Source organism: Polyangium sp. 6x1 (assembly GCF_029946515.1).
Lineage (GTDB): Bacteria > Myxococcota_A > Polyangia > Polyangiales > Polyangiaceae > Polyangium.
Genome location: NZ_JARZHH010000052.1, coordinates 1 through 57,671 on the forward strand (window position 1 = coordinate 1; position 57,671 = coordinate 57,671).

Here is a 57,671-nt window from a genome sequence, read left to right on the forward strand (position 1 = left end):
TTTAAAAACTCTCCCCGCATCGACTGCGCTTCGCGCAGTCGATGCCTGGAGGTCCAGGGCTGGCCCTGGTCCGGGTCCAGGGGTGGACAACCCCTGGTCGGGGTCCGGGGTGAAACCCCGGCGCTACGTCTGACAGACTTGCTCTGACGCGCGCATCGCGGTAGTGAGCCTCCCCGCGGCTCGCCTTCCAAGCGGATGGGTTCGTGTCGACGAACGCACGGGCGAATGGCCGCGTAGGCTCCTTCATGACCGAGCTTGCGCTCATTCTCGGCATCAGCCTGCTCGGCATCGGGTTCGCGGGGTACCTCGCGCGCTGGGTGCTTGGTTGCCCTACGGGTGAGGGGGACATGCCTCGCGTGGCTGCTCGTGTTCGTGCGGCTGCGGCGTTCTTCACCAAGCGTTTGCGGGGCACCATCCTTGCGGTCTCGGCGGTGCTTGGTGGTGGCATCTTCCTCGCGTATGGGCTTGCTCGGCAGAAGCCTGAGGCGCAGGCGTTCCCGCCGCTCGAGCTCGGGGCTTGGCTCACGCTCTCCTTTGCTCTCGGGGTTGGCTCGGCTGTGGCGGCTGCGCAGGTTGCTGCTTGGATGGCCACGCGTGCGAACGTCCGGGCGGCGAGTGGGGCCCGCCGATCGCTCGATCATGCGCTGCAGATTGCCATCCGTGGGGGCGCGGTCTCGGGGCTGTTTTCCGTCTCGCTCGGGCTCGTCGGGCTTGTCGGCCTCTTTGCTGCGGTCTTTGCGCAGAAGGGCGGGTTCTCGGCGGAGCCTGGCGCTGCGTTGAAGCTCGCTCCTTCGATTCCGCTCGTCATCGCGGGGTATGCGCTCGGCGGCTCGTTTGCCGCGCTCATCGCTGAGCTTGGCGGCGGCGCTTTTGCGAAGAGCGCGGACATGGGCGCTGATCTTGCTGGCAAGGAGCTCGGGTTGCCCGAGGATGATGCGCGGAATCCCGCTACCATCGCTGACCTGGCCGGGGATTGCGCGGGTGAGGGCGCGGGCAAGGCTGCGGCTGCGTTTGCTTCGACCACGGCGGAGAACCTTGGCGCGATGTTGATCGCGGCCTCTGTGTTTCGCCAGAACGAGGGCATCCCGAGTGTCCTCTCGATCATGCTCTTCCCGGTCGTCACGCGCGCGTTTGGCGTGCTCGCTGCGATGTTCGGGGTGATGGTCGTGCGCACGGATGACCGTGAAGACCCGATGAATGCGCTTGCTCGGGGCCTCTTCGTCACGGCGCTGCTCGGCGCGGTGGGCACGGCGGGGGCGGCCAAGTGGCTGCTCGGCAAGCACTGGCTGCCGCTCTTCGGCGCCGCGGCCGTGGGCATGGCTGCCGGGATCCTCCTGCTCTTCGTGGCGCAGTACTACACGGAGCAGCGCTACCGGCCCGTTCGTGAGATCGCCGAAGCTGCGCGCGTTGGCTCGCCGCTCGCGCTCTTGCGCGGGGCGTCGGTGGGGCTCGACAGCGCGCTTGCTCCGCTCGTGATCCTCGGGACGGCTGTTGCGTCGGCGCACGTGCTCGGCGCGCGCACGGGCCTCGAGGGCGGCGGTGCGCTCGGCATCGCTGTCGCCACGATGGGGCTGCTCGGCACGGCTGCTTACGCGCTCGCGATGGCTGGCTTCGCTCCGATCATCGACAGCGCGGGCGGGATTGTGGAGATGACCATCGGGCGCGAGCGCCCCGACGTGCGCGGCCGGACCGTGGTCCTCGACGCTGTCGGCAACACGGCGAAGGCGTTTGCCAGGGCGCATATGGGCGCGGCCGCGCTGCTCGCGACGTCGATGCTCGTGTCGGTCTGGCTGGACGAGGCCAAGCGGCGGCTGCCTGCGGGCAAACCGGCGGCGGCGACGGCGACGGCGCTCGCGGTGGGCCGGCCGGAGGTGTACCTCGGCGCGGCGGTCGGCATCGTCCTGGTCATCTGGTTTGCGTCGCGGTGCATCGGCGGTGTGTCGCGCGCGGCGCGGCGTGTGCTGGAGGAGGCGCGCCGGCAGGTCAACGCGCCCTCGTCGCTCGGGACGAGCACGGCCTGGACGCCGCCGCACCCGCGGGCTTCGCGGTCGAGGCAGTCTTCGGCGCCTGCTACGCGGGGCGGGCTTGCGGCGCCCGACCTGGACGCCTGTGTGGAGCTCGGCAGCCGCGCCGCGCTCGGCCATGCGATCACGCCGGCCCTGGTCGCCGCCTCGGTGCCGATCGCGGTGGGACTGGGCTTGCGCTTCGCCGGAACGGAAGATAATCCTCTAGCCGTTGCCGACGCGGTCGCTGCCTTGATCCTGGCCGCGACGATCGCAGGCGTCCTGGGCGCGCTCCTGCTCGGCAATGCGGGGGGCGCTTGGGACAACGCGAAGAAGTACATCGTGACCGGGGCGCACGGCGGGCGGTACCTCGTCGACGAGACGGGCGCGCGGGTCGACAACCCGACGTACATCGCGGCGGCCTTCGGTGACACGGTCGGCGATCCGCTGAAGGACGCGGCCGGGCCCGCGATCCACGTGCTCGTGAAAATGCTTCCCGTGGTCACGCTCGTCTTTTTGCCGTTCTTCGTCTAGCCCGCGCCAGAAGGCGCGAACCCCCTGATCGACGCGCCCGCTCGCCGCGGGACAAACCCCCCCCATTCAAACGTGCCGCCTCCGATCACCGACGCACTCTCCACCTTGAGCGACCGCGGGCTGCGCCGTTTGCTCGGCGCCCGCACGTTCCTACGCGGACTCGAATACTTCCGAAGGCGCGTCGTCGAGGACATCGACGTCCAGGAAATGAGCGCGAGCGGCGTCGTCCGCGCGAGCGACTCCGAGCCGTATCCGGTGAAGGTCGAGCTCACGCCGGACGGCATCAAGTCGTACTGCTCGTGCCCGACGTTCTCGAAGGGGGGCCAGCACTGCAAGCACGTCGCTGCGCTGCTCATCACGCTGCGGGATCAGGCCCGCGGCGCGCAGCCGCGGCGCGATCCCGTGCCCGCCCCGATGATGCCGCAGACCGCGCACGCCGGCGGCGATGCGCTGAAGCGCGTGCGCAGGCGCGATCGTCCGCGCGGCTCGCAGCCGCCGCTCGGTAGCCCCGGCCCGGGCGCCCCGATGGGGCACATGGGCGCAAGCGAGAGGACCTCGATGGCCGCGATGGGACCGCCCGGCTCGTCCGTGATCACCGCCCCGCAGCACGACGCGACGGCGAAACAAACCGGCATCGGCGCGTGGCTTCCGCCCGAGGGGCTCGGCGGCTCGCGGCGCGTGGAGTTCCGCCTGCACGTCCGACAGGGCGCGCTCACGGTCACGGTGCTCGACGCCGACGCGCGCGTGCCGATCCTCCCCTCGACGGCGCTCGCCTGGCAGGCGCTTTATCCGACACCCGATCGTGATGCCTTGCGCCTCCTTGCTCGCTTCGAGAGCGGCAATCCGCGCCATCCCGCGGTCGACGTGCGCGGCGAGGATGTCGCCGAGCTCTTGCCCTTGCTCGAAGGCCAGCGCGTCTTGCTCGAGCCTGCGCTCATGCAGCTCCGCTTCGCCGAGGAGCCGCTGCGTCCGCGCTTCGATCTCGAGACCGTCGGCGGCGACACGATCATCGTGAAGGCGAGCTTCGAGCGGCCGACGGACAAGCGCCGCTTCACGCTGCTCCAGGGCGGCTGGTTCGAGGGCTGGCCCGGCTGGCACGTCGACACGCAGGAGGGCATCGCGCGGCGGCTCGACAAGCGCGTCTCGCCGGCCGCGATGCGCAGGCTCTTGCGCTCGCCCACGATCGGCGAGCCGATGCGCGACCTCGTGCGCCTGATCATGCAGGGCTTGCCGAAGGTCGCGCTGGAGGTCGGCGCGGAGCTGCCGGAGCTCTCGCAGATCGCGGACGTCGTGGATTTGCCCCCGACGTTCCGCATGCGCGCGGGCGGCTCGCTCGTCGAGGCGCACGTGCAGCTCTACGCCGCGTATGGCGAGGAGGAAGTGCAGGTCCGCGCCGACGGGATCTCGCCGCCCGTGCTCATCCAGCCGCCCGAGGAGGGCATGAAGCGCGCGCGTTGCGTGCGCGTCGACATCGCGTTGCAGCAGGAGGCGGCGGCGCGGCTGCTCGGCCTTGGCCTCAAGCCCGACGAGACGGGCCAGGAGTTCGTGGCGAGCGGCGACGCGGCAATCCGCTTCTGGAGCGAGGGCCTCGCGGAGCTGCCCGAGGACTGGGATCTCTTCGTACCAGAGGACCTCGTCGACACGCAGGTCCGGCACAAGCCGCTCGGCGTCTTCGCCAAGGTCACGAGCGGGATGGACTGGCTCAACGTGCGGCTCTCGTTCGAGAGCGAGGGCATCGCCGTCGATCGCGACGAGCTGCGCCGCTGTCTCACCGAGGGCAAGAAGTACGTGCGCCTTTCGGACGGCTCGTTCGCGCCGCTCGATCCGGACAGCATCCGCGCGATGCTCGACCGCGAGATCGAGCTCATGACGGCGGCCGGCCGCACCGGAAAGCTCCCGCTCGCGCACGCGGGCCGCATCCAGGAGCTGCTCGCGCAGGTGAACGGCTCGAGCGTGGCGCAGGGCGCGCGCGAGCTTTTCCACAAGCTCTCCAGCATCGAGGAGATCGAGAGCACGAAGAAGCCCCGCGCGCTCAAGGCGACCTTGCGTCCGTACCAGGAGGCGGGTCTGTCGTGGCTCAAGTTCATCCACGACATCGGCTCGGGCGGCGTGCTCGCGGACGACATGGGCCTCGGCAAGACGGTGCAGACGATCGCGCTGCTCCTCAGCGTCAAGCAGGAGGAGAAGCACGTCAAAGCGCTGATCGTGGCCCCGACGAGCGTCGTGACGAACTGGGAGCGCGAGCTCGTCCGGTTCGCGCCGACGCTCAAGGTGGCGCTCTGGCACGGCGCGGATCGCAAGGACCAGATCGAGGAGGTCCAGGAGGCCGAGGTCATCATCACGAGCTACGCGCTGCTCCGCCGCGACGAGGAGTTCCTCGCGAAGCTCGACCTCACGTACGCGATCCTCGACGAGGCGCAGCACATCAAGAACCCGCTCTCCGCGACCGCGGCGGCCGCGAAGCGCCTCAAGGCGCGCCGCCGGCTCGCGCTGACGGGCACGCCGATCGAGAACCGCCTCTCCGAGATCTGGTCGATCTTCGACTTCGTCTCGCCGGGCCTGCTCGGCACGCTCGACAAGTTCGAGGCGCGCCTCGCGCGGCCGATCGAGGCCGGCGACTACAAGACCGCGCAGCGCCTGCGGCAGATCATCCACCCGTTCATCCTGCGCCGTACGAAGCAGGAGGTCGCCAAGGACCTGCCCGAGAAGATCGAGACCGATCAGATCTGCGATCTCACGGGCGATCAGCGGTCGATCTACATGCAGGTCGCGCGTGAGGTGCGGGCCCAGGTGCTCGGCGAGGTGGAGCGCGTCGGCATCGCCAAGAGCCAGCTCCAGATCCTCGCGGGCCTCACGCGGCTGCGCCAGGCGGCCTGCGATCCGCGGCTCCTCGGCCTCCCGCGCGAGTTCTCGGACGAGGACTCGGGCAAGCTCGTGGCGCTGCGCGAGCTCATCGCGAACGCGGTCGAGGGCGGCCACAAGGTGCTCGTCTTCAGCCAGTTCGTGATGATGCTGAAGATCATCGAGCGGGCGATGAAGGAGGACGGCGTGCCCTACGAGTACCTCGACGGCGCGACGAAGGATCGCGCGGAGCGCGTGGAGCGCTTCCAGAGCGATCCGACGGTGCCGGTCTTCCTGATCAGCCTGAAGGCCGGCGGCACGGGCCTGAACCTGACGGCGGCGGACACGGTCATCCACTTCGATCCGTGGTGGAACCCGGCCGTGGAGCAGCAGGCGACGGATCGCGCGCACCGCATCGGACAAACGCGCGTCGTGACGGCCTACCGCCTCGTCGCGGAGGGGACGATCGAGGAGAAGATCCTGCAGCTCAAGGCGAAGAAGCGCGAGCTCGTGGCCTCGGTCCTCAGCGAGGATCAGGGCGGCGCCAAGAAGCTCACGAAGGCCGACGTGGAGGAGCTCTTCGCCGTCGATTGACGGGCGAGGGCGAGGGGATGGGGAAGGGCCCGCGCGCCGCGTTCTGCGGCCGCGGGCCTTACTTCTTCCCGCTCAGGATCATCAGGTGGTACTTGCCGAACTCGCTCTGGCCGAGGGTGTAGAGCACCTCGATGAGCAGCCGGTAGGGCGTGGTCTTGTCGGCGACGATGCGCGCCTCGGACGTGGACGGGTCGAGGCCCTTCGCCGCGCGGACGGCCTTGTCGATCTCGCGCGCGTGCTGGAGCGAGTTCGCCAGCGGCACGATGTAGAGGTCGTTCGGGCCGCTGCGCTTGTGCTTGGCGTCGATGCCCGACTGCGCGAGCTGCTCGCGGCTGGGCAACGTGACGACCGGCGTGGACTCTTCGCCGACCAGGATCTGCGTCTTCGAGACGACGACGAGCACGCCCTCGTCGCTCGGCTCGCCGACCATCACGGACTGCGGCAGGCGGAGGTCGTCGGACTGCGGGATCGCGCCGGCGGACGAGGCGAGGCTCTTGAGCAAGAAGACCAGGATGATGGTCATCAGGTCGAGCATCGCCGTGATGTTGAGGAAGTCGATCTCGGGCTCGCGCGCGTTCTTCCGCTTCGCCTTCCGGAGGGCGGCCTTGTACTTGACGATGCTGCCCTTCTGGGCTTGCGCGGGCTTCGGGCGCGGCGGCTGGCGCGGCGCGTTCGGCCCGCTGTCTTGCGGGTCCTGATCGAAGGTCTCTTCGGTGCTCATCGCGCCACCCCGAAGTGCACGTCCTTGAAGAGCTCCTCTTCGCCGTCTTTCCGGAGCGCGTCCATCGTGTCGATGATCGTGCCGTACTCGACGCCCGGGTTCGCGGTGATGGTCACCTGGGTCTCCTCCTTGAACTCGGGGGCCGCGTTCTTGAGCCGCTTCGCGCAGCTCGTGACGGCGGCGAAGTCGTTCACGCCGCCCTCGCGCATCGGGATCGTGATGCCGGCGCCGATGCCCTGACAGCCCGGGGCGATGTTGCCGCTCGAGGTCTTGAGCGAGATCCCCTGCGTCGTGATGAACGCCGAGAGGTTCAGCGCCTTGGTCGCCACGTCGCTCCGACCCTTGCCGCCGATGGCGGGCGGGGTCGTGTCGATCGAGGCGATGAAGGTGACCGAGACGCTGGCGAGCACGAACATCATCACGTTCGTGATGATGTCGAGGAAGGGCACGATGTTGAGCTCACCCGCCTCCTCGCCCGGCTCCGGATCTTTCGGCTGAGAAAGCCGCCGGATGCGCGATTTCTGCGAGGCGCTGAGCGGAGCGTCGGGGGTCTCGGCCATGGGCGACGCTCTAGAAGTTCGGCTTGGCGATCGTCAGCAGGTTGAACACGCGCTCGGTGGTCGACTCGAGATCGTGCTGGATGTTCTTCGACCGCGTGTGGAGAAGGACGTGCGCGATCATGCAGAGCACGGCGATGCCGAGGCCGAACGCCGTGTTGTACATGGCCTCCGCGATGCCGTTCGAGAGCATCTGCTGCTTGACGGCGGCGGAGAGGCCGGGGGCCGAGATCGAGGCGAAGGTCTTGATGAGACCGCTGACGGTGCCGATGAGGCCGATCAGGGTGGCGATGTTCGCGAGGGACCAGAGCAGCCCGACGCGCTTTTCGACGGCGGGCTTGAGCTCGGAGAGCTTCTCGCTGAGGGCCGCGTCGATCTCGTCGGCGCCCTTGCTCGCCTGCGTGAGGCCGGCCTTGACGAGCTGGAGGATCGGGTAGTCGCCTGCGTCGCAGAGCTTGATGGCGCGGTCGATGTTGCCTGCGACCACGAGCTTCTTGATCTGGGCGAAGAACTCCTTGGAGTTCACGCGGTAGCGATCGAGCTGGAAGTACGCGCGCTCGATGATGACGGTCACCACGATCGCCGAGACGACGAGGTTCATCACGAGGAAGGTGGGGTTCTCCTTGATGGCCCCCCACATCCCGACCTCTCCTCCTTCGGACGCCAACATGAACAGGTGACGCATCCTCGCAGTCCCTTTCTCCCTACCAAGTCACCAGAGCGCCACGAACCGTGGTTATGCCCTACGCGCAAAAGTCGCGTTCGGGCGCGACTATAGCCGTCGCTCGATCTCCCAGGCAAGCGACAGAGGAGCGTGTGAGCGGAGCCCCTCCCGCATCGTGACGTGGGCTGCTTGGGCTTCGTCCGATGAGGCTGGATCCTTCCAAGTTCGTGGGGAACGTGCGGTGTTTACCGCATGGCTCGCGCGATCTCGACCAAATGTTGCTTGACGAGAGAGGGTCTGAATCGCGAAGATGCCGGTCGCCTGGGCGATGAAGCTTCAACGTGGGCCGATTCGCGCTGGGTCGACGGAGACGATGATCCACGGATACCGGCCATTTGCCCCGTTCGGATGCGGACGGGTAGACTGGCCCCGGAACATGCGAGCTCGTGAGATGTCACGGGATCTCGTGCTCCATCTGGGATCATCTCGACGAAGACACACGAGACGGAACGAAGCCAAACACCCTACTTGCGTTGGGGCGAGCGGCTCGGCTAGCGTCCTGGTTCGCTTGGATGCCTTGGCCGAAGTCGCACCCTCCCCAGCGATGCAACGAAGCGGAATTCAACGCGGAGAGCAACGAGCGGGGCGCGGGGCGCGAGGCCGCGACGGCCAGCGCGATCGCACGAAGACCGTCGCAGGAAACTGCCGCATTCGATCCGGAATGGCTTTCATGTAGAGTGCGACACCTCGGCCCGAGCGGACGCGAGGCAAGCTGGAGGACCTGACAAATGCACGCAGCGTACGAGCACTTCAAAGAAGGTGGATGGGGCATGTGGCCCATCTTGTTCTGGTCGATCCTCACGATCGGCATCATCGTGGAGCGCTCCATCTATCTGTTCGGCGCGTCGATCAACAAGGACGTCTTCCTCGCCACGATGCAGAAGTGCATCCTCGCGGGTGACGTGGCCAAGGCCGTCAAGATGTGCTCCGCCGCCAACGCGCCGCTCGCCCGCATTGTGCAGGCTGGCCTCGTGAAGGTGAACCGCCCCGACGAGGAGGTTCAGGCTGCGATGGACGAGGCCGCGCTCCGCGAGCTTCCGCGTCTCAGCAAGAACACCCCGTACCTCGCGCTCCTCGCGAACCTCGCGATGCTCTCGGGCCTCCTCGGCACCGTGACGGGCCTCATCATCGCGTTCGGCTCCGTCGGTGGTGAGTCCGTCGATCCGAGCCAGAAGGCGCGCGTGCTCGCGCAGGGCATCTCGGAGGCCATGAACTGCACCGCGTTCGGCCTCGCCGTCGCGATCGTCGGCCTCATCGGCTTCGCCATTCTCAACGGCAAGACGCAGCACCTCGAGGACGACATCAACGAGGCGTCGGTCATGGTGCTGAACCTCGTCGTGGCGAACCGCCAGAAGGTGAACGTCGCGGCCGTGGGCCAGGCGGCTGCCTGATACCACCCTGGGTTCGGGGCTCAGGACGCCGAAGGCGATCCGAGCCCCGAGCATGAGGGAAGGCGGCGCCCACGCCCGCGCCGCTCCCGCCGTGATTTCGGGAGGAACTTTCACCCGAATCCGTTGTCGTACGTAAGGGCTAGGCCCTGTCCCTCGAGGACAGGTGAAGTTGCGTGAACGGGGACGCGTAAAAGCGTCCCCATCGCGATAGGCTCGCGAGGGCGAGCATTGCAGGAGGCACACGATGGGTGGCGTCGACGTCGGCGAAGGTGGGGGCAAAAAGAAGGCGACAAATACGGACATCAACATGGTCCCGTTCATCGACCTGTTGATGTGCACGATCGCGTTTCTCCTGATCACCGCCGTGTGGGTCACGAACTCGCGCATGAACGCGGACGCGCAGGTCCCTGGGCCGCCGAACCCCGACAAAGAGCTCACGCCGCAGACGCCCGAGAAGGTGCTGAATCTGCACATCGGCGAGACCGACTTCGCGCTCGTGTGGAAGCAGGGCGCGACCGTCGTGAGCGAGGTTCGCGTCCCCAAGCCGCCGCCGGGGGACAGCCCCATTATCCGGTATTCGGACCTCGCGAAGAAGATCGAGTCCGAGTGGAACACCAACGGCAGCCATCGTGATCCGAGCGATAAGAAGCTCGATCAGGCGATCATGCACACCGACAACCGCACTCCGTTCAAGGAGATCATCGCGGTGCTCGATGCGCTGTACGCGACGAAGCGCAAGGTGAAGCTCCCCGATGGGGACAAGGACCTGCCGGTCTTCAACATGACGTTCTCCGTCCGCTGATCAAGGGAGACCAGAGATGGGTGCCCACGACCGACCTCCGTCAAAACATCACAACCCGCACGCCCACGTCATCCACCAGCCCGGCCGGCGGTTGCTGTTCAAGATCCCGCTGAAGTTCGTGTGGAACAAGGTGGCGGGACACGGCAAGCGGAGCGGCAATGCTGCGCTGAACCTGGTCAGCTTCATCGACTTCTTGATCACCACCGTCATCTTCCTCCTGATGTCGTTCTCGGCGTCCGGTGAGATCACGGTCGACAAGAACGTCAAGCTGCCGAAGGCCGAGAACGTCGAGGACATCATCGACGCGCCGATGGTCGCCGTGAACGGCAACCAGATCCTCGTCGACGGCACGCTGGCCGGCTCGACGCGCGCGATCGAGGAGCTCGGCCGCATGCAGAAGATCGACGAGCTCTTCAACCTCCTGAAGAACAAGCGCGAGCTCTGGAAGCAGGTGCAGCCGAACAAGCCGTTCCCCGGCGTCTGCATCCTCCAGGTCGATCAAAACGTGCCCGCGCTCGTCGTGAAGAGCGTCTTCCAGACCGCTGCGTTCGCCGGTTACCCGAACGTCAGCTTCATGGTCGGCAAGCTCCCCAAGTCAGGCTGAAAGAGCGACCCCCATGCCGCCCAGCGCGGATGAACGACCCCGCGGCCTGCCTTCGCTGGTTCAGTCCAAGCAGGACCGCGGGGCAGGCCGTATCCGGTGGCCCGCCCCCAAAATCTGGGCCTGGATCGGCCTCGTGATGGCCGTCACGGTCATCGTCCAGTGGAAATGGGCCCAAGGCCGCCTCGAGAGTGAACGAAGCGGCGTCCTCGCCAAACAACGCGCCGTCGTCGCCGAGCTCGGTCCACGCTGGTTCCCCCTGCGCGACCGGATCGAGCGCTGGACGATCGAGCTCGCGAAGGACCCGTTCACGGACGTCGTCGAGACGGAGATCCTCAAGGGGTGGAGCTTCCGGGACAAACCCGGCATCTACCTTCGCCTCGACGCCGACCAAGCCACGAGCGCCGAGGCCATCCGCAAAGCCGCGAACGATTCGCTGCGCGACGGGTTCACCGCCTGCCTGTTCACGGTAGAAAACAAGAACCAGCTCTCCGGCAAGGAGTGCAAGCTCACCCGCGATTGCGCCTTCGGCGAGATCTGCAACGAGCTCGATCGCTGCGCGCCGCCCGCGCAACCCTACAACTTGCGCGTCGCGTATCGCTCGCTCCGCATCCTGTCCGAGGACTGGGTGAGGGAAGTGCAGGACGCGTCGGGCGAGCTGCGGCTCCGCGCGTTCACGAGCTTCTTCGAGGATGCCGTCCGCGACGACATCCCCATCGCGGTCGATCTGCTCGCGCGCGCGCAGTACTTCGCCGTGGTCCTCGACGAGACGCCGCCGAACTTCCAGGTCCCCGCGGGTACTTCGAAGTCCGAGGCCCTGCGCGCCGTGCCCCACGCGTCGCGCGTCGGCATCTGGCGGCTCTCGGACAACAAGCTGGTCCTGCGCATCCGCCGCGCGCCCGAGGTGGAGCTCAAGATGGCCGGGGCGCAGCTCGATGAGCGCGTCGTGAACGCCCAGAAGCGTCAGGCCTTGAGCTGCGCACTCGCGAACGCCGTGCGTGACGCGATGGGTGATACCCAGGCCGGCGTCGTCCCGATCGCGCCGTAAAGCTCCCGCCTCAGCTCTCCGGAAACACCCGCGCCAGGATGTGCAGATCCGTGAGGTTCTGCCCCGTCGGGCCCGTGTCGATCGCCGTGCCGAGGGCGCGGTGGATCGCGGCATCGTCGTAGCTGACGAGGGCCGCGTCGATGCGCGCAGCATCGAAGTCGCCCGCAGCGTCGAGGCTCACGACCGCGCCCGCAGCGGAGGAGCTTCCGTCGGTGCCGTCCGAGGCGCCGCAGAGGAGCGCGATGCCCGGAGGAAGCCGTTTCATGGCGGCCAGCGCGACCCAGCCAGCGCGTCCGCCGCGTCCGCGGGTGGGCGGTAGCGCGAGCGTGGGCTCGCAGGCGACGACGATCGCATGGCCTGGCGCGAGCGCCGCGGCCTGCACGACGCGTGTCTCCACCACGGCGCGCGCGTCGCCACCTTCGGGGGGCTCGATCCTGACGGAAAAACCACGCGCGGCGAGGTTTGCGGCAGCGGTGCGGGCGAAGTCCTCGGGGCCGGCGAGCAGGCGGGCCTCGGTGCGCGTGGGGAAGGGTTTTTCCGTCGTGTCGTCGAGGTGGGGCGCGAGGCGCGCGGCGAGCTCTGGCGGTGCGTACTGGGTGAGCGCGACGTGGGCTTCGGCGGCGGTCGTGGGGTCGGGGACCGTGGGGCCGGAGCCGATGTCGTAGAGCGCGCCGCCGACGACGTCGGAGAGCGCGAGCGTCTCCACGAACGCGGGCGCGGCCGCGGCGGCGAGCCGTCCGCCCTTGATGCGCGAGAGGTGGCGGCGGACGAGGTTCACGTCGTGGATGGGCGCGCCGCCTTCGAGGAGCGCGCGGACGACGCGGCGCTCGTCCTCGAGGTCGAGCCCGGGCGGAGGCAACACGAGCAGCGCGGAGCTGCCACCCGAGATCAACGCGAGGACCCGATCGTCGGGGCCGAGGCCACGTACGTGCGCGAGGGCTGCGTGGGCTGCCGTGATGCTGCGTTCGTCGGGGACAGGGTGCGCGGCGTGGAGGACGACGGGCGCGCTCCGGAGATCGAGCCCGCTCCAATCGATGGGCGCGCCGTCGACCGTCACGACGAGCGTGGCCTCGATGCGATCGCCCCAGCGGGACAGGGCGCCCCGCGCCATCGCGGCGGCCGCTTTGCCGGCGGCAAAGAGTTTTACGCGCACGCCTTCGGGTGGCCGCGGCGGCAAGGCTTCCGCGACGAGGCGCGCCGGGTCGAGCGTGGTGAGGCTCTCTCGAAAGACCTCGCCGAGGACTCGCCGGAGGGCTGCCTCGGCGGCGCTCATCGTTCGAGCCGATCGGCGGGATCCACGAGGTGAACGGGCACGATGTGGCGCCAGGCGAGCGTGACCGAGAGCAGCGCGCCTTCGTCGATCAAGCGGAACGGCCCCGCGCCGGCGAACGTGGTCGGCCGGATCCGCAGCGCGCCGCGCACGCCGAGGACCGGCCCAGTCGCGCGCGCGAAGAGCGGGAAGCCGAGGCCGATCGAGAACTCGAATCCCGGCTCTGTGCTGAACGTGCCGCCGCGCGGGGCTTCCCAGAAGGCGCCCATGCCGAGCGCGAACGAGTCGAGGCCGAGGTCGAGGCGCGCGGGCCCGCGCTCGAGGTTCGTCGCGAAGCGGCCGAGGAAGAGCGGCTCGATCACGACGCCGGTCGCGATCGAGCGCGTGACCGCTGGTCCGTCGGTGCCGAGGGCGTCGGTGTAGTGCACGAACAGGCCCGCGGACGACAGGTACAAAAGGGACGCGTGCGCCGCGAGCGCGGGGCCTCCGCGGGCGAACGCGGCGCCTGCGCCGACGCGCACGTCGAGGTCGCCGTCGAGGCGCCCGTACACGCCGTCGGGCCCGTCGTCCTCGGCGTGCGCCGCCGCTACCGAGCTTGCGAGCGCGAGCAGCACGGCGAGGCCCGCGCCGCGCGCCCTCGAGACGCGCGCGCGGCTCAACGGACGAACGCCTCCCGCATCGCGTCGCGCAGCTCCGGGGCGAAGATCAGCCGGCAGCGGGTGAGCGTCTCGTTGCGCAGACGATCGAGCAAGAACGAAACCTCCGAGGGCGGACGGGGCCTGCCCTTGGGGAAGACCACGTGCAGCGAGTCGTCCTCGGCATACGGCGTGTCCGTCGCGACGTCGAGGCCCACGTAGAGGTCGGGATCGAGCCCCCGCTCCTCGGCGATCGTGCGCGCGGCGGCGAGCACTTTCTCGCGGGCCCCGTCGTCGAGCGCGCCGAACGCGCTCGTCGCGCCGCCTTCGTCCTCCCCGTGCGCCTCGGGGGAGAGCTCGATCGTCTTGAACAGCGAGCGCGCGCGGAGCCTCCGGCAGAGATCACTCAGCGTTGGGTCCTTTGACTCCTCCCAGGCGTGGATGGCGCCGAGCAGGACCTGGTCGTCGAGCTCGAGGTACTGATCGAGCGAAGGAACGTCGCCCGCGGCGACGGATGCGATCGCGGGTGGCAGGACGGGCAGGCGCGTGCCATCCACGACGAGCGCGAGTGCGCGGCGCAGGATGGCGCCGATCATCCACTCGGCCGCGCGCGTTGCTTTGTGGAAATAGACTTGCTGAAACATGAAGTAGCGCGCGAGCAGGAACGACTCGATCGCGACGATGCCCTTCTGACCGTCGATGGCGAGCGAGGGCGCGTGGTGGCCGGGCGGGCCGCTCGGCTCGCTGAAGCGGAGGCTGCGCAGCAGCCACGGCAGGTCGTAGTCGCCGTAGCGCACGCCCGTCGCGTGCGCGTCGCGCAAGAGGTAGTCGCAGCGATCGACGTCGAAGGTGCCGCTCACCGCGCGGGCGAGGTAGGGCAGCTCGTGCTTGCCTGCGACGAGATCGGCCACGCGGCGCGGCAGGCTCGGATCGTCCTCGGCGAGGATCTGGTGCAGCTCGCATGCCGGGTCGAGCAGGATTCGCGCGGTCCAGGTCTCGTGCTCGACGGCGCCCGGCATCGCAGCTTCGAAGAGGTGCGAGAGCGGCCCGTGCCCGACGTCGTGGAGCAGCGCGGCCGCGATGGCGTCGCGCGCGCGCTCGCTGGTGACGCGTTGCCAGAACGGCAAGTCGCGATCGATCTGCCTGAGCCGCACGAGCAGGAGCTTCATCACGTGCGCGGCGCCGATCGCGTGCGAGAAGCGCGTGTGCTCGGCGCCCGGGTACGCGAGCGAGGTGAGCCCGAGCTGGCGGATCCGCCGCAGGCGTTGCATCTCTCTCGCGCCGAGGAGGCGCGGCACGATCGAGTCTTCTTCACTTTCGAACGCGACGAGCCCATGCACCGGGTCACGCAGGATCACTCATGTCCTCCAGGGATCCATCGTAGTCCTACGTCGCCCATCCGGCATCTCCTCGTGCGCATCGGGAGTTCCCCGACAGCGTCGATCATGCTCGAAAAATTCCCGGTAAAACCCCTGTCGAATTCCAGTCGTGGTAGCAGCGGAGCCCATGCGGCTCTCCCACGCGTGCGACCCGAGGCGATCGAGATGCGCACGAAAGTGGCGCGAAGACGCGCCGAAATGCGCCGATTGGGGGGTGTCGGTGCACCCTTCGTCGTGTAGTGTCGTTCGTTGGACGTGAAGCGAGTCGACAACCTTCCTCCCATGTCGGTGATGTCATGACCTCCATCGGCGGACGACACGGCGAAGCCGCTCTGGAACCTGCGCACGGTGCCTCGAAGGGCCAACGCGCTTCGCGCGCCTCGGACCCCGAGCCCGCGTCCGACGAGACCGGAAGCGGATCGCCCCGCCGGCTCGATCACATCCTCCGCGTGCTGCCCGACTCCGAGCTCGCGGCGCTCATCCGCCGCCTCGGCATACGCATCGATACGCAGAAGCGCATCGACGCTCCATCGCAGGTCGCACGGGCGCTCGTCGGCATCCCCGACGTGCGTGATCCATCGCGCCTCCAGGCGTCGAGCCGGGAGCTGCTCCACCGCATCGCCGAGGTCGGCGGCGCGCTCATCGTGCCCACGTTGCCCGCGGGGCTCGAGCCGCTCGTCGCGCGCGGCGTCGTGTACGGGCGCAAGGTCGACGAAGGCATCGAGCTCGTCCTTCCAACCGCCTTCCTCGTGCAGCTCAAGTCCTGGGAGAGCGAGGACCCGCGCGCCCTCCGCGCGCTCCTCTCGCAGGCCTCGTTCGAGACCGTCAGCGCCGTGGCCGCGCACTACCTCGGCCGCCCGGCCACGCCGCCGATCGCGCTCTCGCTCGAAGCCGCGTGGGAGATCCTCTGCGACACATCGCGCCTCGCGTCCGAGGTCGAGCGGCTCGCTCCGGTCGAGCGTCGCTTGCTCGAAGCCATCGAGGCCGTCGGCGGCGAGGTCGACACGCAGGAGCTGCTCGACCTCGAACGAGAGCCCATGCGCCTGCGGGGCGCCACCGGCATCACTGCCAGCCGGCGGGGCGCGGGCTTCGCGCTCGAGCGCCGGGCCTTCCTGATCCCGATCCACCCGAACCGCCACGTCATCCCGACCGAGATCTCGAACATCGTCGGCGCCGAGCGCCGCAAGGCCCGCGAGGCCCGCCGCGCGCAGATCCGATCGTTCGTCCTCGAAGAAGATCACGCCCCGCGCCGCGCCCGCTTCGCCCCCGACCCGGGCATGCTCGCGCTCGGCTTGGCGTACGCCGTGCGCGAGCCGGGCAGCGACGTTCGTCCCGGCGTGGGCACGCCTCGTTCGCTGCTCGTCCGCCTCGCCCAGCGCTTCGGTCGCGACGTCGAGATGGTCGCTCTCTCGGCCGCGCTCTCGCGCGCCATCGGTTTGTGGGAGCCGTCCGCGGCCTCGGCGGCCACGCCTCCGGGATCGCTCGCCGTGCACGAGCTCGGCCGCGTTCTCTTCGACACGTGGCGCCGCGGCGGCGCCTGGGACGAGGCGCGCCCCGAGCGCGAGGTTTTGCGCGCCGCCTCGGAGGGCCGCGAGTCGAGCCCGATCAGCGCGCTCCGCGAGATGGTCATCGACGCGCTACAAGAGCTCGGCGAGGGCCGCTGGGTGCCCTGGGCCTCGCTGCGCGGCTACCTCGCGGCCGACGATCGCATCGGCGGCGTCGAGCGCCTCCTGCGCCGCTGGGCCGAGCGCACCTCGAACGAGGCCCCGGAGGTCCTCGAGATCACGCGCCGCATCGCGCTCGAATCCTTGCCGGCGCTCGGCATCATCGACCTCGGCGGCGACGACCTCGACGACGGCCCCGCCTTGCGCCTCACGCCGCGCGGCCGGGCCATGCTCGCGGGCACCGCGCCGAGCTTCGATCCGGCGCCGAGCCATTTCGTCGAGACGCAGATCCTCCAGATCGCCCCTGGGGCGCGCGTCGCGCATGTGCTCGCGCTCGTCCCGTTCGCCGAGATCACGCGCATCGGCGACAAGGTCGACCTCCTCCTCGCGCCCTCGTCGATCGCGCGCGCCCTCTCCGCGGGGCTCGAGAGCGACGCGCTGCGCGCTCGGATCGAGGCCGTCGCGAAGCTCCCCGAGGGCATCTCGCAGATGCTCATCCAGGCGAGCGTGGTGATCGGCCGCGCGAGCTTCGTCCCCGCCGCAGGCTTCTTGTGGGTGGAAGACACGGAGATCCGCGAGCTCTTGCGCACGCGGCGCCCTGCCTCCGAGCTCTTCCTCGATCCGTCTCCGCCGTCCGGGCTGCTCCTCGCGCCCGACGTCGATCTCGAACGCCTCGTTCGACGCTGTCGCGCGCTCGGCGTCGAGGTCGAGTGCGACGGGAACCTGCTGCGCGCCCGCTCCGTCACGCCCATGCCTTCGAGCCAGGAGGCGCCGCCACGCGCGCCTTCGACGAGCCGCGGTCGATCACGCACGCCAGCGCCGCGCACGACGCGCTCCTGACGGAGGATCACGCACGCCCGGAAATGCGTGCGCGGCCGTGAGATCCGGCCCTCGGGCGTGCACGAAGCTGACGTGCTCGGATGCCCTTTCCGCGGGCGAGCCGGCCGATCCTGGCTGATACTGGCCAGGTCATGCATCCCGACCGGCTCAGGATCATCGTCGGCCTCGCGAGCGCGCTCGGGCTGGCCGTGCTCCTCGCGCAGCCGAAGGTGAAGGCGCTCGAGCAGCGCTTCGGCGTGACGGTCCTCATCTCCGCGGGCGTGCCGTTCCTCGCGATGGGCGCGATCTTCTCGCTCGACAGCGTGGGGATCTTGACGCCCGAGGTCCTCATCGATCTCAAGCCTGCGTTCGAGTTCGGCCTCGGCTGGGTCGGGTTTGTCGTGGGCTTGCACTTCGACGTGCGCAAGCTCGACGCGCTGCCAGCGTCGCTCGGCCCCGTCATCGTCCTTGAGTCCGTCGTTCCCATGCTCACGACCGCGGGCCTCTGCGCCATCGCGCTGCTCGCCATGGGCGTGCCCTGGGAGCGGAACGCGTTCGCGCGGGACGCGCTCGTACTCGCGGCCTGCGCGGCGCCGAGCGCGCCGATCAGCATCGAGGCCTGGGAGCGCCGCGTCGGTCGCAAGGCCGCGCGCATGATCGACGAGGTCACGAGCATCGACGAAGTCACGGGCCTCGCGCTCCTCGGCGTCGTCGCGATCCTCTTCCGCCCGGAGAACGTCGCGACGCGCTGGGTCTTGCCCTCGCCCGCGTGGTTGCTCCTGACGCTCGGCCTCGGCGGCGTGCTCGGCATCCTGACGTACGTCCTCTTGCGCGGGGCGCGCAACGCGGCCGAGGAGCTCACGCTCTTGCTCGGCGCGGTGGCGCTCTCGGCGGGCGTTGCCGGCTACCTCGCGCTGAGCGTCCCCGTCGTCTGCGCGATCGCGGGCGCCTTGCTCGCGAACCTCCCGATCCGCGACCTCGAAGGCTTGAAGAAGACGCTGCTCGACGTCGAGCGCCCGATCTACCTGATCTTCCTCCTCGTCGTCGGCGCGACGTGGCGGCCGCTCGAGTGGCAAGGCTGGGTCCTCGCGACGGCGTTCGTCCTCGCGCGTGTCGCGGGCAAGCGCCTCGGCGCGATCTGGTCGAAGCGCGTCGGACCGAAGGAGCTCCCGAGCGCGCGCATGCTGGCGATCGCGCTCGCGCCGCAGAGCCCGAGCTCCATCGTCCTCATGGTCAGCGCGGCGACCCTCTATCACGGCTACGGGCCCGAGCGCGTTCGCTGGGCGATCAACGCGGTCCTCATCGGCGGCGTGCTCACCGAGGTCGTGGTCCGCATCCTCGAATGGCGACGCCGACGCACCGGCGTGGATCTCACGCCGATCCCGCCCACGCGCGTCCACGCGCCGGAGCCGCCGAAGCCCTTGGCCGACGAGGCCCCCGTCATCACGACGACCCCGGAGGGCAACGCGTGATCCGCGCGGCGCTCGTCCTCGCGCTCGTCGCCGGCATCTCCTTCGCCGCGCGCTCCTTCTTGCCTGCGGATGCCACGATCACGGGCTCGGGCGCGGCGCTCGCGTTCGGCTTCCTCTTGATCGCGGCGATGCAGACGGGGCACATCTTCCACGATCTGCGGCTGCCGCACCTCACGGGCTTCATCCTCTGCGGCGCGCTCTTCGGCCCCGAGGTGCTCCGCCTCATCACGCCGTCGATGCTCGGCGACCTCACGCTCGTGAAGAAGGTCGCGGTCGGGCTCATCGCGCTGAACGCCGGATGCGAGCTCAACTTCGCGCGCCTCCGCCCGAAGATCCGCAGCATCGGCCTCGTCTCGATCTTCGGCCTCCTCACCGAGTTCGTCCTGCTCTTCGGGTTCTTCTCGTTCGTCCTCGGGCGCATCGAGTTCACCGCGGGCATGACCTCGGCGCAGCGCCTCACGGTCGCGCTCATCTGCTCCACCGTGCTCTCCGCGCTCTCGCCCGCCGTCGTCATGGGCATCCTCAAGGAGACGCGCGCGGTCGGCCCGCTCAGCGAGATGTGCCTCTCGATCGTGGTGCTCGCGGATCTCGCGGTCGTCGTGGCCTTCTCGTTCACCGAGTCCGTGGCGCGCGCCGTGTTTCCCCCGGATGTCGCGGCGAACGGCGCGGGCCCCTCGATCTTCGGCGCCCTCGCGGTGCACATCTTTGGCTCCATCGCGACCGGCATCGCCGTCGGGCTCGTCTCGGCGCTCTACATCCGCCGCGTCGGCCAGCGCATCGGGCTCTTCGTCTTCGCCGTCCTCTTCGTCGTTGCCGAGATCGGCGGCGCGCTGCACCTCGATCCGCTGCTCGTCGGCCTCTCGGCGGGCCTCTTCCTCGAGAACATCAGCCCCGTCAGCGGCCACGAGGTCATCCACGAGACCGAGGTCGCGGCGATGCCCACATTTGCCGTCTTTTTCGCGGTCGTGGGCGCCGAGGTGCACCTGCACGCCTTCTTCACGGTCGCGCCCTACGCGGCCCTGGCGGCGCTCACCCGCGCGACGGGCATCTTCGCCGGCGCGCGCTTCGGCGCTCGCGTGGCCAAGGTCGATCCCGAGGTCGCGGCCCGCGTCCCGTTCGGCATGTTCCCGCAAGCTGGCGTCGCGATCGGCCTCGCGAACCTCGTCGCGACCTCGTTCAAGCCGTGGGGCGAGGCCGCGTCGACGCTCATCCTCGGCACGATCGTCATCAACGAGATGCTCGGCCCCGTCCTCTTCCGCATGGCCCTCGCGCGCGCCGGCGAGATCGGCAAGAAGCGCGAAGGCAGCCTCCTCGACTTGCCCGCGCACGCGCCCACGCCCGAGGCCGACGTCGAGACGACGTGACGCGTGGTTCGCGCGCGTGGCCTTTGCGGCACGCTTCCCTGTAACATCGGCGCCGGAGGACAATGAGGTGACGAGCGCATTCGATCCGGGGCCTTCGGGCGACACGTTCCCGTGTGGCCAGTGCGGCGCGAAGCTCGGCTACGACGCGGGCACGCAGGCCATGAAGTGCCCTTATTGCGGCTTTCAGCAGGCCATTCCCCAGACGAGCGGGAACCAGGTCCGCGAGATCCCGATCGAGGAGGGCATGCGCCTCGCCACGCGTGGCTACGGCACGCCCGTCGCGCAGGTGAGCTGCCGCGAGTGCGGCGCGACCGTGAACGTCCCGCCGGGCGAGCAGACCGCGACGTGCACGTTCTGCCGATCCCACCAGGTCCTCGCGCAGGAGTCTGCGGGCACGGCGATCCGCCCCGAGTCCGTCGTCCCTTTCAAGAGCGACAAGAACAGCGCGAACCATCGCTTCGACGAGTGGATCGGCTCGCTCTGGTTCCGCCCGAACGACCTCAAGAAGATGGCCAAGGTCGAGGGGTTTGCCGGCGTGTACGTCCCGTACTGGACGTTCGACGCGCGCGTGGACTCGTCGTGGACCGCCGAGGCCGGCTACCATTATTACGAGACCGAATGGTACACGGACGACAAGGGCGAGCGTAAGACGCGGCAGGTGCAGAGGACCCGCTGGGAGCCCGCGCGCGGCCGTCGCAGCGACGCCTTCGACGACGTGATCGTGTGCGCCTCGAAGGGTTTGCCCGAGGGACTCGGCGACAGCTTCCGCTCCTTCAACACGCAGGAGCTCACGCCCTACCGCCCCGAGTTCCTCGCCGGCTGGCGCGCCGAGTCCTACGCGATCGACCTCATGCCGGCGTGGCAATCGGGGCAGGACATCATGGCCACGACCCAGCGCAGCCGTTGCAGGAGCGACGTCCCGGGGGACGATCAGCGCAACCTGCGCGTGGACAACCACTTCTCGCACGTGACCTTCAAGCACGTGCTCTTGCCCGTGTGGATCGCGGCCTATCGGTACCGGGACGAGCCCTACCAGTTCCTCGTGAACGGACAGACCGGCGAGGTGATCGGCAAGGCTCCGTATTCGTTCTGGAAGATCTTCTTCTTCGTGCTCTTCCTGGTCGCCGTCGCGGTGGGCGTCGTCCTCGCCATGAGCGGCGGGAAGGCGAAGGGTTCGTCATCGTCGGACGAGCGCGCGCCCGCGACTTTGCCCGAGAAGGCCCCCTCGCGAAGCCGTCGCTAGGTTCTTCTCTCCGCACCTCGGGTCGCGCTCGCCGCTTGCAATCGTGAGCCGACGCGGCACGCTCTCCGGCCATGCGATCGATCCGTCCTCCCCTTCGAAGGCGCCGCGCGCGGGCCGCGGCGATCCTCGCCTCCGCGCTCGCGTTCGCCGCGCCGCTCGCCTTGCCCTCGTTCGTCGCGACCGCTCGCGCCGAGCAGAAGGCCGAGATCAAGGTCCCGTTCGAGAAGTACAAGCTTCCGAACGGCCTCACCGTGATCCTGCACGAGGATCACGCGCTGCCGCTCGTCACGGTCAACACGATGGTGAAGGTGGGCTCGCGCTTCGAGGAGCCGAAGCGCACGGGCTTCGCGCACCTCTTCGAGCACCTCATGTTCATGGGCACGCGCCGCGCGCCGCCCAAGATGTTCGACACGTGGATGGAGTCCGAGGGCGGCTGGAACAACGCGTGGACGAGCGAGGACCGCACGGACTACTTCGACGTCGGCCCCGCGCACACGCTGAAGCTCTTGCTCTGGCTCGAGGCCGATCGCTTTTCCTCGCTCGCCGACGAGATGACGCAGGAGAAGCTCGACGTGCAGCGCGGGGTCGTTCGCAACGAGCGTCGCCAGCGCACGGAGAACGAGCCTTACGGCAAGGTCGAGCTGCGGCTCCCCGAGCTGCTCTTCCCGGCGGATCATCCGTACCACCACCCGGTGATCGGCTCGCACGAGGACCTGCAAGCCGCGACGGTGGACGACGTGAAGGGCTTCTTCAAGCGCTGGTACGTCCCGAACAACGCCTCGCTCGTGGTCGCGGGCGATTTCTCGCCCGCCGAGATCAAGCCGCTCATCGAGAAGTGGTTCGGATCGATCCCGGCGACGCCCGTGCCCGCGGCGCCGCCGGCGAAGCCCGTGAAGCTCGACAAGGTCGTGCGCGATACGCTCACGGACAAGGTGGAGCTCGGCAAGGTCGTGATGGCCTGGCACAGCCCCGCGCGATACGCGCCCGGCGACGCGGAGCTCGACCTGCTCAGCGTGATCCTCACCGACGGCAAGGCGAGCCGGCTCTACAAGGCGCTCGTCTACGACAAGGCGCTCGCGCAGGAGGTCTCGGCCTACCAGGCGTCCGGGGATCTCGGCTCGTACTTCCTCGTCGAGGCGATCGCGCGTCCGGGCGTCACGCTCGCGCAGCTCGAAGCCGGAATCGACGAGGAGATGAAGAAGATCACGAGCGAGGCCGTGAGCCAGGAAGAGATCAAGCGCGCCAAAAACCAGTTCGAGACGAGCTTCGTCTCGCGCCTGCAATCGGTCACCGCGCGCGCGTCCATGCTGGCCGGGTACGAGACGTACGTCGGGGATCCGGGCTACGCCGAGAAGGATCTCGCCCGGTATCGCGGCGTCACGGCGGAGTCGCTCCAGCGGATCGCGAAGAGCCACCTCGACCCGAACGCCCGCGTGATCATCCACGTGGAGCCCGAAAAGAAGACGAACGGCGCCGGAGGTGCCCCGTGAGGATTGCCAAGACGTCGGCCCTCCTTTCGCTCGTCGCGGTGACGGCGCTCGCCGCGTGCGGCGCCGAGCCGCAGGTGACGCCGCTCGATCCGACGAAGAAGGAAACGACCCCGCCCGTCGCCGAGACCAAGCCCGCGGCGCCCGTGGTGGATCTGCTCGGGCCCAAGCCGGAGCTGCCGCCGAGCCGTCCGTTCACACCTCCCGCCGTCGAGACGTTCACGACCAAGAACGGCCTTTCCGTGTGGCTGGTCGAGAAGCACGGCTTGCCGCTCGTGTCGGCGGTGCTCGTCGTGCGCGGCGGGTCCTCGGCCGATCCGGCGAACCTGCCCGGCCTGATGCACATCACGACCGACATGCTCGACGAGGGCGCCGGCAAGCGCAGCGCCGTCGAGGTGTCGAGCGGCATCAACGATCTCGGCGCGACGCTCTCGCTCGGCACGAGCGCCGACGCGAGCGTCCTCTCGCTGACCGTGCTGAAGAACAACTTCAACGCGGCGTTCGGCATCTTCTCGGACGTCGTCGCGCGGCCGCACTTCGATCCGAAGGAGTGGAAGCGCGTCTCGGAGCTCTGGCAGAACCACCTGAAGAAGCGCTCCGACGAGCCGATGAGCGTCTCGCGTTTGATCAACGCCGCGGTGCTCTTCGGCCCGGACACGCCCTACGGGCACCCCGCCGATGGCTCGCTCGAAGCGGCGGCGAAGCTCGATCTGAAGGCCGTGAAGCGCTTTTACACGGAGAGCTTCCGCCCCGATCGCGCGGTGCTCGTCGTGGCCGGCGACATCTCGCGCAAGGAGGTGACGGACATCGTCGACGCGCAGCTCGGCTCCTGGAAAGCGCCGCCCGCGAAGGCCGCGCCGAAGCAGGCGGAGCTCCCGGGGCCGCGCGCGGCGTCGGCGCGGCCGAAGCTCGTGCTCGTCGATCGGCCAGGCGCGCCGCAGTCCGTCATCGCGGTCGTGCGGGACGGCGTGGCCGCGAGTGATCCCGTGCTCCCACGGCTCGAGCTCATCAACACGGCGCTCGGCGGCTCGTTCACGTCGCGGCTCAACATGAACCTGCGCGAGGAGCACCACTGGGCGTACGGCGCGGGATCGACGTTCCAGGAGAGCCGCAACAAGGGCGGGTTCTGGGCCATCGCGTCGGTCGAGACGCCCGCGACCGGCGTCGCGCTGAAGGAGATGCTGAGCGAGCTCGCGAAGATGGCCGCTTCGGGGCCGTCGGCGGAGGAGCTGGAGAAGGCGAAGGCGCAGGATCGAGCCGACCTCATGCAGACCTACGAGACCGTGAGCGGCACGGCGCGCAGGCTCGCGACGCTGGCGCGGCTCGGGCTTCTGCCGGGTCACGACAGCGAAGCGACCCGCGCGCGGCAGAGCGCGACGCTCGCGGACGTCACCTCGCTCGCGAAGACGCACGTGGATCCGGCGTCGGCGACGGTCGTCGTCGTGGGCCCGCGCGACGCGGTCGGGCCTCAGCTCGCGACGCTCGGCCTCGGCGAGCCCGAGCTCTGGGATCCGGAGGGCAAGCCGGCAAGCGCCGCGGCGAAGCCCGAGGCGAAGGCCGCGGACAAACCGGCGGCGAAGGCCGCGGACAAACCGGCGACGAAGAAGGGCAAGTAGAAGGCGCGGGGCGGGGAAACGAAAGGCCCGGTCGACGTGATGTCGGCCGGGCCTTTTTCGTTCACGGCACGGTCGGGACGAAGTCGACCGGGCTCGTCGGGGCGCCGTTGTGCAGGACGCCGTTGCCGAACCAGTACACGAAGCGCGGCTGCGGCACGCCGTCGATGAGGACCTCGAGGCGGAGGATCGCGCCGGGCGTCGTGCTGATCTCGATCGCGTCGAAGTCCACGCCCGTATCGACGTGCATGTCGACCGTGCCCGCGGCCTCATGGATGTTCACGTGGTCGGCGCCTTCGAGATCGTCCGTCGTGACCGCGTCGATCGTCGAGCTCGTGTCGACCGACGTGAAGATGTCCATCGGGCAAGACAAGCCGGAGAAGTTCGTGTCGCAGGTCGTCCAGATCCGGTACACGCCGCTTGCGTAGTACTCGACGAACACACCGACGCCGTCGCCGGGGACCGCGTCGAGCTGGACGTCGGTCTCGATGCTCATCTGCATCGGCTGCTCCGTGGGCGGCCGCGTGCCGTCGTCGATGATCACCGTGTCGTCATCGTCGTCGTCGACGATGATGCATCCCGTCGTGGCGCTCCCCAGGCCAGCGCAGGCGACGAGACCGAGAACGGCCGGCCACACCGTCAGGGAACCAAGCTTCACGTTGCGTAGAAAAGAAGGCATCGGACGTGCTCCTGTTCGGCGGTTTCGCAAAGGACGGGCCAAGTACCGCGGGCTACCGCCCCCGCCGAGGCGACGGCGAGAACGAGCGCGAGGGCGAGGACGAACGCGAGGGCGAGGACGAACGCGACGGCGAGACCGAAGGCCGCGACGGCGAGGCCGAAGGCCGCGACGGCGAGACCGACGGGCGCGAGTGCGAGACCGAAGGCCGCGACGGCGAGGCCGACGGACGCGATTCGGTGGAGGGGCGCGACTCGGTCGCGGGACGCGAGGGCTTCGGCGTGGAGACGGCCGGCCTCGACGGCGCGACCGCGGGGCGCGACGGCGAGGCGCTCGGCGTGGACACCTCGGCACGGCCGCCGCGCGACTCACGCGGGTTGACGTCGACGCGCGGGTTGCGATCGACGTGCACGCCGCGACCCTCGGCATGCGCGCCCGGGGCCCTGGAGACAGACGGCGCAGCGACGACCCCGCGCGACGGCGCCGGCATCGTCTTCGCTTGCGCCGTCGTGCTGCGACGCGAATAAGCGACCGCGCGCGCGTCGGGCGCCGAGCGTTTTTCCGGGGCGGCCCCGGAGGGGATCTTCGCCTCGGCGAGCGAGGGCGAAGCCGGACGATACGACGAACGCGCGTGCGCGCCGCCGCCGCCTGCCGACGGTTGGGCCGGGCGATACGGGCGCGAATGCGCGCCGATGCGGCGGACGATGTCGCGATCCCGCACGACGTACGTGTGCACGTGGCGATGGAAGACGTAGCTCGACGGGCAGAACACGAACGCGGACGACGGGCTGACCCACACGTTCACCGCGGAGCCGCCGAACCAGTAATAGGACGGCGCCATCGGCGCCCAGCCGACGTAGCCGTAATCCGTCATGCGCCACGTGACCCATGCGGGCGCATACACGCGGCCCGGGATCCAGCCCCAGCCGCGGCCGCCGATCCAGGTCCAGCGACCGTAATGGAACGGGATGTAGCCCCAGTCGTAATCGCTGACCCACATCCAGTTGCCGTCGACGTCGAGCTCCCAGTGGCCCGCGGTCTGATACGGCGCAAAGTCTGCGCCGACGACGGTGGCGCTCGGCACCCAGACCGTGCCGTACGTGGAATCGTCCACCCACGTGCCGTAGGTCGCGAGCGGCTCGCGGAAATCGTTGAGCGCGGCCGGATCCGTGTCGACGTATTCGTCGGCGGACACCGACACGCTGACCTGCGCGTCCACGGCTTGCGTGGGCTGGAAGCGGTCGGTGCTCGGCGCAGCGGCCTCCTCGGACGCGTCGCTCGTCCAGCCCTGGGGCAGGCCCGCGGGTGTATCCGCTTGGACTGCCAGAGGTGTGAACGAAAGTGCAGCCGCGAGGAGCGAGAGCACGACGGAAGTGAAGCGACGCCCTGGCAAGGCGGGCCGGGGCGCGGGGCGATCGGTGCGGGAAGGCGACGTCTCGGCAAAGCGCATGGCGTTCATGATGATGGGACCTCGTCGAAGCAGTTGCCAGAGCGGAAGCGCTCGTCGATACCGTCTTGCAAGCGTCGTTCCGCGTCGTGATCCCTTGGACGAGCCAGGGCCCGGATCGTTTCCGCGCCTCGTGATCTCGATGGGAAGTGGCGTTCCCAGGGTCGGGGCGCGAACCGGATTGCGCGGGATCTTCGATCCGATGCAGGTCCCAGTTCCAACGGGCCCGGCGGTGCATGTAAGGTGGGCCCGTGCGTGCACGGCAAGGATGGGCAGGGCTCTTCGCGTTGGCGATGGGCTTTTCCCTCGCGGGCTCCTCATCGGCCCAGGAAAACAAGGCCCGTCTCGACGAGGGCATCCGCATCGACCAGCTCCAGCCGGCCTCGCCGGAGAGCCCCTTCCTTCGTGCGCTCGGGCCTCACGAGAAGGGCGCGAACACCATCGAGTTCGCGTTCGGCCTGTCGTTCGACTACGGCATGGGGCTGCTCAAGGCCGTCACCATCGACGGGCAGGGCGGCGAGACCGTCGCGGCGACGCCCGTCCAAAACGCGCTGCTCGCGCACGTCGGCGGCTCGATCACGCCGCTGCCCTGGCTCACGGTCGATCTCGCGCTCCCCGTCGGGCTCTTCCTCAACGGCGACCTCGAGGAGCCGTTCGATCGGTATGGCGTCACGATCCGTCAGCCCGAGACGTTCGGCGTCGGAGATTTGCGCGCCGGTCTGCATTTCCGTCCGCTCGACACGAAGGCCTTCACGCTCGTCGCGGGCGCGAGGTTCTGGGCGCCCGTCGGATCGACGGCGTCGTTCCTCTCGGACAAGCGGCTCCGCGCGGAGGTGGATGTCGGCGTCGCGAGCGAGAAGGGCTCGTTCAGGTGGGGTTGCACGGCGTTCGTGTCGCCCCTGTTCTTCATCGACGTCGCTGGCTCCGACGGCGAGCGGATCGCCCTCGCGTGCGCCGCGCAGCTCCGCGCGGCTTCGTTCCTGTGGGTCGGCCTCGAGCCGAGCTTCGCGATGTTCAACCAGACGCACGCGTCCGTGGACGCGGGCAAGGAGCCGCCGAGCTCGATCGATCTGCAGATCGAGCCGCTCGCGTCGGTGCGCATGGCGTTCGGCGGGATGCAGATCGGCGTGAGCGGCGGGCCGGGGTTCGGCGGGGCCGCGGGCGCGCCGGGGTTCCGCGGGGTCCTGAGCCTCGCGTACGTCGGCGGGGGACGGCCCAAGCCGGTCGCGCCGAAGGGGCCGCCGGATCGTGACCTCGACAAGATCCCGGATGCCGAGGACGCCTGCCCTGCCGAGGCCGGGCCCGTGAACGCGGATCCGAAGAAGCACGGCTGTCCGTCGAGCGACAAGGACGGCGACGGCATCGACGACGAAGTGGACGCTTGCCCGCAGAGCCCGGGCGTCAAGCACGCGAGCGCGGAGGCGAACGGTTGTCCGGACGTCGACAACGATCAGCTCCCGGAGCCCGTGGACAAGTGCCCGACCGAGCCCGGTCCCGCGCCCGAGGGCTGCCCGAAGTACGCGCGCCTCAAGGGTGATTCGTTCGAGATCAAACCGCCGATCAAGTTCAGCACGGGCGATCAGCTCACGCCCGAGGGACAGGCGGCGCTCGAGGAGATCGCGGCGACGATGCGCGCGAACCCGAAGATCGAGCAGGTCAGCGTCTCGCTCGGCACGAAGGGCGTGAGCACCGATCTCAGCGATCGGCGGGCGCAGGCGATCATCTTCGTGCTGCGATCGGGCAGCCTCGACTCGAACCGTTACGAGCTCGTCCTGCGCGACGATCTGCGCGCGGGCACCGTCCAGGCGCGCATCATCAAGTAGGCGCATGACCCGAGCGAAGGCCGAGCTGTCCCGCGGCGCGCTCGCGCTCGTCGCGGCGGCTGCCTTCTTCGGGCATGCGCGCGCGCTCGGCGCGGGCTTCGTCTTTGATGATCGCGGAGCGATCCAGGAGAACCCGGTCGTGCAGGGAGGCCTCGATCTCGGGGCGCTCTTCGGCTCGGATTTCTGGGGGCATCCGCTGGGCGAGGGGCCGGGGACGTGGCGGCCGCTCGTGGTGCTCTCGTTCTGGCTGAACAAGCACGTCACGGAAGGGTTTCACGCGACGAACCTCGTGCTGCACGCGGCGACGTCGGTGATGCTCGCGCTCGCGCTCGCGCGGCACACGGGGCGGACGACGTTCGCCGTCGTCGCGGCGATGGTCTTTGGCGTGCTCGGGATCCACACGGAGGCCGTGGTGGGGCTCGTGGGGCGCGCGGACGTGATGGCGGCGGGGTTCGCGTGGCTCGCGTGGTACCTCGCGGGGCGCGCGGACGAGGAAGAGGCGCCTCGAAATACGATCGGCGCGGCGCTCGCGTTCGCGGGCGCGCTCGCGTGCAAGGAGTCGGCGATCGTCTTTCCGCTGTTCCTTTTCCTCGCCGATCGGATCCTCTCGCCGCCGGGGCGCGCGCCGCGGATCCTTTCGGCGCGGTACGGATCGCTCGTCGCCGCGGCGGGCGCGGTGATCGCGCTGCGCACGGTGGCGTTCGCGCCGCCGCTCGCGGCCGTGTCACGCGACGTCCAGGCCAACCCGCTGCTCGCCGAGGGATGGGGGCCGCGCGTCTGGACCTCGCTGCGGCTGTTCGGCATGGCGCTCGGCAAGATCGTCCTGCCCGTGCGTTTGTCGGCGGACTACTCGTATGCCGCGATCCTGCCGGAGCCGAGCCCGTTCGTCGTGCCCGTCCTCGTCGGCGCGCTCGTGCTCGTGGGCCTCGTCGCCCTGGCGATCCGCCTGCGTCGGCGAGAGCCCCTGCTCGCGCTCGCGGCCGTGATGGTGCTCGTGCCGTGGTTCGTCGTCAGTCAGCTCCCCTTCGTGCTCCCGACGATCTTCGCCGAACGGCTGCTTTATCTGCCGGCCGCGGGCTTCGCGCTGGCGATCGCGCGCGTCGGCGAGTGGGTGCTGGAGCGAACGCCCGGTACGCTCGCTTTGCCCGCGGCGCCTTCAGGGAAGGGGAAGAAGCGCGCGGCGCAGAAGCGGCCGAAGGTGGATCCGACCCACGTGCGCGCGTTCGTGCTCGTGCTCGCGCCCGTGATGCTCGGCAACCTGGCGCTCGCGTGGAACCGCGGCGCGGACTGGGCAAACGATCGGACGCTGTTCGCGTCGGCGATCGAGGTCGTGCCGAGGTCGGCGCGGGCGCATCACAACTACGGCTCGGCGCTGCTCAACGAGGGCAAGGCCGCGGCGTCGATCGGGCCGTTCGAGCGAGCGAGCGAGATCCTGCCGACGTGGTCCGAGCCGCACGCGCAGCTCGGCGTGGCGCTGCTCGAGACGGGGCGCGTGCGCGAGTCCGAAGAGCACTTCCGCAAGGCCGTGGAGCTCGATCCGGACGCGGCGAAGGCTGTCTTCAACCTCGCGGTCTTCCTCGCCCGGCAAGGCCGGCTCGAGGAGGCGCGGGCGACCCTCGCGCCCTTCGTCGCGCGTCACCCGAACCGAACCCGCGAGGCTGCGTTGCTCCGTCAGATCGAGGCGGATCTGCGATCCCCGCGTCGCCCCTGACGCCTCACTCGTCGTCCTCCCAGCTCCGGCGCGTCGCCCCCGCGTCGTCCTCGGACGGAGGCTGTTCCCCCTTCGGGCTCGACGTCCTGCGCAGCCGCGCGAGCTCGGCCTCCGCCGACGAGAGCCGGCGATCCGCCTCGCGCAGCCGGCCGCTCACCACCCGGAGCACGCCCATCGCGATCTCGGCCGTGTCGTGCACCGCGGCGCTGAAATCCTCGCCCGACACGCGCAGGAGCTCCACGGGTTCGAGGCTCACGGCCGTCGCCGCGCGTGGCTCGCGATCGATGATCGACGTCTCGCCGAAGACCTCGTTCGCCCCGAGCCGCACGACCTCCTTGCCTTCGACGCGCAGGCTGACCGAGCCCGAGATGATGAAGTAGAGCGCGGCGCCGGCGTCGCCTTGCCGGAAGATCACCTCGCCGCGCGGCAGGCCGAGGACCTCCGAGGTCCGCGCGAGCCCCACGAGCTCCTCGCCCGAGATCTTCGACAGGATCGGGACGCGCTGCAAAAACAGGACTTTTTCGATCGTCGTGTACATGCCGTCTCCCGCGTCGAGCCCGCTCCGCCCCGTCTTCTCCCAGTGTGCAGCCCACCGCGCGACGACCCGATCCGGATCCTTCGCGAGGGCCTTCAGTTTGTCCTCTGCGCCCGCTGCGTGCGTCTCGACCACCGCGATCGCCGCCGCCTCGCGCACGAGCGGATCGGGCGCGTCGAGCGCGAGGATCGCGTCGCTCGCGCACGCCTCGATCCGGTGCACCGCGACCGCTTCGAGCACGAGCGCGGCGCGGTAAGGGTCGTTCGACTGGAGCTCCGATCGCACGAAGGTCACGACGTCGTCCGTGCTCGGGGTCGCGCCGCCGCGCGGCAGCCCCTCGGCGAGCTCGAGGTAGCGCTCGAACAGCGCCACGAGCCGCGCGCCGCGGCGGCGATCGAGCAGCGATTCGAGCACCTCGAAGGCGTTCGCGCGGAGCGATCGATCCTTGCCGAAGACGTGCGTCCGCACCCCGGCCACGACGTCGCGCGGATACACGAGCTCGCAGAGGCGCAGGATCCGGATGAGGCCCTTGCGCAAGCGGCGCTCCACGTGGGCGTCGAGCAGCGGGCGAGCGAGGCGCGGGCGCACGAGGAGGTAGGCGTCACGCTCGCGCTCGTGGGCATGCGCTTCCCGCTCGATGCGCTCGCGGATCGGCTCGAGCGGCGCGGGCGGCGCGCCGAGCGCGAGGCGCAGCCGTGAGGCCGACGCGAGCACCTTCTGCCGCACCCGATCGTCGGGCTCGTCCACCCGATCGAGCAGCGCGGCGAGCGCGGCGCTCGTGCCGATCCGAGACAGGAGCCGGGGGATCGCCAGCCGCACGGTCGCGTCCGCTTGCGGATCCGAGAGCGTCGCCACGAGCCGCGGGATGGCGCGATCGCCGAGCGCCACGATCGCGTTCGACGCGGCCTTCCCGAGCGCGTGATCGGCGAGCGCTTCGCAGAGGAGCGGCAGGAGCTTCGGCGCGGCCACCGTCGCGGAGGCCGAGAGCGCGGCCTTCCGCACGGCCGGATCCGCGTCCGCGAGCAGCCGCGCCACGGCCCGCTCGAGCTGCGGTTGTCCCACCAAACCGAGCACCCGCGCGGCCGTCACGCGCTCGGCGGGATCCTCGCTGTCGAGCAGATCCCTGAGCCGCGGCGCGCCTTCCAGCATGCCGCCGAGCCCGCCGTGCCGCAGCAGCGCTGCGATCGACGCCGCCCGCACGGCCTCGTCGCCGCCTCGCGCGGCGAGCGCGCAGAGTTCCTCGTGCGCGTCCTCGCCGAGCGCGTTCGCGAGCAGCTCCACCGCGATGCCTCGGACCTCGGGATCGGGATCTTCGAGCCGCTCGCGGGCGAGCGCCGCGGCGTCGGGGTGCCCCACCACGCGGGAAGTCCGGAGCGCCGCGGCCCGCACGCGCGAAGAGACGTGCCGCGTGAGCGCCGGCAGCGCCTCGCGGACGCGCGCCGGATCGAGCTGCCGCAGCCGATCGAGGGCGAAGAGCACCTGCGGCGCGTCGAGGCTCGACAGCGCCCCGGCGAGCGCGGCCACGGCCCTGCCGCCGCGCTGGGGCATCTCCGGCGTGAGCTTGCCTCGCAGGAGCGTCCCCTGCATCGCCTCCACGTAGCCGCGCCGCACGACGAGCAGCAGCGGCATGATCAGGAGGCCGAGCGGCAACGTCACGTAGCCGAGCTGCGCCGCCGCCGTGATGAGCGAGGCTCCCGGTTGTGCCTCGCTCGCCGAGGGGCTGAACGCGAGCAGCAGCGCCGCGCCCACGCCGCACCCGAGCGGCTTCATGATCGCGGACGCGAGCGTCCGCACCCGATCCCTGTGCGCCGCGGGGAACGGGAAGAACAGGATCTGCAGCGTCACGTCGAAGATCGAGAACTGCAGCGCGTTGTCGCTCGCCTTGAGCACCGCCGCGAGCGGCATCGAGGGGAACGCGAGGAGCAGCGCCGTGCTCGCGAGGAACGCGACGGGCATCGTCGCCGCGCCTCCGAGCACGCCCGCGCGATCGAGCATCCGCGGCGTGACGACGAGCTGGACGAAGAGCCCGACCATCCCGATCGCGCCGTAAAACGTGCCCATGAACCGCGCGAGCGAGTCGCGGTCCGGGTACGACGTGCGGGCGATCGCCTTGAACTGGTAATCGCCGACCGTGAGGATCGTGTAGACGACCAGGATCGTCACGGCGAGGGCCCCGACGTAGCGCGAGCTCCAGAGCGGCGACGGGTCGTGCTGCTGCGCGCCGGGCCGATCGTCGGCGCGGCCCCGGGAGGGCGCGCCGTGCCTTCGCGCGGTGATGCGGCAGAGGAGCGCGACGCCGAGCAGCGCCGCGACGAGCACGAAGATGAGGTTCTCCGCGCCGATGATCGGCGCGATGGCGCCGGCCCCGAGGCCCGAGACGACCGTGCCCGCGATGTGCCCCGCGCCGATGAGCCCGAAGATGCGCCGTGCGCTGCGCGCGTCGTAGAGGTCCTGCGCGATGCTCCAGGCGAGCATGCCGGTCAGGTTCGCGATGACGTCGGCCCAGATCGCGAAGATCAGGTACGCGGCGCCGATGTCCTTGCCGATGAGCAGGCGGAGCAGGACGTAGCTTGCGGCCGCGCCGAGCGCGAACACCGCGCCGAAGCGCGCGCGCGGCAGCTTCCGGAGGCCACGCTCGTAGCCGAAGGCCACGACGGCGGAGACCACGCCGTAGGCCATCCACATCGGCGCGATCCACGTGACGGGGAACCGCGTCAGGAAGAGCGCGTCGCGCGCGGTGCGGCCGACGACGAGCAGCAGGGCCGACAGGAAGAGCAGCGACGACAGGAGCGCGACGCGCTCGATTTCAGCCCGGCTGAGGGCGATGCCGAGCAGCGACGACGCGGCGGCGTGGCGCGCTTTGTCCCGGTTCGTCGCGACGGTCCCGGACCTCGGGCCTTCGTTCGGCAGGGACGTCGATGCGGTCGGGGCAGGGGGTTCAGCCACGTGGCAAGAAAGGGTAGTATACCGTAACGAGACGGTAGCCTTGGTAGGCCATGGTGCGCGCCCGGCTCCGGATGTCGGGAGACGCCCGAGCCCGGCCGCTCGTGTTCAGGACGGGCGGGCGGCCGCGCTGCGCGTGGATACGTTTTTCAGGACGAACGAGCTCGCGCCGCGGCGTCAATAATGCCAGGGGAAGCGCTTGTAATCGGGTTTGCGCTTCTCCAGGAACGCGTCGCGGCCTTCCTGGGCCTCGTCGGTGCCGTAGGCGAGCCGCGTCGCCTCGCCGGCGAAGAGCTGCTGCCCCACGAGGCCCTCGTCGGGGAGGTTGAAGCCGTATTTCAGCATTCGCATCGCGGTCGGGCTCTTGCCGTTGATGAGCGCGCCCCATTCGAGCGCCACCTTCTCCAGGTCCTCGTGCGGCACGACGGCGTTCACCATCCCCATCGCCGCGGCCTGCTCGGCAGTGTAATCGAGGCCGAGGAAGAAGATTTCCCGCGCCTTCTTCTGGCCGATCTGCCGCGCGAGCAGCGCCGATCCGTAGCCGCTGTCGAAGCTCGCCACGTCGGGATCCGTTTGCTTGAACCGCGCGTGCTCCCGGCTCGCGAGCGTCATGTCGCAGACGACGTGCAAGCTGTGCCCGCCGCCGACGGCCCAGCCCGGCACGACCGCGATCACGACCTTCGGCATGAATCGAATGAGCCGCTGCACCTCCAGGATGTGCAGTCGCCCGAGGCGCGCCGCGTCGACTTCGCCGGCTTCGCTCCCCTCGTATTTGTACCCGTCCTTGCCGCGAATTCGCTGATCGCCGCCCGAGCAGAAAGCCCAGCCGCCGTCCTTCGGCGAGGGGCCGTTGCCCGTGATGAGCACGCAGCCCACGTCCGCCGTGGTCCGCGCGTGCTCGAGCGCCGTGTAGAGCTCGTCCACCGTCTTCGGCCGAAACGCGTTTCGCACCTCGGGCCGGTGGAAAGCGATACGCACCGTGCCCTGGTCCACGGCGCGGTGGTACGTGATGTCCGTGAACGAAAAACCCGGCACCTCGCGCCAGCGCGCGGGATCGAAGATCGCTGAGACGGTCATGAAATCGAGCCTCCTCGCGGCCGCGACCCTACACGTCCCCGGCGGCATCCGCCACAGGCGCCGGTGCGCGTTGTCAACTTGTCACGCGCGGCGCATCCGTCCGGTCAATTCGTCACGCGGAGGGCTCCGTCCGGAGGGAATCGCCTTCGCGCCGCAGGATTTGCTCCGTGGCACGAGCTGTGCTCAAACACGCGGGATGGATACAGCTTCGTCGGGTGATCAGGGGGCTTCGTTCGGGAGGCGGCGCGTGTTTCGAGCGGCGTGGGCGGCGCTCTGGGTCGCGGCGGGGTGGCTGACGAGCGGCGACGCGGCGGCGCAGACGGTGGCGTTCCAGTCGCAGCAGCAGGCCGTCCGTGAGCCTACGTCACAGCGCACCACGACCCAGTGGGACATCAACCGAGAGGAGTGCTTGAACCCCGACGAAACCTTCACGTTCAACCTCACGTTCACGGGGTTCACGAGCTCGTATTCGTTCGAGGTCTGGGGGACGACGACGGCGGGGGTCGATTGCACGGATCCGATGCAACGGACGGGCTCGGCGAAGCAATGCTTCCAGATCAATCCGTCGAAGATTCCGCAGGCGAACCCCGTGAACAACTCGGGGCAGGTCGTGATGACGGCGGCGGACATGGTGGCCGTCGATCCCGACCCGGACATCCAGGCCTGCGCAGAGAAGAACATCACGGGGGCGGAGAAGGCGATCACGCTGTTTTTCATGCTCTTCGGCAGCGGAACCGTGGTCAGCAACGTGAAATGGACGAACTCGAAGCTCGACCTCTGGGGGCCCGGCGCGCCCACGGAGGTGTCCGTGAAGCAGGGGGACGCGGGATTCGCCGTCGAGTACAAGCCCCCCTCGGACACCGATTCCGCGGGCATCGCCGTGTATTGCGCCAAGGGAGGTGTCCTCGTCCCGGGCGGTGAGACCGGCAGCGGGGGCGCGGGTGGGAGCGGAGGCGGCGGCGGGAGCGGGGGCGCGGGCGGGAGCGGAGGCGCGACGTGCGCGAGCCCGTTCGTGGCGGGGCAGCGCCCCGATCCCGCGTGGGTGCCTTGCAGCGAGTCGAATACCGTCACCGACCTGGAGAACGGCGTCGAATACGCGGTCGCGGTGGCAGCGAGGGATAACCGCGGCAACGTCGGACCGCTGTCGGAGGTGCAATGCGTGGCGCCCGTCCCGGTCGACGATTTCTTCGAGATCTATAACGAGCTCGGCGGCAAGGGCGGCGGCCTCTGCTCGGTCTCGGCGTCGCCGGCGTCGCGGGCCGCGGGGGTCTTCGGCGGCGCGATCGCCCTCTCCGCGGCCGCGTTCGCGATGCGACGGCGCAGGCGAACGGAGAGACGCGGGCGTGGCGCGGGCGGCGAGGGGGCTTCGTGATGCGGACGAGGATCCTCGTATCGGCGCTCGTCGGGATCGCCGCGCTCTTCGCGTCGAGGGGCGCCGAGGCGCAATCGAGGCGCATCCGCGATTCGAACTGGCGACAGAGCGAGCGCGACAGCACGCAGCAGGGCAGCCCCCAGCGGTTCGCCCTGGAGCTCCGCTTCGGCCTTTATTATCCGCAAGTCGACGAGGAGTTCGGCGGGACCGGCCCGTACCAGAAGTTCTTCGGCGACAAGGGCCGGTTCCACTTCGGCGCCGGGTTCGACTGGCAAGCGCTGCGCATTCCGTGGGTCGGATCGTTCGGCCCCGGGGTCGGGCTCGGATACACCTCCGCGTCGGGCAAAGCGTTCCGCGAGGGGACCTACGACGACGCCACGAATACGTATTCCTACGAAGATCGCCGCGTCGGCGAGACCTCGCTCACGATCCTGCCGATGCACGTCTCGGCCGTGCTCCGCCTCGACGAGCTCTTCCGCCGCACCGGCGTGCCGATCATTCCTTATGGCAAGATCGGCTTCGGCGCGGGCCTCTGGTGGGTCGACGTCGGCGAGGAGACGGCCAAGGTCGGGACCGGCGACGACGAAATCAAGGGCGTTGGATTGAGCTACGGCGTGCACTGGGCGATCGGCGGCATGCTCGCGCTCGATTGGCTCGGCCGGCGCTCCATGGCCTCGCTCGATCAGGAGACGGGCATCAACCACGTGCACCTCTTCGGCGAGTGGACGAACCAGAACCTCGGCCTCGGCAGCAATCAAATGAAGGTCGGCACCTCGACCTGGACCGCGGGCCTCACGTTCGAGATGTGAACCGCGTCAGGGGCCGTCGAAGACCCCTTCCGTGTACACGAACGGCTTTCCGTTCGCGGGATCGACGAGCCCCTCGGTGAATGCCTTGATCTTGGCGTCGCCGAGGAGCTCGCACACATGGCGGAAGCGCGCCCGGGCGTGGATGGTCTCAGGCGTTTCGAGGGCCCAGGCCCTCGCTTGGAGCAAGGCGTCCGCGTAATGGCGGACGAGGGGGCCCTCGACCGCCAGGAGCCAGGTTTCCCGCGCGGATTGGTACATCTCCTCGCGCCTGCGGCGGAGCTCCTGCGACGTGGCGACGAGGTTCGGATTCCCGCTCGCCTCGGCCTTGCCGAGCAATTCTTCTTCCTTGTTGGTGTAGAGTTTTACGCGAGGCGGCTCGGCGCCCGCGAGGCGCTGGCGCACGACGTCGTGGAGCGCGGCTTGCTTGATGCGCGCGTGGATCGAAAGGACACGGGGCTCTTTGCGCGCGGCGAGCTGCTCGAATGCGCGGTTGAGCGTGGAGGCCGCGGCGAAGTCGTCGTCGTAGGCCTTCTTGACCTCCATGATGTTGCCGGCGTAGGGCTCGATGGCCCGCTCGATATCGAGCCGCCGGGGGATCCTCTTCACGATCGCGGCATAGACGCAGGCGGGCTCGTCCTCGGCCTTGTCGGGGGCGCACGCGGCGTCCGGCGCCTCGGGGGCCTCGGGGCCGGGCGCTGGGGCGGCGGGCGCGTTCGTGAGGACCTGCGGCGCCGCGCGGACCTGCGGCGCGCGTGGCTCGGGGGGCGGGGAGGCGCAGGCCGTGGCGGCGGTCGTGATCGCGGCGAGGAGGAAGGAGCGTCGCACGATGGGACGAGTATACAGCTTGACGCCGCGCGTGTGCCGGGTGAACGGATTGGTGTGGGCAGCGATCTCTACGACGTGAGCATTCGATCGTACCGGGAGTGGACGCGCGACGAGGCCGAGCGGCGCGCCCTCGCGCTGGGGCCGAACATCGAGACGGCCGCGCGCTTTTTCGACGAGGCCGGGCCCTACGTCGAGGCGCGATTTCACGTGAAAAGCACCCACCCGGACGCGCCGATCTGCTGGGATCACGGCTTCGTAATCCGGCTCTTCGACGAGGCTGTGATGGAATGCGAGGCGCCCGAGGGCGAGACGTTCGGTTACGAGAACACGCCCCTCGCCCGCGAGAACGAGACGCTCTGGAAGATGCGCTTCGAGCTCGACAAGAAGAAGCTCCCCGTCCTCATCGTGGAGGTGCTCGCGAAGGTGCGCGGCTCCGGGCGCAATCACAATCCGATCGGGGACACGGTGGAGCTCGTCGCGTTCTTGCCGAAGCGGTATGCGCCGAACATCTCGAAGCTCGGCTATTTCGCGTCGCGCGCGTGGTCCGGGCCCACCTGGAGGGAGTGTGAGGACGACACGAGGACGAAGCGCCCGCGGTTTGCGCAGGTATTTCCCGTTCGCCGCTCGTTCGTCCTGGAGCCGTCGCTGGGGTCCGCGATTGGCCTCGCGCCCCGCGCCGAGGGCGGCGTGTACGTGCTCACTCCGCTGCTCCTCGCCGCGGTTTCGCGGAATGGCGAGGTCACGCCGGTGTTCGAGGTCGGCGCGGTGAGCGGGGGCGCCGTCGCGAAATCGATGGCCGTGGACGGCGCAGGGAACGTCTGGATCGGCACGGCCAAGGGATTGGTCTTGCGCGAGCGCTCGGGCGAGGTGACGCGTTTCGGGGCGAAGCAGGGGATCAAGAGCGCAGCCTTCGTGGCGATCGCGCCGGATGGCCGGGTGTTTGCCGGCGGAAAGGACGGGCTTTTCGTTCGCGCGGAGGCGGGAGGGTCCTGGTCGCTCGTCCATCCGGACCTCGAGGGCGAGGAGATTCGATCCGTGCATGCCGGCGAGGACGGCACGATATGGGCGACGGGCCTCCGTTACGTGTGGAGGGTTCGTCCGGATGGAACCCTCGACAAGCTGGGCAGCCGGCAGGGAATCGAGAGCCGCGAGCATGTCATTCCGCTTCCGGACGGCTCTGCCTGGGTCATCCCGGCGCGCGGGGCCGTCCTCCGCGTCGCCCCGACCACCCCGAGCGCGACGCCTTGTCCGATCGCGCAGAACCTGGCCCCCGAGGGGCTGTGGGAGGGGTTTGTCACGAAAGACGGGTCTGGCGTCCTCGTCACGAGGATGGCGCACGTCCTCCGGATCGAGGAGGGCGCGGCGCCGCGCTGCTTCGTTTTCGAGAATACTTGCGATGATTTCCGGAAGGAGACGTTTGGGTGCCCCCGCGTCTGTCTTTCCCCCGAAGGCGACGTGTTCGTCGCGACGGGCGATGGGCTCTCGATCGCGCGGGCCGAGGACCTCGCCGCGGCCGCGCAAACGACGCCCCTCAATGCGGATCTGCCGCATTTCGCGCATATCGAGCCGACCGGGCTCTTGCCGGCCAGCGACGAGGCGTCGGGCAGGGACGTCGTCGATTTCAAGGGGAAGAGCGTCGTGCTCACGGGCACGCTGGCGACGATGATGCGCGCCGAGGCCGAGAAGCTGCTCGTGGCGCACGGCGCGGTGCTCTCGGATTCGGTCGGGAAGAAGACCGATTATCTGATCGCGGGGGCCAAGGCCGGAAGCAAGCTGGCGAAGGCCGAGCAGCTCGGCGTGAAGGTGCTCGGCGAGGACGTGCTCGTCGCTTTGAAAAGCGGCAAGACGGCGGCGCCGGCCGCGAAGGCCGACGTGAAAGCACCAAAGCCCGCGAAGGCGCCGCCGCGAAAGGAGGTCGCCGATCTCGCGCGGCTGTTCCCGCTCTCCGATCAGCCTGGCGCGCCCGCGGGGAAGCTGGAGCATGGCCTCATGCGCAGCCTCGCCGAGTCGAGCGCGCCGATGACGCCGGAGAAATGGAAGAAGCTCGTCGCGAAGCACAAGAAGTTCCTCGATGCCGGCGGCGCGGGCGGCGTGTTCCATTCGCTGGAGGCGAGTGGGCTGGTCATGGCCGTGTATGCCGGCGCGTCCGGGGGCAAGCAGGACGATCAGGCGAGCTTGCAACGCCAGAGGCTCCCGGAGGGCTTCGACGCGAAAAAGGCGCACCTGCCCTGGGCGAGCGGCTGCAGCATGATCGCGGAGAAGGTGGATTTCTCCGGCGCGGACCTCTCCAGCGGCAATTACACCGATTCGTTCATGGCCGGCGCGCGCTTCGACGGCGCGGACCTCAGGCGCTCGGATTTTTCGCGCACGGACTTCACGGGCGCGAGCTTCCGCGACGCGGATCTTTCGGGCGCCGATTTCGAGTGCGCCGATCTGCGCGGCGCGGACTTCACGGGCGCGAAGCTCGTAGGCGCGCGGTTCCCGGGCGCGAAGCTCGACGGCGTGATCGTCTGATTCAGGGCTCGACGAAGAATTTCGGCGCCTCGATGCGCTCGCCTTTGCAGCGGGGGCAGCGACTCGGGCGCGCGAGCGAGCGGCGGTCCTCGAAGACATACCCGCAGCCGAGGCAGGTCGCGGGGCTCACGCCGAGGGCGCTGCCCTGCCTGGCCAGCGAGCGGGCGACGTGTTCGAGGTGAGCGAGCACGTCCTTTTCGCGCAGCCCGAGCGTGACGGAGAGCGCGCGCGCCGTGGATCGCCCGGATCGTAATGCTTCGAGCAGCGCGTGCCGCGTGGTCTCGGCGCGCTCCTTGGGTACGGGCGGCTCCTTTCCTTCATGATACGACAATTCTACAGGAAGAGCGCAAGGAAGGCACGGCCCTCGGCGGCGCGGGCGCCGAGGAAATGGCAGGACGCCACGATTTCCTGATAGGGTAGGGCCAATGAAGCGCTCGCTCTCCCTCCTCGTCCGGGCTGCCGTCGTCGCGAGCCTCGGGCTCGGCTCGGTCGCATGTTCCTCGGGCGCCGAGGAGCCGCTTGTTTGCAAGTCCGTCACGCCGCCCGCGGGCGCGCCGAAGCTGCTCGAGGCCGATTGTGATCCGCTCGTCCCGACGCAATGCGGCTATCCGTTCCCCTCGAACGTGTGGCTCGAGGACGACGCGAGCAAACCGACGGGGAAACGCGTGGCATTCGGCGCGACGACGCTCCCGGTCGCGGCGGGGAACGGGCCGGTGGATCCGGCATGGTGGGCGCCGAGCGACGGGTTTTCCCCGGGGCAGCCGGCGCTGACGCACCTGCCCGGCGCGACGATTACGGGGTTACCGACGCAGGATTCGATCGAGCTTTCGCTCTCGGACACGTCGCCGACCGTGATTCTCGACGCGGAGACGGGCGAGCGGGTGCCGCATTTCTCGGAGCTCGATCGGAGCCTCGTGGCGGAGGCGGACGAGGAGCGCGCCTTCATGGTGCGGCCGGTCGTGCGCCTCGCGGACGCGCGGCGGTACATCGTGGCGATCCGGAACGTGGTGGACGCGAATGGCAAAGCGATCGCGCCGTCGCCCGCGTTTCAGGCGCTGCGGGACGGGACGGCGTCGTGTGAACCATCGGTCGAGGCGCGGCGCGCGCTTTATGACGATATCTTTGCGCGGCTGGAGAAGGCGGGGATCTCGCGAAAGGATTTGCAGCTCGCGTGGGATTACACGACGGCGAGCCGTGAGAACAACACGGCCGCGCTCGTGGCGATGCGGGACGACGCGCTGATGAAGGTGGGCGCGGAGGGGCCGGCGTACACGCTGACGAGCACGGAGGAGTTCACGGAGGCGGAAAACCCGCGGATCTGGAGGCGGCTCGTGGGCCTGATGAAGGTGCCGCTGTATCTGGATGCGCCGGGGCCGGGGTCGTCGCTCGTGCTGGGGGATGATGGTTTGCCGAAGCAAAACGGATTCGCCGAATACGAGTTCGTGGTGCATGTGCCGCACGCGGCGAAGCAGGGGCAGAAGCTCGCGCTCGTGCAGAATGGTCACGGGCTGCTCGGCTCGAAGTTCGAGGGGGGCGACGGATACCTCGGGGAGCTCGCGAATCGGCACGGATACGTGGCCTTCTCGGTGGATCTCGTGGGCATGGCGAGCGAGGACGTCTCGAGCATCACGGACGCGCTCGTGACGGACGCGGGGGCCTTCCGGAAGAGCGTGGACCGGCAGCACCAGGGCATCTTGAACAGCCTGCTCGCAATGCGAATGATGTCGGGCCGCTTCGTGAACGAAGAGCTCCTGCAGGTGAATGGCGAGAGCGTGATCGACCCTACGCAGCGATTCTATCGGGGCGATAGCCAGGGCGGGATCTTCGGGACGACGTACATGGCGCTGTCGACGGACGTGACGCGGGGGCTCGTGAGCGTGCCGGGAATGCCCTACACGATGCTTTTGGATCGGAGCGTCGATTTCGCGCCGTTTTTCCTGTTCCTGAAGGGCGCCTACGGGACGGGGCGGAACATCCAGCTCGTGGAGGGGCTGATGCAGATGTTGTGGGATCGAACGGAGCCGGATGGCTATGCGCCGTACATCCGGGAGAACATGCTGCCGGGGACGCCTGCGCATGACCTTTTGATTCACGTGGCGATCGGGGACCACCAGGTGTCGCCGCTCGGCGCGCACATCCTGGCGCGGACGGTGGGCGCGAAGAATGTGGCGCCGGTGAACCGAACGATCTGGGGCGTGGACGAGGCGCCGGCGCCGCTGTCAGGGGCGGCGATCGTGGAATACGATTTCGGTTTGCCCGAGGCGCCGAAGACGAATACGCCGCCGAAGGGGGACGAGGACCCGCACGGGAAGGTGAGGGCGCTCGACGCGGCTTATTCGCAGAGCGATGCGTTTTTTCGGACAGGGGTGATCAAGGCGTTCTGCGAGGGGGCGTGTGATCCGGAGTGATCAGGGGGCGCAGAGGTCGTTCGAGCACATCTTGTTGTAACACTCGATGTGTTGGACGCAGGGATCGAGCGGGCCTTTCACGCAGGTCTTCTGGCCGTCGCCATCGGGATCTGCGCAGTAAAGACTGGCGCATTGTGACGGCCCCGTACATTGCAGGCCGAGGATTCCTTTGCAACCACCCGAACCGGTGCACGCAAGATTGTCCTTGAGCAGGCACGACTCCGACGCGCCATAACTGGGATCTTCCCCGTACTTCGGCACGTAATTGCATTGGCCGGTCGCCCCGGGAAGTGAGCAAGTCTCGCAGGTCCCATCGCACAGACTGTCGCAGCAGACTCCGTCCACACAGAAGCCGGTCTGGCAGTTGATTGTGTCAACGCATGCTTTCCCTTGCGGACACTTGGGACAAAAACTTCCTCCGCAGTCGACGTCCGTTTCGTCGCCGTTCTTATCGCCGTCGTTGCAGCGAAAGCAGCTCTTTGAATCGGGATCGCAGAAGCTGCCGCTTGGGCTGCAATCGGCATGCGTCAGGCATTGAACGCAGGTTCCTTCTGCATCGCAGAGCTTGCCACCGTTCAGCATGCACGACGTGCCCTGCGTCTCGATGATGGAGACCTCTCCGCCCTTCCCATCGCATTGCGTCTGCTTGCAGTCTCCTTCAGGCTGTGGGGTTACCGGTGTTCCTGCCGCTGCGAGAGTTCGCGTGCATATTCTCGCGGCACACGTCCAGTTCTCGCATGCCGTGGAGGCCCCACAGTCGTCGACGCTGATGCAACCTACACACTCGCCGTCGCCGTCGCAGACGCCGAGCGGACACATCGTGTGCCCGTCGGAAGGTCGCAGCGTGCAGACGTTCGCCTCACAGGTCCAGAAGGAGCAGAGCGGTGCTTCCCCACAGTCGGAAGGCACGACGCAGGACCGGCAATTCGACTCTTCGCAGACCTTCTCGTAGTCGTCGAGGCCGAGGGCGAGGCCACATCCGACGATCGTGCCGGCGAGGAGAAGTGCCAGCGGGATCCGGATGGCGCGCATCGAGTCACCCTTCAGGGTAGGGGGTCACGCCCTCAAGGGCCACACACGCCGTTCGTGCACGTGTTGTTGAAGCATTCAACGGGCTGATTGCACGGGTCCCCGGGCCCCTTGACGCAGGTCTTTTGGCCGTTATTGTCCGGATCAGCGCATCGGAGGCTAGCGCAATCCCCATTGCCGGTGCAGTTGGTATTGAGCGCCTGCAAACAGCTAGCCCCAGCGCTGCAAGCGAGGCCATCGGCGTTCAAGCAGGACATCCCGTTCCCATAGGAGGGATCCTCGCCATACTTCTCGATGGGATTGCACTCGCCGACGAAGCCTGGCAGATCACACGCGAGGCAGGGACCACTGCAAGAGGAACTGCAGCATACCCCGTCGGCGCAATTGGCCGTCGTGCAATCCCCTACCGCGTTGCACGACTTGCCTTGCGTGCACTTGGGGCACCTGTCGCCGCCGCAATCAACATCGCTCTCGTCGCCGCTCTGGATGCCGTCTGTGCAGCTGAAGCACGTATTGGACTTCGTGTCGCAAAAAATTCCGCCCTGTCCACAATCCGCATCCGTATTACACTCGACGCAATTCCCTTCCCCGTCGCAGCTCTTCCCATTCCCCACGCTGCAAGGCGTCCCCTGCGCCGCGGGCGTGCTCATCGGGGTCCCGCCCACGCACGACGAGAGCTGGCACGCCGTCGACGGCACGTCGCTGTCGTCGTTCGCCGTCGTCTCGTCGCCGTTGCCGTCGCACTGGATCTGCTTGCAATCCCCAGGCACCTGCGCAGGCACCGGCGTGCCCGAGGGCGCGAAGGTCAGGTTGCAGACGCCGCTGTTGCACGCGTACGGAGCGCAGTCCGTCGATTCGCCGCATTGCTCCGGACTCGTGCATCCGGTGCATTGGCCGTTCGCGTTGCACTTCAGCGCGTTGTTCGTGCCGCAGGGCAAGCCGGCCACCTTCACGTGCGCGTTCGGTTGGCCCTCGCAGCCCTCCACCGTGCACGGGTCGCCGTCGTCCGCCGCCAGCTTGCACTCGCCCTTCAGCGCCGTGCTCTCGCCGTTGCGATCGATGTCCTCCGCCTCGTTCGAGCAGCCAGGGCCCTGCATCAGGCCGAGCACCGCCACCGGCAAGAGCAAGAGCCACGTCGCGCGATTCGTTCGCCGCATGTTCCGGTTCTCCATGGCCTCAGAACGAGCCGACCACCATGCCGCCCGTCTGGCCTGCGCCGAGGACCGGGACGACGTTCACACCCATCAGCTTCCGGCCGAACGGCGTGCGCGGCAGCAAGAACAATCCCACCGTGCCGATCGCCGCCACGCCGCCAATCACGTACCCGGCCAGCGCGCCGTTCGCATACGCGTCCTGCGACGACAGCGTGTCCTTGAGCTTCGCGCACCCCGCCGCGTTCGGCGCGAACCCGCCCGCGCCGCACAAGCCCGAGGTCGTCGGCGTCGTCTGCCGCAGGAGCGTGAGCTGCTGATCCGCCTCGTCGCTCTTGCCGTTCGCCATCATCGTCAGGCCCACGCCGAGCCCGAGCCCGATCACCGTGAGCCCCGCGCCGCCGATCATCCCGTACGTGCGCCACTTCGGCGAAGGCAGCGGCGGCGGCTTCGGCTCCTCTTTCTTTTTCGGTTCCGGCTCCGCCTTCTCCGGCTCCGACGGCATCGGCGCCAGCGCGAACTCCATCTCGCTCTCGGTCGCAGGCGCCACCGCGAGCAGCTCCTTGCCCGGATCGAAGCCGAACTTCTTCACCTCGATCTCGTGGCTGCCCGGCTCGACGAAGACCGGCGCCGCGAGCGGCGATCGCCCCACCGCGCGGCCGTCGACGAGCACGTCCGCGCCCTCGACGTTCGCCTTGATGATCAAGGTCCCGAGCTTGAGCTTCGCCTCGTCGAGCAGCTTCTGCGCCGCCTGCTTCTCGATCGCCGTCGCCGACTTCGCCTCGCGCACGTAGAGCTCGAGGTGCTCGGCCGCGTCGCGCGGCTTGCCCGTCTGCAGCTCCGACTGGCCGAGGACCAGGCCGTAGGCGGGATCGGGCTTCAGCTTGAACGCGGCGAGCGCCGCGTCCCGCGCCTTGTCCCACAGGAAGTTCTTGTGCGCCTTCTTCGCTTCCTCGAACAGGCGCACCGATTCCTTGTCGGCGTCCGCTGGCGACGGAGCCGGGGTCGGCGTTGCGGCCGGCGCCGGAGTCGCGGGCGCCGCGGCGCCTTTGTCCGGCGTCGCCGGCTTGCCCGGAGCGCCCTGCGCCCACACGGCCGGCGTGCTGGTCCAAACGCCCGTCATGAGCAGGCCTGCTGCCCACCATCGCCCTCGTCGCATCGTCATCGACCCTGCGCTCCTTGCTTCGCGCGCATTGGACCAAACAAGAGGCCTCTCCCTCAAGCGTAAAGTTTCGATCCGGTCGCGTCCCCGCGAAGCCGGCAGGGCAGGGCCCACGCCCCCCGCGGAGGTCCAAGGAGGGGCGCCCCGAAAAGTCGAGATACTCGGGAGCCGGGCCGACATCGTTTGTCCACCAATGAAAAATGGTGCCCGGGCCTCGCGTGCGGCGCCGGGCTTCGTTCTTCCGCCGATCGGACGGGAAACTAGCTCCCTCGGCGGGACCATGTTCCAATCGCCGGATGCGCCGCTCGCTCCCGCTCGCGCTCGCCGGCCTTTTGATCGGCTCGTTCGCCTCGGCCGAGGAGTCGCCCCCGAAGGCACCGCCGCCCGCAGGCGCGTCCGTGCCCGCCGCGCCCAAGGCGCCCGCGAAGAAGATCCGGAAGGCGAAGAAGGCGAGGAAGCGTGATCCAAAGGCGCCCGTCGCGAACTCGCCGGGCTTTCAGATCCTCGCGGGCGGCGTGAGCCGCGTGTGGGTCGAGATCAGCCAGAAGGTGGACATCACCGAGCACAAGGCCGAAGGGCGGATCGCGTACCGCATGAAGGGCGTCTCGGTGCCCACGCGGACGAACCGCTTGCCGCTGGAGACGATGTTCTTCCAGACGCCCGTCGGTCGCGTGCTGCTCGCCGAGCTCGATGACGGCGACGTGGACCTCGTGATCGAGCTGAAGCAGCCGAGCACGCCGAGCTACAAGCTCGTCGAGACGGAGGGCGGCGTGACGCTGCAGGTCGATTTCCCCGCGCCCGCCGCGGGCAGCCAGCCGAAGCCGGCCGCGCCCAAGCAAGCTCGGGCCGAAGGGGCGATGCGCTGAACCGACGGTCCGTCGCAGCGGCGATCGGATGCGCCGCGTGGTTCTCGGGAGCGCCGGCGCGCGGGCAAGACAAACCCGGCGTGCAGGGCGAGGTCCAGTTCCGCGCCGACGAGGCGCGCGCGGATCCCGAGCGCGGCGAGGTCGAGCTCGAAGGCGGCGTCGTCGTGACGTACGACCGCTACCGGCTCACGGGGAGCAAGCTCGCGATCAAGCTCGGCCCGAACGCGGTCGAGATGCGCGGGACGGCGAAGCTCACGCATTGCCCTTGCAAAGATCCGCCCGTCTCGCTGGAGGTCTCGGGCGCGCGCGCGACGGGGCAGGGGGAGATCGAGCTCCGATGGCCGCGACTCTACTTCGGGGCCCTGCCGATTTTCATCTTCCCGTGGCTCCTCGTTCGGCCGCCGGATCGCGTGGGGCTCTTGCCGCCGCGGTTCGCGATGCGCGGCGACGACGGCGCGCTGATCGGCGCGGGCGCGCGGTTTCCCTGGCGAGGCGCAGACGGGCGGCTGCGCGCCGTCGAGCTCTACGCGTCGGGGTACGTGCAGGGGGGCGTGGAGCTCGGCGCGCGGATCGAGGGGCCCACGATGACGGGGAAGTTCACGTGGGATCGGCTGCGGCAAGATCGGTTCGTCGCGGACGCGCACGGGTTCGTCCGGACGGACGCGCGGCCGGACGTGCGGATCGCCTGGGATCTCGACGCGATCCGGGGCGCGCGTGGGCTCGTGGCGACGCCCTCGCTCACCGCGGCGGCGCAGCCGTTCGACGTGGGCGCGGCCGAGGTCGTGATGGAGGTCGCGCCGGGGCGCGGCGTGGGCGCGATCCTCGGGACCGGGCTCACGGCGCGGGCGCGGCGCGGGGAGGGGCCGATCGTTTGGGGTCCAACGGCATTCGCCGGGGCCTCGGGCGCGGTGGGGCGGCGTGGGAGCTGGGAGGCGAACGCGGCGCTGGCGATGCTTTCAGGGCAAACGAATACGCCGTACGGGCGCGCCGAGGCGGGAATCGAGGTCACGCCGCGGCTCGGGCCGCTCTTCACGCGGGCGCGGCTCGGCACGCGGGCGCGGTTCGCAGGGCCCGAGGGCGCGAGGGCGGCCTGGGACGCAGCGGCCGAGGCGCGAGCGGAGGCGTTCGTCACCCTGGAACAATCGTTCGGCGGGGCCAAGGACGCCTTTCCGCTCGTGCACCGCATCTCGCCGCGGATCGAAGCGCGCGGCGTGATCGCGCAGGGCGCGGGGTCGTTTTTCCAGGCGATCCGGCCGGATCTCGGGCCGGCGCTCGGCCTCGCGGCGGTCGGCGCGTCGAGCTCGCTCGGGCAGGCGTTCGGCAGCTCGCTCGAAGCCGAGGTCAAGGCCGGGCTCGTCGTGACGAACACCGGGACGAGCGCGGTCGGCTGGGCGAGCGCGGAGGGCACGCACGGGAACGTGACCGCGCGTGTCGAGGCGATCGCGAGCAAGGGGAGCGTGGAGCTCCCGGAGAACGAGGGTGACGGAATTTCAGCGCTCGCCGAGCTGCGCGTGGGCATGGAGGACGGGACCACGTTCCTGCTCGACATCTACGGGCGCGCGGCGGGGACGGGCGGGCTCGCGCGTCCGCTCGGCGGAAAGCTCTTGCTCGGCGATACGATCGGGCTCGTGGCGGAGCGCGGGCTCCTCCTGGGCCTCGGCGGTTCGAGGCCGCTCTTCGGCGGCCTGACGGGGAACATCCGCGCCGACGCGGATCTGTGGACGAGGGCCCTCGTGGGCTTCGGCGGCGCGGTTTCGTATCGGCATCCGGACGGGTGCGTGGCGTTCGAGGTCGGCGGGAGCCGCCGCGCCGGGCGGCCCGGCACGGACATCTGGGCCTCGGTCGACCTCGTCCCCCCGTTACCTGGTCGACCTGCGCCGCGCTGACTTGCACGCGGCGGATTCGGTTGCGACCATGGCTGCCGACGTGCCGAGCGAGACGACGCAGGGGGCGACCAAGGCGCCGAAGGCGCACGTGATGGTGGTCGACGACGAGCCGGCGCTGCGTCGCAGCCTGGCGCGCGTGCTGCTCGCCGAGGGCTTCGACGTGATGACGGCCGAGGACGGCGCCGCCGCGCTCACGCTGCTCTCGACGGCGCGCGCGGTCGACGTGGTGCTGCTCGACGTGATGATGCCCGGTCCGAGCGGCATGGAGGTGCTCGCGCGGATCAAGGAGCAACACCCCGAGGTCGAGGTCGTCATGATGACGGCGTTCGGCGACATCGACACGGCCGTCGCCGCGGTTCGGCAAGGCGCCTACAACTTCCTGACGAAGCCGTTCGGCCCCACGGAGACCGTGGCGCTCGCGCTCATGCAAGCCGCGGAGCACAAGCGCCTCGTCGATCGGACGCGCCTGCTCGAGCAGCGCCTCGTGGAGCACGAGCGGTTCGGCGAGCTGATCGGCCGTTCGTCGCGGATGCAGGAGGTCTACCGGATCGCGCTCGGCGCGGCGCCGACGACGTCGACGGTCTTGATCCTCGGGGAAAACGGGACCGGCAAGGAGCTCGTCGCGCGCGCGATCCATCAGCACAGCCTGCGGAGCGACAGGCCGCTGCGCGCGATCAACTGCGGCGCGATCCCCGAGACGCTCGTGGAGACCGAGCTCTTCGGCAGCATGCGCGGCGCGTTCACCGGCGCGCAAGATCGGCCGGGGCTCTTCGAGCTCGCCGACAAGGGGACGGTGTTCCTCGACGAGATCGGCGATCTGCCGCTGAGCGCGCAGGCGAAGCTCTTGCGCGCGCTCGCCGAGGGCGAGATCAAGCGCGTGGGCGCGACGGAGCCAAAGACGGTCGACGTGCGCGTGATCGCCGCGACGAACGTGGACCTGAAGGAGCGGATCGCGTCGGGGCGCTTCCGGGAGGATCTTTATTACCGGCTCGCCGTGATCCCCGTGCATTTGCCGCCGCTCAGGCAGCGAAAAGAAGACATCCCGCTACTCGCGTACCATTTCCTGCACAAGTACGCGCGGCGGAGCGGCCGGGACATCAAGCGGATCGGGGTCGAAGCGCTCCGGCTCTTGCGCGAGCAGCCCTGGCCGGGGAACGTGCGGCAGCTCGAGAACGCGATCGAGCACGCGGTGGTGATGACGCGCGGCGACTCGATCCTGCCCTCGGATCTACCCTTCGGGCGAGACGAGGCGCACGCGGGCGAAGACGGGGCGCCCGAGGAGACGCGGGCGTTCTGGAGCGATACGCTGTCGGAGCTGCCGTTCACGCAGGCGAAGGAGAAGGCGGCGATCGCGTTCGAGCGCGCCTACGTGGAGCGGCTGCTCAAGCGCACGAGCAACAACGTGAGCGAGGCGGCGCGGCAGGCGGGGATGGATCGCTCGAATTTCCGGCGGCTCATGAAAAAGGTCCGCGCAGCCTCGGACGACGGCGCCGGCGAGGACGACGAGGGCTGAACGCCGTGAACACGGTTGCAGCGAGCGGGCCCCTGTGAAAAAGACCGCGGACATGGCGCAGCGGTCGATCCGGCGATGGCTCCTCGGGGCGGCCCTTTCCCTGGGCCTCGCGGCCGTGCCAGCGCCCGCCGAGGCCGCGGACAAGGTCGTCTACGATCTGCGGCAGATCCTGGAGATCGCCGAGCGAAACCACCCGAACGTGCTCGCAGCCCGAGCGCGGCTCGCGCAGGTGCGGGCGCAGCTCGACGAGGCCCATCGCGCGCCGTTCAGCCAGTTCCGCATGAGCGGCGGTGTCGGCCTCGCGCCGACCGTGCTCGGCAACAACGTCTTCAGCCCAAACACGGACGTGTCGCTGACGAGCAGCCTCGGGCTCGCCTGGAGGGCCAGCGTCGATGGCGTCGTGCCGCTCTGGACCTTCGGCAAGATCACGAACCTGTGGGACGCGGCCGAGGCGAACGTCACGGTGAACAAGGCAAACGTCGAGAAGGAGCGCGACGCCGTGCGCCTCGACGTGCGCCGCGCCTACTTCGGCCTGCAGCTCGCGCGCGACGGGGCGCTGCTGCTCAAGGACGTGCGCGGCGCGATCGACAAGGCCGTCGGCAAGATGAAAGAGTCGATCGAGAACGACGAGGGCGATCCGATCGAGCTCTTCAAGCTGCAGACGTACACGGCCGAGCTCGAAGTGCGCGAAGCCGAGTCCGCGCGGTACATGACGGTGGCGCTCGCGGGGCTGCGGTTCTTCACGGGGATCAAGGATCTCGACATCCCCGACGCGCCGCTGAAGCCGCCAAAGCACAAGCTCGGGCACGTGTCGCGGTACCTGACGGCAGCGCGGCTCTACCGGCCCGAGCTCGCGATGGCGCGGGCCGGGGTGCAAGCGCGGCGCGCGCAGGTCGAAGTGGCGCGGGCGCAGCTCTTCCCCGATATCGGGCTCGGCCTGAACGCAGGTTATGCGCGCGCGCCCGAGGTGGCGAACCAGATCAACCCGTTCGGCAGCGATACGGCAAACTTCTTCTGGTACGGCGCAGCCGTCGTGTTCCAGTGGAAGCTCGATTTCCTGCCGCAATCATCCCGCATCCAGTTCGCCGAGGCGCAGCTCGAAGAAATGCGCGCGACGGAAAAACTCGCGCTCGGCGGCGCCGGAGTCGAGGTAGAGACAGCCTACGCCGAGGTCATCGACTGGCAAAAGCGCGTGGACGCATACGCGAAGGCCGTGTCCTACGCCAAGAAGTGGCTGGTCACGGTGCAGCAGGGGATCGACGTGGGGACGCGCGAGGAGAAAGACGTCCTCGACCCAGCAAAAGCGTACGCGACAAACCGGTTCAGCCTGATGAACGCGACGATGGAGCTCGATCTCGCGATGAGCCGACTCGCAAAGGCCACCGGCTGGGATGTGATCGCGCCCGACGGGCTCTGAGGGATAACGCCTCGCCGGGGTTTCACCCCGGGCCCGACCAGGGGTTGTCCACCCCTGGACCCGGACCAGGGCCAGCCCTGGACCCTTGGTGCATCGACCGCGATGCGGTCGATGCAAGGGGTCGTTATCGGACGACGATCCAGAGCAGGATGAGCAGGAGCGCGACGAGGCCGCTCGCGCTGCCCACCGCAATGGCGAGCTGCGTGCGCGGCGGGGCGTTTTGCCAGAAGTTCGCGAGCGCCGCGAGGCCACCACCCGCAGGCTGCTGCGTGGGCGGACCAGGCCGCGCCATCCAAGCAGGAGGCGCGCCAGGGCCCATCGGCAAGGGGCCCGTCGTGCCAGGGATGTTCACCGCCGGCAAGTTGCTCTGCGAAGTCATGAGCTGCCCCGGCATGGGCGGCGGGCGGAACATGCCCGGCGGCATCCCAGGCTGCCCCCCCGGCCCCATCATGCCAGGAGGCGGCGCCGCATACACGCCAGACGCCGTCGGCGTAGGCGCACCGAAGCCGCCCGATCCGCCGGGGTTTGGAGCGCCAAACTGGCCCGGCGGCGGGAGGTTCTGCAGCTCGGGGAACTGGCTCGTGTCGAGCGGCGTCGTCTTCGAGTATTTGTTGCCAGGGCCGAACGCATTCCTCGCCGCCACGAGGTCGCCCGGCTTGACCGGCGCCGTCGGCGGGTCGTCGATGTTCTCCGACGGGATCGCGTACTGGCGCTGCCCGCGGCTCGGCTCGAGCATGCGCGTCTTCTCGCTGTCAGGCGCGCGCTCAGGGGGTTCGGGGGCATAGCGCCGCTCGCGGTGCGGAGCCCCCGACGATTCAGACAGCTCCGGTTTGACGTAGAACGTCGTGGGCGTGTCGCGCCGCTCGGCAGGCGCGTCGTCGTCAGCCGCATGCCCCGGGCTCGACGGCAGCGACGGCGTGAGCTCGTCGAGCGGCGGGACAGGGCCGTCGGGCAGCGGAAAAGCCTGCGTCGCCTCGCTGTTGTGAATCGGTCGAACCCCCGAGGGCGTCGGCGCGCCGCCATGGAAAGGCCCCGCATGCGAGGGGCGCGGCGGCTCGGGCGCGGACGCGCGCGGCGGCTCGTTCATCCACGCAGAGAGAGAACGATCGCCGAACGGCGCAAGCTCGCGGCAGAGCTCGAGCACGCTGCCTTGTCGATCGTCGCGGTCGGGCGCGAGCGCGCGCATGATCGCCTTGCACACGGGCTGCGGCAGGTCGGGCCGCAGCCGCGCGATGTCCGTCGGCGGGCCCGAGCAGAGCGCGAAGACGAGGTCGCCGATGGTGTCCGCGTCGTAGGGCTTGCGGCCCGTCAAGCACTCGTAGAGCACGACGCCGAGCGAGTAGAGATCGCTGCGTCCGTCGACGCCCGAGGGGTTCCGGAGCTGCTCGAGGCTCATGTAGTACGGCGTGCCGACCGTGGAGCCCGTGCGCGTGAGCGAGCCACCGGGGACAGGCGCGTCGCTGGCGATCTTGACGATGCCGAAGTCGAGGAGCTTGACGTCGTACACGCCAGGGCTCGGGCCCGGGCCGAGGTGAATGTTGTCGGGCTTCAGATCGCGGTGGACGATGCCCTGCGTGTGTGCCTCCGCGAGGCACTCGCCGACCTGCAGCGCGACGTTCACCGTGAGCTCGAGCGGGAGCTGCCCGGCGTCGTGCAAAAGCTCGCGAAGGCTCTGGCCGGCGAGCAGCTCCATCACGAGGTACGGGCCCTCGGTCGGGCTCATGCCCATGTCGACGATCTTCACCGCGCGCGGGCTCTTGAGCAGGCTCGTCGCTCGGGCTTCCTGCTCCAGGCGCTGGTACGTCGTCGGATCGAGCAGGGATTTCAGGGCCAGGCGCTGGCCCGTGCGGACGTGCTCGACCTCGTGCACGAGGCCGTTGCCGCCGCCTCCGATGAGCCGGAGGACGCGGTAGCGACCGTCCACGATGGTGCCCGGACGGAAGGCGGGGACGTCGGCCTGTACATCTGCCGGAGCTTGCTCGGGGCGAACGGGGGCCATGGGGATCGCGGCTCGGACGGCGAGTCTAGATCAGCTCGTCGTCGAGGGATACTTTCCAGGAGGGGAACAGCGACGCTGCGGTGTGGGTCCTTGAACACCCGCGACCTTGGCACTACCGTGCCCGCTCACCATGGCGACGAGCGAGGCTCTGACGGCCGGAACGAAAGTGGAAACGTCCGCCTCCCGCTCCCGGGGAGACGTTGGCTTCTACACGGTGCTCGCCCTCTGCGCCGCGGCGTTTCTGATCTCGATCCACGTGATCTTCTTCAAGGCGCCCGTCGAGTCGACGATGGGCATCGTCCAGAAGATCTTCTACTTCCACGTGCCCATCGCGTACTCGATGTACGTCGGAGCCGCGGTGTGTTTCCTGGGTTCGGCGGGTTACCTCGCGCGCGGGACACGCGGCTGGGATGCGCTGGCGCGCGCGGGCGCGGAGTGCGCCGTGGCGATGGGCGTGCTCGTGCTCGTGACCGGAGCGCTCTGGGGCGCGAAGGCGTGGGGCGTGTACTGGACCTGGGATCCGCGGCTCACGACGGCGCTGCTCTCGGTGCTGATTTACGTGGCGTACGTGGTGCTGCGGGCGTTCGCGGGCGACGGGGATTCGGAGCGGAAGTTCGCGGCGGCGCTCGGGGTGCTCGGCGCGGCAAACCTGCCGATCATCCACTACTCGGTGCAGAAGTGGGGCGGCAACCACCCGAAGGTGATCACGTCGGGCGGCGGCGGGCTCAAGCATCCGGACATGAAGCTCGCGCTCATGCTCGGCTTCTTGACGTTCACGTTGCTCGCGGTGGTGTTGATCTGGACGCGCGTGCGGATCGAGCTCGCGGCAGCGCGGCTCGGCGAGGCCGAGGAAGAGGCGCTCGAGCTCGGCGTGGGCGAGGAGTAGACGATGTCGGCGAACCAAGCAGCACAGCAAACGCCCGGCGCGGCGGGGCAGGGGACGGCCGACGATCGCGGGACGACGTTCCGCGCGGTCGAGGGCGGCAATCAGATGCAGAGCGGCGAGAAGCTGCTCGTCGAGGCGTACGCGTTCATCTGGATCGTGGTGCTCGTGTTCGTCGCGTCGATGTTCCGGCGGCAAAGGCGGCTCGATCGGCGCATCGACACGCTGGAGACCGCGCTCCAGAAGGCGCGCGCGAAGAGCGCGGGGGAGTGACGTGCCCGACTTCGGTCAGATCACGCCTCAGCACGTGATCTACATCCCGAGCGTCCTTCTCCTCGGGCTCGTCGTCGGATACACCCTGGGCGCGCGCGCCGTGCGCGCGGAGCTCGAGAAGCGCAAGCGCAGGATGAAGGAGTAGGAGCCCGTGGTCGATTTCTCGCTGTCCGAAGAGCACAAGGGTCTCATCGAGACCGCCCGCCGGTTCACGAAGGAGCGGATCATCCCGATCGCGGCCGCGTGTGATCACGAGTCGCGCTTCCCGATGGAGGTCTTCAAAGAGGCGTGGGAGATCGGCCTCGTGAACCCGACGGTCCCGGCCGCGTACGGCGGCTCGGACATGGGCGAGCTCGAGAACGCGATCATCACGGAAGAGCTCGCGTACGGGTGTACGGGGATCCAGACGAGCCTGCTCGCGAACGGCCTCGCGCTCACGCCGATCAAGCTCGGCGGGAACGAGGAGCAGAAGAAGAAGTACCTCGGCATGCTGACGAGCGAGCCGGTGATGGCGAGCTACGCGACGAGCGAGCCTGACGCGGGCAGCGACGTGGCCGGCATCAAGACGCGCTTCGCGCAGCACGGGGACGACTTCGTGCTGAACGGGCAGAAGTGCTGGATCACGAACGCGAGCTACGCGCGGTTCTACGTGATCTTCGCGACGAAGAACCCCGAACTCCGGCACAAGGGCATCGCGGCGTTCATCGTGGATCGCGACACGCCCGGGCTCCGCGTGGGCAAGAAGGAGGACAAACTCGGGCAGCGCGCGAGCGACACGGCGCAGATCTTCCTCGAGGACGTGGTCGTGCCGAAGGCGAACTTGCTCGCGCCCGAGGGCAAGGGCTTCAAGCTCGCGATGGAGACGTTCAACCAGACGCGCCCCGACATCGGCGCGGGCGCGACGGGCCTGATGCGTCGCTGCCTCGACGAGTGCGTCGCGTACGCGAAGGAGCGCAAGACGTTCGGCACGCCGATCGCGAACCACCAGCTCGTGCAGTGGATGATCGCGGAGATGGCCATCCGCGTGGAGGCGACGCGGCTGCTCTACCAGAAGGCCGCGTGGAACCTCGATCACGGCGTGCGCGATCCGATCGTGTCGAGCTTCGCGAAGGCCTACGGCGCCGACAGCGCGATGCTGACGGCCGTCGACGCGGTGCAGGTCTTCGGCGGCAACGGCTACGTGAAGGAATACCCCGTCGAGAAGCTCATGCGCGACGCGAAGGTCCTCCAGATCTACGAGGGGACGAGCCAGATCCAGCGCATCGTGATCGCCAAGCAGCTCTTCGGGGGCTAGCAGGCTGTCGATAAGCTTGCTGCGCGCCCTGGATCGTCGGTCGTCGTCCTCGGAATACGCCTGTATTCCTGCGTCCTCCTCCCTAGCTCCAGGGCGCTCGCGGCGCTTCTCAACAGCCTGCTAGGCTTCCTCCCGCCTTTTCTGAAGCCCCCTCTACACGCGCGCGCCGACCGTTGATATCAACGGGGGCTAAGCGAAATTTCCTTTCGCAGGAGGAATGGCTTCATGCGGACACGTCGCGCGCACCCTTCGACCCCCAAGGCGTCCTCGGGCGCCGGTAAGCTCCTCGGCACGGGCACCCTGCTCGCCTCGCTCGTCAGCGCAGGAGCCCTCGTGGCGCTCGCGTCGGCGTGTAGCGGAGGGGAGAGTGGAGCGGGGGGCTCCGGCGCCGGCACGGGCGGCGCCGGCGCGACGGGCGGCCAGGGCGGCGACGGGCTCCAGGACTTCGTGACGAGCGCGTCGAGCTCGTCGAGCTCCTCCGGATCGGGCGGTGACCCCGGGCCGACGTGCCCCCCGCCCAGCATGGCGGACGGCAAGACGGCGTTCGCGAACGGCTACGGCGACGCGCAGGGACAGACCGGCCTCGCCGTGTCGGTCGACAAGGCGGGCAACATCCTGCTCGCGGGCGCGTTCCGGGGCTCGATCACGCTCGGCGGGACGACCCTCACGAGCGCGGGCGAGGACGACGCGTTCATCGCGAAGCTCCTGCCCACGGGCCAGGTGGCGTGGGCGCAGAAGTTCGGCGACGCGAGGAACCAGTCCGCGACGGGCATCGGCACCGACGCCGAGGGCAACGTGTTCGTGACCGGCATCTTCGTCGGCAACGTGAACTTCGGCGGCGGCACGCTCGCGAGCAACACGAACTTCTTCCAGGACATCTTCCTCGTGAAGTTCTCGCCGAACGGCACGCACATGTGGAGCCAGCGGTTCGGCGGCTCGGACATCGACTACGCGCGCGCGCTTGGCGTCGACCCGTCGGGCAACGTCGTCATCGGCGGATATTTCCAGCAGCAGGTCGACTTCGGCGGCGGCACGTTGACCTCCGCGGGCCCCAAGTTCGACGCGTTCGTCGCGAAGTTCAACCCCCTCGGGCAACACCTCTTCAGCAAGCAGTTCGGCGACGACGCCGAGCAGATCGCGCGCAGCCTGACCGTCGACGGGACGGGCAACATCTACCTCGCGGGCGACGCGTCGGGCTCCGTCAATTTCGGCGGGGGCGCGATGACGGCGACGGGCGCTCCGAGCGCGTTCGTCGCGAAGCTCGACCCGCAGGGCGGGCAGGTCTGGGCGAAGCTC

General features: G+C 69.3%; 43 protein-coding genes (1 of these 43 running past the window's edge). 27 read left to right on the forward strand and 16 right to left on the reverse strand.

The window, feature by feature from the left end; translation table 11 throughout:
- The first annotated feature begins 245 nt into the window (after nucleotides 1-245).
- Together QHF85_RS35465 and QHF85_RS35470 are read left to right on the forward strand one after the other, a co-directional pair.
- Nucleotides 246-2,537 carry a sodium/proton-translocating pyrophosphatase gene (locus tag QHF85_RS35465; RefSeq protein WP_281331827.1) on the forward strand — a complete coding sequence of 764 codons (2,292 nt, stop codon included), beginning with the start codon at nucleotides 246-248 and terminating at the stop codon, nucleotides 2,535-2,537.
- Nucleotides 2,538-2,642: 105 nt separating this feature from the next.
- Nucleotides 2,643-5,972: an SNF2-related protein gene (locus QHF85_RS35470; protein WP_281331828.1), complete on the forward strand. Its 3,330-nt coding sequence runs from the start codon at nucleotides 2,643-2,645 to the stop codon at nucleotides 5,970-5,972.
- Nucleotides 5,973-6,030: 58 nt separating this feature from the next.
- Here QHF85_RS35470 and QHF85_RS35475 read toward each other — a convergent pair whose 3' ends face one another.
- Genes QHF85_RS35475 through QHF85_RS35485 form a run of 3 tightly spaced genes read right to left on the reverse strand, consistent with a single transcriptional unit; the run spans nucleotide 6,031 to nucleotide 7,890 of the window.
- Nucleotides 6,031-6,693: a biopolymer transporter ExbD gene (locus QHF85_RS35475; RefSeq protein WP_281331829.1), complete on the reverse strand. Its 663-nt coding sequence runs from the start codon at nucleotides 6,691-6,693 to the stop codon at nucleotides 6,031-6,033.
- Nucleotides 6,690-7,253, reverse strand: a complete 564-nt coding sequence (locus QHF85_RS35480; RefSeq protein WP_281331830.1) for a biopolymer transporter ExbD — start codon at nucleotides 7,251-7,253, stop codon at nucleotides 6,690-6,692. The genes QHF85_RS35475 and QHF85_RS35480 overlap by 4 nt, the downstream gene beginning before the upstream one ends.
- A gap of 10 nt (nucleotides 7,254-7,263) precedes the next feature.
- A complete protein-coding gene (locus tag QHF85_RS35485) occupies nucleotides 7,264-7,890 on the reverse strand; it encodes a MotA/TolQ/ExbB proton channel family protein (RefSeq protein ID WP_271925287.1) in 627 nt (208 codons plus the stop codon).
- A gap of 854 nt (nucleotides 7,891-8,744) precedes the next feature.
- On the opposite strand from QHF85_RS35485, the gene QHF85_RS35490 reads away from it, so the two are divergent.
- From QHF85_RS35490 to QHF85_RS35505, 4 genes are all read left to right on the forward strand, one after another.
- Entirely contained in the window at nucleotides 8,745-9,365 is a 621-nt protein-coding gene (locus QHF85_RS35490) for a MotA/TolQ/ExbB proton channel family protein (protein ID WP_281331831.1), read from the forward strand.
- A 244-nt stretch (nucleotides 9,366-9,609) separates the two neighbouring features.
- Nucleotides 9,610-10,167 carry a biopolymer transporter ExbD gene (locus QHF85_RS35495; RefSeq protein WP_281331832.1) on the forward strand — a complete coding sequence of 186 codons (558 nt, stop codon included), beginning with the start codon at nucleotides 9,610-9,612 and terminating at the stop codon, nucleotides 10,165-10,167.
- 16 nt (nucleotides 10,168-10,183) lie between these two features.
- Complete coding sequence (locus tag QHF85_RS35500; RefSeq protein WP_281331833.1) at nucleotides 10,184-10,771, forward strand: biopolymer transporter ExbD; 588 nt, start codon at nucleotides 10,184-10,186, stop codon at nucleotides 10,769-10,771.
- A gap of 136 nt (nucleotides 10,772-10,907) precedes the next feature.
- On the forward strand, nucleotides 10,908-11,816 hold the full coding sequence (locus QHF85_RS35505) for a hypothetical protein (protein WP_281331880.1): 909 nt from the start codon (nucleotides 10,908-10,910) through the stop codon (nucleotides 11,814-11,816).
- Between the two features lie 10 nt (nucleotides 11,817-11,826).
- On the opposite strand, the gene QHF85_RS35510 is transcribed toward QHF85_RS35505, so the two are convergent.
- From QHF85_RS35510 to QHF85_RS35520, 3 genes are read right to left on the reverse strand one after another with little or no spacing between them, the layout of a single operon-like run.
- A complete protein-coding gene (locus tag QHF85_RS35510; RefSeq protein WP_281331834.1) occupies nucleotides 11,827-13,089 on the reverse strand; it encodes a DUF4147 domain-containing protein in 1,263 nt (420 codons plus the stop codon).
- Nucleotides 13,086-13,745, reverse strand: a complete 660-nt coding sequence (locus QHF85_RS35515) for a hypothetical protein (RefSeq protein WP_281331835.1) — start codon at nucleotides 13,743-13,745, stop codon at nucleotides 13,086-13,088. Before QHF85_RS35515 ends, QHF85_RS35510 begins: the two co-directional genes overlap by 4 nt.
- A complete protein-coding gene (locus QHF85_RS35520) occupies nucleotides 13,742-15,079 on the reverse strand; it encodes an HD domain-containing protein (protein ID WP_281331836.1) in 1,338 nt (445 codons plus the stop codon). Before QHF85_RS35520 ends, QHF85_RS35515 begins: the two co-directional genes overlap by 4 nt.
- A 317-nt stretch (nucleotides 15,080-15,396) precedes the next feature.
- Between QHF85_RS35520 and QHF85_RS35525 the strand changes: the two genes are divergently transcribed.
- The 6 genes from QHF85_RS35525 to QHF85_RS35550 all read left to right on the forward strand — a co-directional run bounded on the left by QHF85_RS35525 (nucleotide 15,397) and on the right by QHF85_RS35550 (nucleotide 24,765).
- Nucleotides 15,397-17,604: a hypothetical protein gene (locus tag QHF85_RS35525; protein WP_281331837.1), complete on the forward strand. Its 2,208-nt coding sequence runs from the start codon at nucleotides 15,397-15,399 to the stop codon at nucleotides 17,602-17,604.
- Between the two features lie 131 nt (nucleotides 17,605-17,735).
- The gene (locus QHF85_RS35530; RefSeq protein WP_281331838.1) at nucleotides 17,736-19,055 is read left to right on the forward strand and encodes a hypothetical protein; all 1,320 of its coding nucleotides are present in this window, start codon (nucleotides 17,736-17,738) and stop codon (nucleotides 19,053-19,055) included.
- The gene (locus QHF85_RS35535; protein WP_281331839.1) at nucleotides 19,052-20,419 is read left to right on the forward strand and encodes a cation:proton antiporter; all 1,368 of its coding nucleotides are present in this window, start codon (nucleotides 19,052-19,054) and stop codon (nucleotides 20,417-20,419) included. Before QHF85_RS35530 ends, QHF85_RS35535 begins: the two co-directional genes overlap by 4 nt.
- Before the next feature lie 67 nt (nucleotides 20,420-20,486).
- Complete coding sequence (locus QHF85_RS35540; RefSeq protein WP_281331840.1) at nucleotides 20,487-21,662, forward strand: hypothetical protein; 1,176 nt, start codon at nucleotides 20,487-20,489, stop codon at nucleotides 21,660-21,662.
- A 71-nt stretch (nucleotides 21,663-21,733) separates the two neighbouring features.
- On the forward strand, nucleotides 21,734-23,152 hold the full coding sequence (locus QHF85_RS35545) for a pitrilysin family protein (protein WP_281331841.1): 1,419 nt from the start codon (nucleotides 21,734-21,736) through the stop codon (nucleotides 23,150-23,152).
- Nucleotides 23,149-24,765 carry a pitrilysin family protein gene (locus QHF85_RS35550; protein WP_281331842.1) on the forward strand — a complete coding sequence of 539 codons (1,617 nt, stop codon included), beginning with the start codon at nucleotides 23,149-23,151 and terminating at the stop codon, nucleotides 24,763-24,765. Before QHF85_RS35545 ends, QHF85_RS35550 begins: the two co-directional genes overlap by 4 nt.
- 61 nt (nucleotides 24,766-24,826) lie before the next feature.
- On the opposite strand, the gene QHF85_RS35555 is transcribed toward QHF85_RS35550, so the two are convergent.
- The gene (locus QHF85_RS35555) at nucleotides 24,827-25,441 is read right to left on the reverse strand and encodes a hypothetical protein (RefSeq protein WP_281331843.1); all 615 of its coding nucleotides are present in this window, start codon (nucleotides 25,439-25,441) and stop codon (nucleotides 24,827-24,829) included.
- Nucleotides 25,442-25,493: 52 nt separating this feature from the next.
- Complete coding sequence (locus QHF85_RS35560; RefSeq protein ID WP_281331844.1) at nucleotides 25,494-26,897, reverse strand: DUF6600 domain-containing protein; 1,404 nt, start codon at nucleotides 26,895-26,897, stop codon at nucleotides 25,494-25,496.
- A gap of 239 nt (nucleotides 26,898-27,136) precedes the next feature.
- Here QHF85_RS35560 and QHF85_RS35565 point away from each other — a divergent pair, with 239 nt between their 5' ends.
- Together QHF85_RS35565 and QHF85_RS35570 are read left to right on the forward strand one after the other, a co-directional pair.
- Nucleotides 27,137-28,708, forward strand: a complete 1,572-nt coding sequence (locus QHF85_RS35565; RefSeq protein ID WP_281331845.1) for a thrombospondin type 3 repeat-containing protein — start codon at nucleotides 27,137-27,139, stop codon at nucleotides 28,706-28,708.
- Nucleotides 28,709-28,712: 4 nt separating this feature from the next.
- A complete protein-coding gene (locus QHF85_RS35570) occupies nucleotides 28,713-30,419 on the forward strand; it encodes a tetratricopeptide repeat protein (protein WP_281331846.1) in 1,707 nt (568 codons plus the stop codon).
- A 4-nt stretch (nucleotides 30,420-30,423) separates the two neighbouring features.
- On the opposite strand, the gene QHF85_RS35575 is transcribed toward QHF85_RS35570, so the two are convergent.
- Entirely contained in the window at nucleotides 30,424-33,900 is a 3,477-nt protein-coding gene (locus QHF85_RS35575; protein ID WP_281331847.1) for a HEAT repeat domain-containing protein, read from the reverse strand.
- A 174-nt stretch (nucleotides 33,901-34,074) separates the two neighbouring features.
- Nucleotides 34,075-34,974, reverse strand: a complete 900-nt coding sequence (locus QHF85_RS35580; RefSeq protein ID WP_281331848.1) for a 1,4-dihydroxy-2-naphthoyl-CoA synthase — start codon at nucleotides 34,972-34,974, stop codon at nucleotides 34,075-34,077.
- Nucleotides 34,975-35,221: 247 nt separating this feature from the next.
- Here QHF85_RS35580 and QHF85_RS35585 point away from each other — a divergent pair, with 247 nt between their 5' ends.
- Both QHF85_RS35585 and QHF85_RS35590 read left to right on the forward strand, forming a co-directional pair.
- Nucleotides 35,222-36,346 (forward strand): hypothetical protein, encoded by a 1,125-nt coding sequence (locus tag QHF85_RS35585; RefSeq protein ID WP_281331849.1) that lies wholly within the window; start codon nucleotides 35,222-35,224, stop codon nucleotides 36,344-36,346.
- Complete coding sequence (locus tag QHF85_RS35590; RefSeq protein WP_281331850.1) at nucleotides 36,346-37,155, forward strand: MXAN_2562 family outer membrane beta-barrel protein; 810 nt, start codon at nucleotides 36,346-36,348, stop codon at nucleotides 37,153-37,155. The genes QHF85_RS35585 and QHF85_RS35590 overlap by 1 nt, the downstream gene beginning before the upstream one ends.
- A 6-nt stretch (nucleotides 37,156-37,161) precedes the next feature.
- On the opposite strand, the gene QHF85_RS35595 is transcribed toward QHF85_RS35590, so the two are convergent.
- Nucleotides 37,162-37,980, reverse strand: coding sequence for a hypothetical protein (locus QHF85_RS35595; RefSeq protein ID WP_281331851.1), 819 nt, complete (start codon nucleotides 37,978-37,980; stop codon nucleotides 37,162-37,164).
- A gap of 75 nt (nucleotides 37,981-38,055) precedes the next feature.
- Between QHF85_RS35595 and QHF85_RS35600 the strand changes: the two genes are divergently transcribed.
- Complete coding sequence (locus tag QHF85_RS35600; RefSeq protein ID WP_281331852.1) at nucleotides 38,056-40,494, forward strand: pentapeptide repeat-containing protein; 2,439 nt, start codon at nucleotides 38,056-38,058, stop codon at nucleotides 40,492-40,494.
- A gap of 1 nt (nucleotide 40,495) precedes the next feature.
- Here QHF85_RS35600 and QHF85_RS35605 read toward each other — a convergent pair whose 3' ends face one another.
- Nucleotides 40,496-40,825 (reverse strand): transcriptional regulator, encoded by a 330-nt coding sequence (locus QHF85_RS35605; RefSeq protein ID WP_281331853.1) that lies wholly within the window; start codon nucleotides 40,823-40,825, stop codon nucleotides 40,496-40,498.
- A 94-nt stretch (nucleotides 40,826-40,919) separates the two neighbouring features.
- Here QHF85_RS35605 and QHF85_RS35610 point away from each other — a divergent pair, with 94 nt between their 5' ends.
- Entirely contained in the window at nucleotides 40,920-42,902 is a 1,983-nt protein-coding gene (locus QHF85_RS35610; protein ID WP_281331854.1) for a hypothetical protein, read from the forward strand.
- Here QHF85_RS35610 and QHF85_RS35615 read toward each other — a convergent pair whose 3' ends face one another.
- The 3 genes from QHF85_RS35615 to QHF85_RS35625 are packed head-to-tail and all read right to left on the reverse strand — an operon-like array spanning nucleotide 42,903 to nucleotide 46,247.
- On the reverse strand, nucleotides 42,903-43,934 hold the full coding sequence (locus tag QHF85_RS35615) for a hypothetical protein (protein WP_281331855.1): 1,032 nt from the start codon (nucleotides 43,932-43,934) through the stop codon (nucleotides 42,903-42,905). It abuts the gene before it with no gap.
- Between the two features lie 32 nt (nucleotides 43,935-43,966).
- Entirely contained in the window at nucleotides 43,967-45,088 is a 1,122-nt protein-coding gene (locus tag QHF85_RS35620; RefSeq protein WP_281331856.1) for a hypothetical protein, read from the reverse strand.
- A 19-nt stretch (nucleotides 45,089-45,107) separates the two neighbouring features.
- Nucleotides 45,108-46,247, reverse strand: coding sequence for a PEGA domain-containing protein (locus QHF85_RS35625; RefSeq protein ID WP_281331857.1), 1,140 nt, complete (start codon nucleotides 46,245-46,247; stop codon nucleotides 45,108-45,110).
- 293 nt (nucleotides 46,248-46,540) lie between these two features.
- On the opposite strand from QHF85_RS35625, the gene QHF85_RS35630 reads away from it, so the two are divergent.
- The 4 genes from QHF85_RS35630 (at nucleotide 46,541) to QHF85_RS35645 (ending at nucleotide 51,926) form a co-directional block, all read left to right on the forward strand.
- Nucleotides 46,541-47,110, forward strand: a complete 570-nt coding sequence (locus tag QHF85_RS35630; protein WP_281331858.1) for a hypothetical protein — start codon at nucleotides 46,541-46,543, stop codon at nucleotides 47,108-47,110.
- 80 nt (nucleotides 47,111-47,190) lie between these two features.
- Complete coding sequence (locus tag QHF85_RS35635; RefSeq protein WP_281331859.1) at nucleotides 47,191-48,996, forward strand: hypothetical protein; 1,806 nt, start codon at nucleotides 47,191-47,193, stop codon at nucleotides 48,994-48,996.
- Nucleotides 48,997-49,024: 28 nt separating this feature from the next.
- Entirely contained in the window at nucleotides 49,025-50,509 is a 1,485-nt protein-coding gene (locus tag QHF85_RS35640) for a sigma-54 dependent transcriptional regulator (RefSeq protein ID WP_281331860.1), read from the forward strand.
- 34 nt (nucleotides 50,510-50,543) lie between these two features.
- Nucleotides 50,544-51,926: a TolC family protein gene (locus tag QHF85_RS35645; RefSeq protein WP_281331861.1), complete on the forward strand. Its 1,383-nt coding sequence runs from the start codon at nucleotides 50,544-50,546 to the stop codon at nucleotides 51,924-51,926.
- A 124-nt stretch (nucleotides 51,927-52,050) separates the two neighbouring features.
- Here QHF85_RS35645 and QHF85_RS35650 read toward each other — a convergent pair whose 3' ends face one another.
- Nucleotides 52,051-53,925: a serine/threonine protein kinase gene (locus tag QHF85_RS35650; protein ID WP_281331862.1), complete on the reverse strand. Its 1,875-nt coding sequence runs from the start codon at nucleotides 53,923-53,925 to the stop codon at nucleotides 52,051-52,053.
- Between the two features lie 214 nt (nucleotides 53,926-54,139).
- Here QHF85_RS35650 and QHF85_RS35655 point away from each other — a divergent pair, with 214 nt between their 5' ends.
- The 5 genes from QHF85_RS35655 to QHF85_RS35675 all read left to right on the forward strand — a co-directional run.
- Nucleotides 54,140-54,811, forward strand: coding sequence for a cytochrome c biogenesis protein (locus QHF85_RS35655; RefSeq protein ID WP_281331863.1), 672 nt, complete (start codon nucleotides 54,140-54,142; stop codon nucleotides 54,809-54,811).
- Between the two features lie 3 nt (nucleotides 54,812-54,814).
- Nucleotides 54,815-55,081 carry a CcmD family protein gene (locus QHF85_RS35660; RefSeq protein ID WP_281331864.1) on the forward strand — a complete coding sequence of 89 codons (267 nt, stop codon included), beginning with the start codon at nucleotides 54,815-54,817 and terminating at the stop codon, nucleotides 55,079-55,081.
- A 1-nt stretch (nucleotide 55,082) separates the two neighbouring features.
- A complete protein-coding gene (locus tag QHF85_RS35665; RefSeq protein WP_170228964.1) occupies nucleotides 55,083-55,226 on the forward strand; it encodes a hypothetical protein in 144 nt (47 codons plus the stop codon).
- 6 nt (nucleotides 55,227-55,232) lie between these two features.
- The gene (locus QHF85_RS35670) at nucleotides 55,233-56,375 is read left to right on the forward strand and encodes an acyl-CoA dehydrogenase family protein (protein WP_281331865.1); all 1,143 of its coding nucleotides are present in this window, start codon (nucleotides 55,233-55,235) and stop codon (nucleotides 56,373-56,375) included.
- Nucleotides 56,376-56,600: 225 nt separating this feature from the next.
- A protein-coding gene (locus QHF85_RS35675) for an SBBP repeat-containing protein (protein WP_281331866.1) crosses the window boundary here: on the forward strand, nucleotides 56,601-57,671 show its 5' portion. Its footprint extends 528 nt past the window's final position; the window shows 1,071 of its 1,599 coding nt (coding positions 1-1,071); its start codon is at nucleotides 56,601-56,603; its stop codon lies off the right edge, out of view.

What these genes read in the sequence shown, in the direction of transcription:
- QHF85_RS35510 (WP_281331834.1), bottom strand. Translation starts at nt 13,089, where the DNA reads ATGAGCGCCGCCGAGGCAGCCCTCCGGCGAGTCCTCGGCGAGGTCTTT.
- QHF85_RS35650 (WP_281331862.1), bottom strand. Translation starts at nt 53,925, where the DNA reads ATGGCCCCCGTTCGCCCCGAGCAAGCTCCGGCAGATGTACAGGCCGAC.
- QHF85_RS35525 (WP_281331837.1), top strand. Translation starts at nt 15,397, where the DNA reads ATGACCTCCATCGGCGGACGACACGGCGAAGCCGCTCTGGAACCTGCG.
- QHF85_RS35505 (WP_281331880.1), top strand. Translation starts at nt 10,908, where the DNA reads ATGGCCGTCACGGTCATCGTCCAGTGGAAATGGGCCCAAGGCCGCCTC.
- QHF85_RS35530 (WP_281331838.1), top strand. Translation starts at nt 17,736, where the DNA reads ATGCATCCCGACCGGCTCAGGATCATCGTCGGCCTCGCGAGCGCGCTC.
- QHF85_RS35580 (WP_281331848.1), bottom strand. Translation starts at nt 34,974, where the DNA reads ATGACCGTCTCAGCGATCTTCGATCCCGCGCGCTGGCGCGAGGTGCCG.
- QHF85_RS35625 (WP_281331857.1), bottom strand. Translation starts at nt 46,247, where the DNA reads ATGACGATGCGACGAGGGCGATGGTGGGCAGCAGGCCTGCTCATGACG.
- QHF85_RS35465 (WP_281331827.1), top strand. Translation starts at nt 246, where the DNA reads ATGACCGAGCTTGCGCTCATTCTCGGCATCAGCCTGCTCGGCATCGGG.
- QHF85_RS35570 (WP_281331846.1), top strand. Translation starts at nt 28,713, where the DNA reads ATGACCCGAGCGAAGGCCGAGCTGTCCCGCGGCGCGCTCGCGCTCGTC.
- QHF85_RS35630 (WP_281331858.1), top strand. Translation starts at nt 46,541, where the DNA reads ATGCGCCGCTCGCTCCCGCTCGCGCTCGCCGGCCTTTTGATCGGCTCG.
- QHF85_RS35555 (WP_281331843.1), bottom strand. Translation starts at nt 25,441, where the DNA reads ATGCCTTCTTTTCTACGCAACGTGAAGCTTGGTTCCCTGACGGTGTGG.
- QHF85_RS35640 (WP_281331860.1), top strand. Translation starts at nt 49,025, where the DNA reads ATGGCTGCCGACGTGCCGAGCGAGACGACGCAGGGGGCGACCAAGGCG.
- QHF85_RS35500 (WP_281331833.1), top strand. Translation starts at nt 10,184, where the DNA reads ATGGGTGCCCACGACCGACCTCCGTCAAAACATCACAACCCGCACGCC.
- QHF85_RS35480 (WP_281331830.1), bottom strand. Translation starts at nt 7,253, where the DNA reads ATGGCCGAGACCCCCGACGCTCCGCTCAGCGCCTCGCAGAAATCGCGC.
- QHF85_RS35660 (WP_281331864.1), top strand. Translation starts at nt 54,815, where the DNA reads ATGTCGGCGAACCAAGCAGCACAGCAAACGCCCGGCGCGGCGGGGCAG.
- QHF85_RS35485 (WP_271925287.1), bottom strand. Translation starts at nt 7,890, where the DNA reads ATGTGGGGGGCCATCAAGGAGAACCCCACCTTCCTCGTGATGAACCTC.
- QHF85_RS35475 (WP_281331829.1), bottom strand. Translation starts at nt 6,693, where the DNA reads ATGAGCACCGAAGAGACCTTCGATCAGGACCCGCAAGACAGCGGGCCG.
- QHF85_RS35590 (WP_281331850.1), top strand. Translation starts at nt 36,346, where the DNA reads ATGCGGACGAGGATCCTCGTATCGGCGCTCGTCGGGATCGCCGCGCTC.
- QHF85_RS35545 (WP_281331841.1), top strand. Translation starts at nt 21,734, where the DNA reads ATGCGATCGATCCGTCCTCCCCTTCGAAGGCGCCGCGCGCGGGCCGCG.
- QHF85_RS35560 (WP_281331844.1), bottom strand. Translation starts at nt 26,897, where the DNA reads ATGAACGCCATGCGCTTTGCCGAGACGTCGCCTTCCCGCACCGATCGC.
- QHF85_RS35490 (WP_281331831.1), top strand. Translation starts at nt 8,745, where the DNA reads ATGTGGCCCATCTTGTTCTGGTCGATCCTCACGATCGGCATCATCGTG.
- QHF85_RS35615 (WP_281331855.1), bottom strand. Translation starts at nt 43,934, where the DNA reads ATGCGCGCCATCCGGATCCCGCTGGCACTTCTCCTCGCCGGCACGATC.
- QHF85_RS35495 (WP_281331832.1), top strand. Translation starts at nt 9,610, where the DNA reads ATGGGTGGCGTCGACGTCGGCGAAGGTGGGGGCAAAAAGAAGGCGACA.
- QHF85_RS35610 (WP_281331854.1), top strand. Translation starts at nt 40,920, where the DNA reads ATGAAGCGCTCGCTCTCCCTCCTCGTCCGGGCTGCCGTCGTCGCGAGC.
- QHF85_RS35620 (WP_281331856.1), bottom strand. Translation starts at nt 45,088, where the DNA reads ATGCGGCGAACGAATCGCGCGACGTGGCTCTTGCTCTTGCCGGTGGCG.